The organism is Streptomyces sp. NBC_01669 (assembly GCF_026339735.1).
Lineage (GTDB): Bacteria > Actinomycetota > Actinomycetes > Streptomycetales > Streptomycetaceae > Streptomyces > Streptomyces yanii.
The window spans coordinates 5,857,818-5,915,488 of sequence record NZ_JAPEQG010000001.1; the positions used below are offsets into that span (position 1 = coordinate 5,857,818).

Here is a 57,671-nt window from a genome sequence, read left to right on the forward strand (position 1 = left end):
GATCTGCTCCAGGTCGAGCAGATCGAGCAGGGATTCAAGTGCTGCGCTCATGGAGAAGAACGTAACCGTTCTACAGGCCCATGGACTTGGCGATGATCGACTTCATGACCTCGCTGGTGCCGCCGTAGATGCGGTTGACCCGGTTGTCCGCGTACAGGCGGGCGATCGGGTACTCGTTCATGAAGCCGTAGCCACCGTGCAGCTGGAGGCAGCGGTCGATCACGCGGTGCGCGACCTCGGTGCAGAACAGCTTCGCGGAGGCGGCCTCGGCGGCGGTCAGCTCACCGGCGTCGAGGGCCTCCAGCGCGCGGTCGGCGACGGCCTGGGCCGCGTCCACCTCGGCCTGGCAGGCGGCCAGTTCGAACTTGGTGTTCTGGAACGAGGCGACGGTCTTGCCGAAGACCGTGCGGTCCTGCACGTAGCTCTTGGCGAACCGGACGGCGGCAGCGGCCTGCGCGTACGCGCCGAAGGCTATGCCCCAGCGCTCGGACGCCAGGTTGGTGCCGAGGTAGCCGAAGCCCTTGTTCTCCTCGCCGAGCAGGTCCTCGACGGGGACCTTGACGTCGACGAAGGCCAGCTCGGCGGTGTCGGAGACCTTCAGGCCGAGCTTGTCCAGCTTGCGGCCGACGGAGTAGCCCGCCGACTTGGTGTCCACGGCGAACAGGGAGATGCCGAAGCGGCGGTCGTCCTCGCGGGGCGCGGACGTACGGGCGCACACGATCACGCGGTCGGCATGCACACCACCGGTGATGAACGTCTTGGCGCCGTTGAGGACGTAGTGCGTGCCGTCCTCGGAGAGCTTGGCGGTGGTCTTCATGCCCGCGACGTCGGAGCCGGTGCCCGGCTCGGTCATCGCGAGGGCCCACATCTCCTCGCCGGTGGTGAACTTCGGCAGCCAGCGCTTCTTCTGCTCGTCGGTGGCGAGCATCTTGATGTACGGCAGGCCGAGCAGGGTGTGCACACCCGAGCCGCCGAAGGACACGCCGGCGCGTGCGGTCTCCTCGTAGATGACGGCCTCGTACTTGTGCGAGTCGATGCCGGCGCCGCCGTACTCCTCGTCCACCTCGATGCCGAAGACGCCCAGCTCGCCGAGCTTGTGGTAGAACTCGCGCGGCGCCTGGCCGGCGGCGAACCACTCGTCGTAGACGGGGACTACCTCGGCCGCAATGAAGGCGCGGATGGTCTCCCGGAACGCCTCGTGGTCCTCGTTGAATACCGTACGGCGCACGGAGTGCCTCCTCTGTCGGCTTCGATCAGCTTCGGGCGAGCATCGGCCAGCGGGATGGCTAAGCGCTTGCTCAGTTCTGGTCAAAAGTTACCCGGCGGTCACTGAAGCTGTCCAGAGTTCTCCGGCGGTGGTCGCCCACATCACAGCCCGACGTCGCCGGGCGCCTCCGCATGAACCGCGGCACGCAGTCACTGGCGCCGCAGCGCGAACCACAGCTCCGTCCGTACGTCCATGTCGTCGAGGTCCGCGTCCAGCAGCGTCGCGCAGCGGGCGATGCGCTGGCGGACCGTGTTGCGGTGGACCTGCAGCGCCACCGCCGTCCGGTCCCAACTGCCGTGCAGACCCAGCCAGCAGCGGAGCGTCTCCGCGAGCGTGGGGGTGAGCGGGGCGAGCAGGGTGCGGGCGTGCGCCTCCGCCTCGGCGGGCGGGACGAGCGCGGCCAGGCCCTGCCCGGTGTCGGTGTGGTGGTGGGCCAGCGGGGTGCGGGTGGCTACGGCCCGGCCCAGGGCGCGGGCCGCCTGGCCGTCGGCGAGGTCCAGCGCGGTGATGGAGACGGGGGCGGAGGTGCCGAGTGTCCAGCCGGGCTGCGGGGTGACCCGCTCGCCACCCGGGACCAGGACCTTGACCGCGTCGCCGCCCCGGCCCGCGTCGACCAGCGCCGATCCCAGCGCGGCCCCCAGCGCCCCGGCGGTCAGCGGGTCGACGGGGCCGCCACCGCTGCGCCGGGCATGCACCACCGTCCAGAGTTCGGCGCCGCCGAGCAGCGGGGCGACGTCCGCCGGGTCCGCGCCCAGCAGCATCCGCACCAGTGCCGCCGACCGGCCCGCGGCGTCGGCGCCCTGGTGCGGGGCGGCCAGCAGGGAGAGAAGGACGACCGCGATCCCGGTGACCGTGTGGTCGCCCGCCTCGCGCCGCCCCGTCGACAGCGCCAGGACGAGCCCCTGGCCGCCGCCGAGCGCGTACGCGAAGAGATGCGTGTCGCCGACGGCGTCGGTCGCGGACGTGGGGGCCGGGGAGGCGGCAGGCGCGGCGGGGGAGACCACGCGGGTCAGCCGGGTCAGCGCCGCCCGCACCTCGGGGGGTGGGCGGCGGCCCGCCGCATGCAGCTCCTCGCCGGCCGCGGAGAGCAGGACCGCCCGCCCCGACAGCTGGGCGGCGAGCTGGTGCAGCACCGCGGGGACCGGATCCGGCCGGGCCGCCGCCGTGGCCAGGGCCTGCTGGGCGCGCGTCACCCGGCGCAGCTCCCGGTGCCGGGCCTCGGCCATCAGGCGCCACACCGCTCGGGCGATCGCGGTGAACGGGGTCTCGGGCGGCACCTCCACCAGGGGCAGCCCGTGCCGGTCGCACGCCTCGATCAGCGCCTGCGGCACGGCGTCGTGCACCGGCGTGACCCCGAAACCGAGCGCCGCCGCCCCCGCCTCCATCAGACGGGCGACATAGGTGTCCGGGTCCTTGAGCAGCACCCCGGCGCTCAGCAGCAGCTCACCGCCGAGCAGATACGGGTACGGGTCGGCCATCTCCGAGGTGTGCACCCACAACAGGTCCGCGTGGTCCGGCCCCGCGATCCGGCGCAGCCCGAGCTCCTCGCGGGCGAGCAGCTCGGCGAGCGGGATGGGCGGGGTGGGGGGAGCGGATCCGGTGGGGGAATGGCGCTCGGTGGGATTGTCCGGCATGGATGGTCCATCCATTGGCTACGACGAGAATGGATGAAACGTACACTTCAGCGCCGCCTATGGGCCACCTACCGTCTTCACGAAACACATACCCGCAACATTTCGCGAAGTGACTGAGACGGAGGTAAGCCCATGGCTGTCGACTACGCAGTGATCATCGTCTATCTGGCCGGCATGCTCGCGATGGGCTGGTGGGGCATGCGCCGCGCCAAGTCCAAGAGCGAATTCCTGGTGGCGGGCCGCCGCCTCGGCCCCTGGATGTACTCCGGGACCATGGCCGCGATCGTCCTCGGCGGTGCCTCCACCATCGGCGGCGTCGGCCTCGGATACCAGTACGGACTCTCCGGCGCCTGGATGGTCTTCACCATCGGCCTCGGGCTGCTCGCCCTGTCCGTCTTCTTCTCGGCGCGCATCGCCCGGCTGAAGGTCTACACGGTCTCCGAGATGCTCGACCTGCGCTACGGCGGCCGGGCCGGACTCATCTCCGGTGTCGTCATGTGGGCGTACACGCTGATGCTCGCGGTCACCTCGACCATCGCGTACGCCACCATCTTCGACGTCCTCTTCGACATGAACCGCACCGTCGCGATCATCCTCGGCGGCGCCATCGTCGTCGCGTACTCGACGCTCGGCGGCATGTGGTCGATCACGCTCACGGACATGGTGCAGTTCGTCGTCAAGACGATCGGCGTCCTGCTGCTGCTCCTGCCGATCGCCGTCATCAAGGCCGGCGGCTTCAGCGAGATGAAGGCGAAGCTGCCCACCGAGTACTTCGACCCGCTGGGCATCGGTGGTGAGACGATCTTCACCTACGTGTTGATCTACACCTTCGGCATGCTGATCGGCCAGGACATCTGGCAGCGCGTGTTCACCGCGCGCACCGACCGCACCGCACGCTGGGGCGGCACCGTCGCCGGTACGTACTGCCTGGTGTACGCGATCGCCGGAGCCGTCATCGGCACCGCCGCCAAGGTCATGTACCCGAAGCTGCCCAGCGCGGACGCGGCCTTCGCGACCATCGTCAAGGACGAACTGCCGGTGGGTGTGCGCGGACTGGTGCTGGCCGCCGCACTCGCCGCGGTGATGTCGACGTCGTCCGGTGCGCTGATCGCCTGCGCCACCGTCGCCAACAACGACATCTGGTCGAGGCTGCGGGGCGCGGTGACCCGGAACAGCGGCGAGGAGCACGACGAGGTGAAGGGCAACCGGGCCTTCATCCTCATCATGGGTGTGGCCGTCATCGCCATCGCCATCGCCCTCAACAACGTCGTCGAGGCCCTGACCGTCGCGTACAACCTGCTCGTCGGCGGGCTGCTCGTGCCGATCCTCGGTGGTCTGCTGTGGCGTCGCGGCACGGCCGCCGGTGCGCTGGCCGCGGTGTCCGTCGGTGGCCTCGCGGTGATCGGTCTGATGGCGTCGTACGGAATCCTCGCCAACGAGCCGGTCTACTACGGGCTGCTGTCCTCGCTCGCGGTGTACGTGATCGTGTCCCTGGCCACGAAGCCGACCGACGCGGCGGTGCTCACAGCCTGGCGCGAGAGGCTGGCGGGGAAGGGCTCCGAGCCCACGGAGTCTGCCCCGGACCCGGTCACCGTCTAATACGTGTCCTCAATCGCCGGACGGGCTTGAATTTCTGGCCCGTCCGGCGGTTGAGGACGGAGCCGTTGCCGTGGGGGCCCGCACTCGCACTCCACCGCACCCCGCACACTGAATACCGAACGAACGCCCACGAAGCGTGCACCACCCGCATCGCCCGAAGAAAGGCACTCCACATGAGCAGCAACGAAACGCCGCGCGGCCCCGTCGACTCCTCCCGCGTCCCGCGGTACGCCGGTCCCGCGACGTTCGCGCGGCTGCCCCGGCTCGACGAGGTCGGCACCGCCGATGTCGCCGTCGTCGGCGTGCCTTTCGACACAGGTGTCTCCTACCGCCCCGGCGCCCGCTTCGGTGGCAACGCGATCCGTGAGGCGTCGCGCCTGCTGCGCCCCTACAACCCGGCGCAGGACGCGTCGCCGTTCGCCCTCGCGCAGGTCGCCGACGCCGGTGACATCGCCGCCAACCCGTTCAACATCAACGAGGCGGTCGAGACGATCGAAGCCGCGGCCGACGACCTCCTCGGCACCGGCGCCCGCATGATGACGCTCGGCGGCGACCACACCATCGCGCTCCCGCTGCTGCGCTCCGTCGCGAAGAAGCACGGCCCGGTCGCCCTGCTCCACTTCGACGCCCACCTCGACACGTGGGACACCTACTTCGGCGCCGAGTACACCCACGGCACCCCGTTCCGCCGGGCCGTCGAGGAGGGCATCCTCGACACGTCCGCGCTCTCCCACGTCGGTACCCGCGGCCCGCTGTACGGCAAGCAGGACCTCGACGACGACGCCAAGATGGGCTTCGGCATCGTCACCTCCGCCGACGTCATGCGCCGCGGCGTCGACGAGATCGCCGACCAGCTGCGCCAGCGCATCGGCGACCGCCCGCTGTACATCTCCATCGACATCGACGTCCTGGACCCGGCGCACGCGCCCGGCACCGGCACCCCCGAGGCGGGCGGCCTCACCTCCCGCGAGCTCCTCGAGATCGTCCGCGGCCTGTCCTCCTGCAACCTGGTCTCCGCCGACCTGGTCGAGGTGGCCCCCGCGTACGACCATGCGGAGATCACCTCCGTCGCCGCCTCCCACACCGCGTACGAGCTGACGACGATCATGTCCCGTCAGATCGCTGCGGCGAAGGGGACTCAGGGCAAGTGACCCACGACCACCACGACGAGCGCCCGCAGCTCACCCCCGAGCAGATCGCGGCCGCACTGAACCCGGCCGCCGGGCGCAACGGCGGTGACCTCGTCGTCGAGACCCTCCAGGGCCTCGGCGCGACCACCGTCTTCGGGCTGCCCGGTCAGCACGCGCTGGGCATGTTCGACGCGCTGCGCCGCTCCTCCCTCTCGTACGTCGGGCTGCGCGTCGAGAACAACGCGGGCTTCGCCGCCGACGCGTACGGCCGGATCACCGGCGAAGTGGCGCCGCTGCTGCTCTCCACCGGGCCGGGCGCGCTCACCTCCCTCGCCGCGCTCCAGGAGGCGGCGGCCGCGTCCGCCCCCGTACTGGCCATCTCCAGCCAGATCCCGACCGCGGGTCTGGGCGGCGGCCGCCACGGCTATCTGCACGAACTCCGAGACCAGAAGGCGTCGTTCCGCGACATCGTGAAGTCGGTCCACACGGTCCGTACGGCGTCGCAGATCCCGTCCGCGATCGCCGCCGCGTGGGAGTCCGCGCTGACGGCCCCGCACGGGCCGGTCTGGATCGAGATCCCGCAGGACGTACTCCTGGCCGAGACCACCCTGCCCGCCGTCACGGCGATGGACGCCACCCCGCGCCCCCTGCACCCGCGTCCCGAACTGACCGCCGTGGCAGCGCACCTGCTGTCGAACGCCGAACGTCCGGCGATCATCGCGGGCGGCGGAGTCGTACGCTCCGACGCGTCCGGCAAGCTGCTCGCCCTCGCGGAGAAGATCGACGCCCCGGTCGTCACCACCTTCGGCGGCAAGGGAGCGTTCCCCTGGGAGCACCCCCTCTCGCTCCAGTCCTGGCTGGAGGACCGCCACACGACGGACTTCCTCGAAGCGGCGGACGTCCTGCTGGTCATCGGCTCCGGGCTCGGCGAACTCTCCTCGAACTACCACACGTTCAACCCGCGCGGCCGGGTCATCCAGATCGAGGCGGACGCCGGGAAGCTGGAGTCCAACCATCCCGCGCTCGGCATCCACGCCGACGCCCGCGAGGCCCTCGCCGACCTCGTCGAAGCGGTCGACCGCCGTGAGGACGAGGCGGCTGCGGACCGCGTGCGAACGGTCCTCGACGCAGTACGGACACGGATCGCAGGCCAGGACCTCACGCTGGAGCAGCAGCTCATCGCCTCGGTCCGCGAGGCACTGCCCGACACGTCCCCCAGCTTCTGGGACATGACGATCCTCGCCTACTGGGCCTGGTCCGCCTTCGACGCCCGCCACCCGAACACGATGCACTCGGCGCAGGGCGCGGGCGGTCTCGGCTACGGCTTCCCGGCAGCGCTCGGCGCGGCCGCGGCCGACCGTACGAAGCCGGTCCTGGCGGTCTCCGGCGACGGCGGCGCGATGTACTCCATCGCGGAACTGGCCACGGCCCGTCAGTACGACCTGCCGGTCACCTGGCTGATCGTCGACGACGGCGGCTACGGCATCCTGCGCGAGTACATGACGGGTGCGTTCGGCGAGGCCACGGCGACGGAACTGTCCCGCCCGGACTTCGTCGCCCTCGCCGAGTCGTTCGGCGTACCGGCGGTCCGTACGACCCCGGAGACGCTCTCCGACGACCTGGCGAAGTCCTTTGCGGAGCCCGGCCCTTCGGTGGTCGTGCTTCCGGCACTGCTGAAGATGTTCGAGCCGACGCATCTGTAGGCCGCGGCCCCGCTAGGGTCCCGGGGCATGGACTCGGAACCTCCCCTCGTCCGCGAGGTCTTCCCCGACCTCGCGGACGAGTCGGTCGCCCTTCTCGAAGACGAGGAGGAGCGACATCTGGCGATCTGCGCGTGCGATCTTCGCCTTTTTGCGGAATGTGCCTGCACGGACGATTTCTGCCAGAACTTCAGCACAGGGCCCCGTCGGAAGAGGGAGCCGTACGGAGAGGGGCACCGCGCCGTCATGCTCTCCCCGCCGGAGGGCATGCTGCTGCTCGACGCGGTGCACGCCCGGGCCAGGTACGTCGAGGTGCTCCGGCGGTCTCCGATGCGCGATCGGCGGCGAACCCCTTGAATACGCATCCCGCAGCCGGTGTCCCCGCGTCGGAATCCGGCCGTTCCGGCTGCGGCGCGTACAACTTTTCGGCCGGTCGTGAGTCATCCCTGACGGGTGTGCAGGGGGCGCACCGTACAGATCACTCAGGGGGGACACGTCTCATGACGGACCAGCCTCGTATATCCCGCCGCGCGCGCACCACGCTCGCCGTCACGCTCGCCGCGGGCATGCTCGCGCCCGTGACTCTCGCGGCCACGCCCGCCGCGGCCGCGACGCCGACCGTGAGGTGTACGTCCGGCAAGGCGGGACTCGCCGCCAAGCTGTCGACCGACATCACCGCCGCCCTCAAGGGGCGCAGGTCGACCACGGCGATCGCGCTCTACGACCGGACCACCAAGACGTCCTGCACGATGCGGTCCACGAGCACGTACGACTCCGCGAGCGTCGTGAAGGCGACCGTCCTCGCGACGCTGCTCTGGGACAACAAGAAGCACAATCGCTATCTGACGCAGCGCGAGATCAACCTCGCCACCGCCATGATCACCAAGTCCGACAACAACGCGACCACCAGCCTGTGGAAGCAGCTCGGCGTGACCAAGGTGAAGGCGTTCCTGAAGGCCGCGGGCATGACGCACACCGTGCCCGGCTCCGGTGGCTACTGGGGGCTGACCCAGATCACTGCGCAGGACGAGCTGCGGCTGCTGACGCTGCTGACCGCCAGGAACTCCGTACTCAGCGACAACGCGCGCGCGTACGAGCTCGGCCTGATGCGCAAGGTCATCTCCTCGCAGCGCTGGGGAACGCCCGCCGGAGCCCCGTCCGGGGTGACCGTCCAGGTCAAGAACGGCTGGCTGCCGCGTGCCACGCACGGCTGGCGGGTGCACAGCATCGGTGCGTTCACCGGGAAGGGGCACGACTACGGCATCACCGTGCTCACCCAGGACAACAAGACGATGAACGACGGCATCAACACCATCCAGGCCGTCGCCCGCGCCATCCACAAGGACCTGAATCCGGCCGCCGTGGCCAGGGCGACCGTCGCCCCGCCGGCCACGCCGCAGGAGGCGGTCCCGGCGGTGCCGGAGGCCCCTGCCGTGCCGATGCTGACGGCCACGGCCAGGTCGTAGGGCGCGCCCGAGCCGCGCTCCCACCCCCAGTGCGCTCCGTCGGACGACGTACGACGGTCCTACTCCGATGGGACCGTCTTTGTAACGGCGGGATGAAATCCGCAGCTGATCGCGTTGGTGCCTTCCGGTAGAGCAGGTCGAACGGGAGGCACCGGTGACGGACGGCGACACGGACGCAGCACAGCAGGGCTGGGCGCGGCGACTGGGCGGTTACGCATGGCGTTATCGGCGCAATGTGCTGCTGGCGCTCGGTTCGTCGCTCGCCGGGATGGCCGTGCTGGCAGTCGTCCCGCTGATCACCAAGGTGATCATCGACGATGTCGTCGGCAACCACACGCGTTCCCTCGGCGTCTGGACCGGCCTCCTGATCGCCACCGCCGTGCTGGTGTACATCTCGACGTACATCCGCCGCTACTACGGCGGCCGGCTCGCGCTCGACGTACAGCACGATCTGCGCACCGACATGTACCGGACGCTCACCCGGCTCGACGGGAAGCGGCAGGACGAGCTGTCCACCGGGCAGGTCGTCGGGCGCGCCACCAGTGACCTGCAGCTGATCCAGGGGCTGCTGTTCATGCTCCCGATGACGATCGGGAACGTGCTGCTGTTCCTCATCTCCCTGGTGATCATGGCGTGGCTCTCGCCGCTGCTGACCCTCGTCGCGATCGCCGTCGCCCCCGCGCTCTGGTTCATCGCCCGCCGCTCCCGCTCCCGGCTCTTCCCCGCCACCTGGTACGCCCAGGGGCAGGCCGCCGCCGTCGCCGGAGTCGTCGACGGGGCCGTCTCCGGGGTCCGGGTCGTCAAGGGGTTCGGGCAGGAGGAGCAGGAGACCGGGAAGCTGCGCGAGGTCGGGCGGAAGCTGTTCGCCGGGCGGCTGCGCACGATCCGGCTGAACTCCAGGTACACCCCCGCCCTCCAGGCCGTCCCCGCGCTCGGCCAGGTCGCGATGCTGGCGCTCGGCGGCTGGCTCGCCACTCGCGGCGAGATCACTCTCGGTACGTTCGTCGCGTTCTCGACCTACCTCGCCCAGCTCGTCGGGCCGGTCCGGATGCTCGCCATGGTCCTCACCGTCGGGCAGCAGGCCCGCGCCGGTGTGGAGCGTGTCATCGAGCTGATCGACACCGAGCCGACCATGAAGGACGGCACGGTGGAGCTCCCCGCCGACGCCCCGGCGAGCGTCGAGTTCGACGACGTGCGGTTCGGGTATGACCCCGAGCGGCCGGTCCTCGACGGGTTCTCGCTCACCATCGAACCCGGCGAGACCGTCGCCGTCGTCGGCGCCTCCGGCAGCGGGAAGTCCACCGTCTCCCTGCTGCTGCCCCGCTTCTACGACGTGGCGCACGGCGCCGTCCTGGTCGGCGGCCACGACGTCCGGGAGCTCACCCAGGACTCGCTGCGGGCCGCCATCGGCCTCGTACCGGAGGACAGCTTCCTCTTCTCCGACACGGTCCGCGCCAACATCGCGTACGGGCACCCGGACGCCACCCAGGAGCAGATCGAGCAGGCCGCCCGCGCCGCCCAGGCGGACGGGTTCATCGCCGATATGCCGAACGGCTACGACACCAAGGTCGGCGAGCACGGGCTCACCCTCTCCGGCGGCCAGCGCCAGCGCGTCGCGCTCGCCCGCGCCATCCTCACCGACCCCCGGCTGCTCCTCCTCGACGACGCCACATCCGCCGTCGACGCCCGCGTCGAGCACGAGATCCACGAGGCCCTCGCCCAGGTCATGGAGGGGCGGACGACCCTCCTCATCGCCCACCGCCGCTCCACCCTCGGACTCGCCGACCGCATCGCCGTACTCGAAAAGGGCCGACTCGCCGACATCGGCACGCATGAGGAGCTGGAGCGCCGCTCCGCCCTCTACCGGCGTCTGCTCACCGACCCGGACGAGCTGGGCGGCACCTCCCCGGGCCACCAGCCGGTGACGGCCGACACGGCCGTCGAGGACGACCGGGCGCTCCAGGAGGAGCTGGAAGCCGATTTCGACGCCGAGCGCGGCATCAGCCCCGGACTCTGGGTCCGCAAGGAGGAGCCCCGCGACGCCGGCGCGGCCGGCATGCCCGCCACGCCCGAGCTGCTCGCCCAGGTCGAGGCGCTTCCTCCGGCCACCGACACCCCCGGGATCGACGAGGCACGCGCCGTCCGGCGCGAGGAGTCGTACGGACTTCGCCGGCTGCTGCGCGGCTTCGGGCTTCCGCTGGCGGTCAGCCTGGCGCTCGTCGCCGTCGACGCGGGCATGAGCCTGCTGCTGCCCGTACTGATCCGGCACGGCATCGACCAGGGCGTCACGCAGATGGCGACCGGTGCGGTCTGGGCGGCGTCCGTGCTCGCCCTGCTCGTCGTGCTGGTGCAGTGGGCGGCGCAGATCGGCGAGACCCGGATGACGGGCCGCACCGGAGAGCGGGTGCTCTACTCGCTCCGGCTGAAGATCTTCGCGCAGCTCCAGCGGCTCGGTCTCGACTACTACGAGCGCGAGCTCACCGGCCGCATCATGACCCGGATGACGACGGACGTGGACGCGCTGTCCACGTTCCTCCAGACCGGTCTGGTCACGGCCTTCGTCTCCGTCGTCACGTTCTTCGGCATCATGGGCGTGCTGCTCGTCCTCGACGTCCAGCTGGCGCTCGTCGTCTTCGCGACCCTGCCGGCGCTGGTCATCGGTACGTTCTTCTTCCGCCGCAAGAGCGTCAAGGCGTACGAGCTGGCCCGTGAGCGGATCAGCGTCGTCAACGCCGACCTCCAGGAGTCCGTCTCCGGGCTCCGGATCGTGCAGGCGTTCCGCCGCGAGAAGGACGGCGCGGAGCGGTTCGCCGACCGCAGCGACCACTACCGCGAGGCCCGGGTGCGCGGCCAGTGGCTGATCTCGGTCTACTTCCCGTTCGTGCAGCTGCTGTCGTCGGTGGCCGCGGCCGCCGTACTGATCGTCGGCGCGGGCCGCGTCGACAACGGCACGCTCACCACCGGCGCCCTCGTGGCGTATCTCCTCTACATCGACCTCTTCTTCGCGCCCGTGCAGCAGCTCTCGCAGGTCTTCGACGGCTACCAGCAGGCCACGGTCTCCCTCGGCCGTATCCAGGAACTCCTGCGGGAGCCGACCTCCACCGCCGACTCCGAGGAGCCGCTGGACGTGCTGTCGCTGCGCGGCGAGATCGCGTTCGAGGACGTGACCTTCGCGTACGGCTCCGGCGACGACGAGGAAGAGGCACTCACCGGCATCAACCTGCGGATCCCGGCCGGGCAGACCGTCGCGTTCGTCGGGGAGACCGGTGCCGGGAAGTCCACCCTGGTCAAGCTCGTCGCCCGGTTCTACGACCCGACGGGCGGCCGGGTCACGGCGGACGGCGCCGATCTGCGTCGCCTCGACCTCACCGCGTACCGGCACCGGCTCGGAGTCGTACCGCAGGAGGCGTACCTCTTCGCGGGTACGGTCCGGGACGCCATCGCGTACGGGCGGCCGGACGCCACCGACGCACAGGTGGAGGCGGCGGCCCGGGCGGTCGGTGCGCACGACATGATCGCCACGCTGGACGGCGGCTATCTGCACGAGGTCGCCGAGCGGGGCCGCAACCTCTCGGCCGGCCAGCGCCAGCTGATCGCACTCGCCCGCGCCGAACTCGTCGACCCCGACATCCTGTTGCTCGACGAGGCGACCGCCTCCCTGGACCTCGCCAGCGAGGCCCTGGTCAACCAGGCGACCGACCGGTTGACCGGCCGGCGCACCACCCTCGTCGTCGCCCACCGGCTGACCACGGCCGCCCGCGCCGACCGGGTCGTGGTGATGGATCACGGCCGGGTCGTCGAGGACGGCACGCATGACGAACTCCTCGCCAAGGAAGGGCATTACGCCGTGCTGTGGCGCACCTTCATCGGGGAGGACGAGCGGGCGGGAGTCTGAACCGCGGATCTCAGCGGATGCCGGAGATCTTGCCGGTCTGCAGGTCCGACTGAACGGTCAGATACGTGTACACGGGGTGCTTGCCGCCGCTCCAGGTCAGCCGCACCTTCGACCAGGTGTGACCGGCGCCGCTGTCGCCCGCGGTGACCTGGAAGGCGAGCGGTGTGTTCTGGGCGCGGAGCACTCCGTCCGCGTGGTTGCGCGCCTCCCAGGTCGGGATGTGGAGCGGGCCGCATGCAACCTTCGGATGGCCCTTCGCGTCGTACGCATGTATGCGTATGAGCCGGGCGGGCGCGAGAGTGTTCGATGGGGTTCACAACTGCTGAGCAAGCACATCGTTTTGGCGAACATGGACACGATGGGGTGAACGGTGTCACAAGCTGCGGGTATGTCCGGCGGGGTGTGCGTAACGTATTCGGTGCGATCTGGGACGCCGGGTGTGGTGTCAGCAGTCGGGGCCCCCGTGTCACCAGCGAGATGGTTCGGGGCCTCCCCGTCGCCTCCGGCCACACCCATATGGCCAGGTCGTAGGGATTCCGCCCGCCTGGGACGGACCTCATACGGGATATGCGTCGCCGACCGGGACGCGAAAGCGGAGGACCAGTGCGCCCAAGACCGTTCGGGGCGTACCGGTGAGCCGGGACTCACTCCTGCTCACTGCTCAGGAACGGTGAGGGAACTGCTGGGAAACAGGAATGGGAAAACCGCCGGAGACGGCGGCACCGGACGACGGGTGCTGGTCCAGGTGTTCGTACTGGCACTGGTGACCGCCGTCGGGCTGGTGCTCGGCGGTCCCGGGGCCGGCAGCGCCGACGCCGCATCGTCCTGCGGCGGACGGCTCGCGAAGACCGTGACGTTCTCCACGGGGGAGGTGCGCGTCTTCAGGAGCCGCTCCTACGCCTGCGCGATCACGGTCGCGAAGAAGTCGGGCCCGCGCCGCGAGATGTCCGTCATGATCCAGGCGCGCGGCGGCCGGCCCGTCGCCGACAGCGGCAGGTTCACCAAGCAGACCGGCCGGGTGACCGTCTACGCACTGCACCGATGTGTCCGGGCCACGGGTTCCGTCGCCGGAAAATCCGGCGCCACGGGCTGGATACTCTGCTGATATTTCTGATGAAGTGACAGGAGGGGCTGGTCAGCCGGGTGTTGCACCGCTAGATTCGCGATGAATCTTGTGAATCCAGGTGAAATTCCCGGGGAGGGTGCATGCGCAAGGCGCTCAGAGGTTTCCTTTCGCTCGCGGTGCTCATAGGCACGGTGAGCGCGACGGGTGCCTCCGTCGGTGCGGCCAGTGCCGCGGACGCGACCGCGATCCGGTCCGCCGGGTCCGACCGGTCCGCCGGTGCGACCGCGGACATCAAGGACCGCATCCTGGCCATACCCGGGATGAGTCTGATCGAGGAGAAGCCGTACGCCGGCTACCGCTACTTCGTTCTCAACTACACCCAGCCGATCGACCACCGGCACCCGTCCAAGGGCACGTTCCAGCAGCGCATCACCCTGCTGCACAAGGACACCTCGCGCCCGACGGTCTTCTACACCAGCGGGTACAACGTCTCCACGAACCCCAGCCGCTCCGAGCCGACCCGGATCATCGACGGCAACCAGGTCTCGCTGGAGTACCGCTTCTTCACCCCGTCCCGTCCCGCTCCGGCCGACTGGTCGAAGCTCGACATCTGGCAGGCAGCCAGCGACCAGCACCGTGTCTTCACCGCGCTGAAGCAGATCTACTCCGCGAACTGGCTGAGCACCGGCGGTTCCAAGGGCGGCATGACCGCCACGTACTTCGAGCGCTTCTACCCGAAGGACATGGACGGCGTCGTCGCGTACGTCGCGCCGAACGACGTGGTCAACAAGGAGGACTCGGCATACGACCGGTTCTTCGAGAACGTCGGCACGAAGGAGTGCCGCGACCGGCTCGAGGGCGTGCAGCGCGAGGCACTGATCCGCCGCGAGCCGCTGGAGAAGAAGTACAAGGAGTACGCCGACACGAACGGCTACACCTTCAACACCGTCGGATCCCTCGACAAGGCGTACGAAGCCGTCGTCATGGACTACGTCTGGGCGTACTGGCAGTACAGCAAGCTCGCCGACTGCGACACCATCCCCGCCGATGCCACGACCGCGCCCGACCAGGCGATCTGGGACTCGATCGACACCATCTCGGGCTTCTCCGCCTACGTGGACCAGGGCCTGGAGAGGTACACGCCGTACTACTACCAGGCGGGCACCCAGCTCGGTTCGCCGGACATCAAGCAGCCGTGGCTCGGCAATCTCAGCCGCTACGGATACCAGCCGCCGCGCAACTTCGTGCCGAGCTCCATCCCGATGACGTTCGAGCCGTCGGCGATGCGGGACGTCGACACCTGGGTGAAGCACAACGCCACCCGGATGATGTGGGTGTACGGGGAGAACGACCCGTGGGGTGCGGAGCGCTTCCGCCTCGGCACGGGCGCCCATGACAGCCACGTCTACACGGTGGCCGGCGGCAACCACGGTTCCAATGTGGCCGGTCTCGCCGCCGACGAGAAGGCGAAGGCGACCGCCGACATCCTTCGCTGGGCGGGCGTCGCCCCGGCCGCCGTGCAGTCGGACCCGGCCGAGGCGAAGCCGCTCGCGCCGTACGACGCGCGGCTCGACAAGCGGGACGTGACGAGCGAGCGCAGGCAGGGCCCCGCGTTGCGGCCGTAGAAGGCCGGCACGGTGTGATGCGTGCCGGGTCCGAACCGTGCGGTTCGGACCCGGCACGCGCGCGTGGCCCGTCCGGTCAGTACGTCAGGCCGTAGCCGACCGGGTACAGCACCTGCGTCGGATCGTCCGCCCGTTGCACCGGCACCGGCAGTCGGCCCTCCGGTTCGGCGCGGCCCGCGATCACCCGGGCCGCGGCGCGCAGTTCGACGTCCGTCCAGGAGTACGCGGCCAGGCTCGCCGCGTGGGCGGGCAGCTGGGCGATGTCGTACGGGTTCCGGATCGCGATCGTGATCACAGGGACGCCGGTCGCCACGAGGGCGCTGACCAGGGTGCGCTGGGAGCTGGTCGCCGAGACGTTGTACGTCCCCACGATCACCGCGTCCTTGCCCTGCGCGGCCGCAACCGCCTCGGCGATCTTCGCCTGGCTGGGCGCGGTGCCGGTGGACAGTGCGGTCGCCGCGTACCCCAGTTCGGTGAAGGCGCCGGCGAGGGTGGTGGTCGGCGGTCCGGTGGTGCCGGACGGGGAGGCGGGATCGGCGCCGACCACGAGGAGGTTCTTGTGGGAGCGGCGGGACAGCGGCAGCACCGCACCGGTGTTGGCCAGCAGTGTGGTGGTGTGCTCCGCGATCCGGTCGGCGGCGGCGAGGTGCGACCGGGTGCCGACGGCACGGTCCACGCCCTCGTGGCTGACGAACGGGTCGTCGAACAGCCCCAGCTTCGCCTTCAGCCGCAGGATGCGCAGGATCGATTCCTCGATCCTGGCCTCGCTGATCTCGCCGCTCTTCACGGCCGCCAGAACGGCGTTCCAGGAGACGTCGAGGCTCGGCGGGTTCAACAGCTGGTCCACACCCGCCTGCAGGGCGAGGACGGGCACGCGGTCGTCGCCGTACTTCGTGCGCACCCCCTCCATGCCGAGCGAGTCGGTGACCACGACACCGTCGTAACCGAGCTCCTCGCGCAGGATGCCGGTGAGGATCGGCCGGGACAGGGTCGCCGGGTCCTCGGCGGCGTCGAGCGCGGGAACGACGATGTGCGCGGTCATGATCGCGTCGATGCCCGCGGCGATCGCGGCGCGGAACGGCGGCGCGTCCAGCTCGGCCCACTGGTCGCGGGAGTGGTGGATGTAGGGCAGACCGGAGTGGCTGTCGGTGTTGGTGTCGCCGTGGCCCGGGAAGTGCTTGGCCGTCGAAGCGATCCCGGCGCTCTGATACCCCTTCACCTGCGCGGCGACCATCCCGGCCACGGCCTGCGGATCGGCGCCGAAGGACCGTACGCCGATCACCGGGTTGGCCGGGTTGACGTTGACGTCGGAGTCCGGGGCGTAGTTCTGGTTGATGCCGATCGCGGCGAGCTCGGCGCCCGCGATCTGCCCGGCCCGGCGCGCGTCGGAACGCGAACCGCCCGCACCGAGCGCCATCGCACCCGGCATCAGCGTGGCGGGCTCGCCGACGCGGCAGACGATGCCGTGCTCCTGGTCGGTGGAGATCAGGAGCGGCAGGGGCGTGGGACCGGCGAGACCGGCGTGCTGGATGCCGTTGGAGAGGTCGGCGATCTGGTGCGGATCGCGGGTGTTGTGCGCCCAGGCGAAGTAGATGATTCCGCCGACGTGATACCTGGCGATCATCTCGGCGGCGGTACGGACCCCGATCTCGGCCATGTTCGCGTCGATGTCGGCCTGGTCGGGCTCGGTGGCGGAGTGCCCGTACACCCGCATCACGAAGAGCTGGCCGACCTTCTCCTCCAGGCTCATCCGGGAGATGAGCTGCTTGAGGCGCTCGGTGCTGGAGGCGGAGGAGGCTGCGGAGGCGGCGAATGCCCCGGGGGCGGAGACCGCACCGGTCGCAACCGCTGCGGCGGTCACGGCGGTGGCGGTGAGGAGGGTGCGTCTGGAGGTGCGGTGGTGCACGTGAGCTCCTTCGGCCGTACTCAGGGGAGAGGGGGCGGTGAAAGTAACTTCCAAAGGGCACGAATATCTAGAAAGTAACTTCCAGTCAAGGGGGCGGCCCGATAATCGGCTCGGCGACATGCGATCCGGCTCGGCCCGTTCGGTGCTCGAAGCAGGTCCATGGCCACAGGCCCGCACCCCCGAAGTCCCCCGCGGCCCCTACCCCAAGCCCGCCCCCGCACCCCGCGCCTGAAGCGATTCCACCGCCACCGTGATCGCGGGCCGCCGGGCCGCCTCCGTGCGCCACAACGCGTACAGCCGCCGCACCGGTACGGGGTCCAGCGGCACCGCCACCACTCCCGCCGACAGCGGTCCCCGCCCCAGCCGCGGGATCATCGCGACCCCGAGACCGGCGGCGAGCAGCGCCAGTTGGGTGTGGTTCTCCTCCGCCTGGTGCCGGATGTCCGGCTCGTAACCCGCCGCCCGCAGCGTCCGTACGAGCCAGTCGTGACAGACCGTCCCCGGCGGCTGGCAGATCCACCGCTCCTTCGCCAGCTCCTCGCGCCGTACCGCGTCCCGCCCGGCGAGGCGATGCCCCTCCGGCACCAGCAGATCGCACCGGTCGTCACCGATCACCGCCTGCGCGATGCCCTCGGGGGCGGGCAATGGTGCGATGTCCCAGTCGTGCGCGACAGCGAGATCGATCACGCCCTTGGCCACCAGATCGACCGACAGATGAGGGTCGACCTCGGTCAGCCGCACGTCCAGGGCGGGGTGGTCCCGGTCCAGCTCGGCCAGCACGTCGGGCAGCAGACCGCGCGCCGCCGACGCGAAGGCGCCGATCGACAGCCGCCCCGTCGGCAGCCCCCGGCGCTCCTCCAGTGTCGTCTCGGCGCGCTCCACGATCGCCAGCAACTGCTGGGCGGTGGCGGCGAGATGGAGCGCCTCCTCGGTGAGCGCGACACCGCGCCCGCGCCGCTCCAGCAGCGTCGTACGGGTCTCCCGCTCCAGCTTCGTGATCTGCTGGGAGACCGCCGACGGGGTGTAGCCGAGCGCGGCCGCGGCGCCCGCTACGGACCCGTGGACGGAGATGGCGTGCAGTGCGCGCAGTCGGGACAGATCGAGCACCGGAACCTCCCGGACCTTCCTGATTCATTAGCAACGCTCAATTTCACCATGAAGAAATCCGCGCTGGTGCTACATGGTCCCGGCGGGTGATCCTCGCTCCATGCGTCCCCTTCACATCGCCCTGGCCGCCGTGGTGGCTGCCGTCTGGGGCGTCAATTTCGTCGTCATCGAGGTCGGCCTCGGGCACTTCCCGCCGCTGCTCTTCTCCGCCCTCCGCTTCCTGGTCGCGGCGCTGCCCGCGGTCTTCTTCGTCGGGCGGCCCAAGGTCGCGTGGAAGTGGATCGTGGGCGTCGGGCTGGTCCTGGGCGTGGCGAAGTTCGGTCTGCTGTTCATCGGCATGGACCGCGGAATGCCCGCCGGTCTGTCCTCCCTGGTGCTTCAGGTCCAGGCGGTCTTCACGGCCCTCTTTGCGGCCGTGACGCTCGGCGAACGGCCGGGCGGAGCAAGGATGTTGGGGATGGGGATCGCGCTGGCCGGTATCGGGGTCGCGGCGGTGGACGAGGGTGCGAGCGGCCCCGTGCTCGCCTTCGTGCTGGTGATCGTGGCGGCGGCCTGCTGGGGCGTGTCGAACGTCCTGACCCGCAAGGCTGCCCCGCCCGACTCCCTCAACTTCATGGTGTGGGTCTCGACCGTGCCCGTCCTGCCGCTGCTCGGTCTCTCCCTCCTCTTCGAGGGCTGGGACCGCGACGCCGACGCGCTGGCCGCACTGGACTGGAGCGGCGTCGGCATCATCGTCTACGTCGCCTGGATCACCACGGTCTTCGGCTTCGGGGCGTGGGGTTTCCTGCTGCGCCACCACCCGGCGTCGTCCGTGGCCCCGTTCACCCTGCTCGTCCCGGTCTTCGGGATGTCCTCGGCCGCGCTGTTCCTCGGCGAGTCGGTGAGCCCGCTGCGGTGGTGTGCTGCGGCGCTGCTGGTGGGCGGGGTGGCGCTCACGTCACTGGCGGGGGCGCGGCGGACGCGTACGGCAAGTGGGCCTGACGACGCTCCGGCACCGGAGAGGGAGCCGGGGCCGAATCCGGCTCCCTCTCCGGCCTGATCCGAACGAAAGACCCTGAGAGCCTGTCGGGTGACCTCTGATCGGGCGGCGCGGCCTGGTGCGTGTGCTATCCGATCGAAGGTCACCCGACAGGCTCTCAGGGCTGTCCCGCCATGGATTACGGGACAGCCCTGAGCGAAACGCGGGGCCCGGCTCGCACGTGCCGGGCCCCGCGCGCCGCCTCACCTCACGTGCTCCTGCATGCCCTTGGGCTCTTCGGCCTGCTCCGGTACGAAGGCGATCTCACCGTCCAGCACCTTCTTCGCCGTCACCCGGTCCAGCGCGCCTTCCCAGCGGGACACCACGAAGACGGCGACACAGTTGCCGAGCAGGTTCGTCAGGACACGCATCGCGTCCATGATCCGGTCGACGCCGAGCAGCAGCGCCACGGCTCCCGCCGGGATGACGCCCAGCGCGGACGCGGTCGCGGACAGGGCGAGGAAGGCCGAGCCGGCGACGCCCGCCATCCCCTTGCTGGTGAGCATCAGGACGAGCACGACGGTGATCTGCTGTCCGATGGTCAGGTCCACGCCGACCGCCTGGGCGATGAAGAGCGTGCCGACGGAGAGATAGATCGAGGCGCCGTCGAGGTTGAAGGAGTAGCCGGTCGGGAGCACCAGGCCGACCGCGTCGTCCCGGCAGCCGGCCGCTCGCAACTTCTGCATCATGCGCGGCATCACGGTCTCGCTGGAGGCGGTACCGAGCGCGAGCAGTATCTCCTCACGCGTGTAGCGCATGAACTTCCACAGGCTGATCCCGGTGACGGTCTTGAGCGCGAGCGCGAGCAGGCACAGGAAGAGCAGGGCGACGCCGTAGCAGACGGCGATCAGTTTGCCGTACGTGGAGAGCGCCCCGAGGCCGTACTCGCCCACCAGGTGCGCCGTTGCGCCGAAGACCGCGAGCGGGGCGAGCTTCATGACGAATCCGACGACGGCGAAGACGACTTCCTGGGCCTGCTCGATGGCGGGCAGGATCGCCGGCACCTTCGTGCTGCCGAGGTGGAGCAGCGCGGCGCCGACCAGGCAGGACAGGACGAGGACCTGGAGGAGGGAGTTCTCGGCGAAGGCGCCGACCGCGCTGTCGGGCAGCGAGTGGAGGATGAACTCCGAGGTCGAGGGCAGCTCCCCGCCGCCGGTCCTGGCGCTCACGGCCGAGGTGTCGAGCGTGGCCGGGTCGACGTTCATGCCTCTGCCGGGTCCGACGAGGTTTCCGGCGAGCAGACCGAATACGAGGGCGAAAGTGGTGGCGACCTCGAACCAGATGAGGGCCTTGACCCCGATGCGGCCGAAGGCCTTGAGGTCGCCCGCCTTGGTGATCCCGGCGACGACCACGCAGAAGACGAGCGGGGCGATCATGGCCTTGATCAGGCGGACGAATCCGTCGCCGAGCGGCTGGGCGGCCGAGGCGGCCTCGGGCCAGAGCCGTCCGACGAGGACGCCGAGCAACAGCGCGCAGGCGACCTGCGCGAAAAGCGAGGTGCGCAGCAGACGGGCGGTGCGTCGCGCGAGGGTCGGCGCGACAGGTGGGGCTGGTGGGGCGGCGTGCGGCACGGGCACTCCTCCGTAGCGGACTTCTGTCATGCGGAAAGTAACTTCCGCAGTGCGGGCCACTATGTCGAAGCTGCGTCTTTCGCAAAAGACCCCGAGCTCCGTCCGGAAAAATCTTGGACCTTGCTCCAAACAGCCCCCGAGCCCCACCCCCGACCGGCGGCTCAGTAGCGCAGACGGTCGTCCGCGACCATGCCGTGGGCAGGTCGGCGGCAGAACCCGGACATGACGGAGGACTCCCGGGAAGCCCTGCTCCCCAGGAGTCCTCCACCGCCGACTCCTGCTACTCCTTCGGTGAACCCAGCCGCAGCAGATGCTCCCGTCCCGCGCTCAGCAGCCCGGGCAGTTCGGCCGCGTCCGGGTGCCAGCGCTTCTCGTACTCCCAGCAGACCCAGCTGTCCGCGTCCAGCGTGTCCAGGCAGGCACCCAGCGGCAGCACCCCGGCCCCGAGCGCCAACGGTTCGGTGTCCTCCGCCGACGCGATGTCCTTGACCTGCACGTATCCCAGGTGCGGGGCGAGCACCGCATGGCTCGCGACCGGCTCCTCGCCCGCCAGCCAGGTGTGCATGGTGTCCCACAGCGCACCGACCTGCCGGTGTCCGACCGTCCCGACGATCCGGGCCACGTCGGCACCGGCCCGGTGCGAGTCATGGGTCTCCAGCAGGATCCGTACACCCAGGTCGGCGGCGTAGGGGGCGGCGGCGCCCAGTCGGCGGGCGGCGTTCGCATCGGCCACCTCCGGGTCCAGCCCGCCGCCACCGGGGAAGACCCGGACGTGGGAGGCGCCCAGATCCCGCGCCAGCTCCACCAGCCCGGCGAGCTCGTCCAGCACCGGCTGGTCGTGCCCCTCGGCGGCGACCCGGACGTACCCGGCGACGGTCAGGATCTCGACGCCGCCCTTCTTGAACTCCTCGGCCACGTCGGCGCGTTCGGCCGAGGAGAGCCCCGGGTGCACCGGCTCCTCGGGGTGGGCGCGCAGCTCCACCCCCTGGTAGCCGTGGTCGACGGCGAGCCGGATGACGTCGGTGATCGGCATCCCCGGTACTCCGAGGGTCGAGAAAGCGAGCTTCACTGGACTCCTCGCGAGGAAGTCCGGTCCTTGAGGGCCGGGAGGAATCGGATCTCGGTCTTGCTCTGACGTGCGCGGATGCACGGATCTGGGCTCATTTGTCAGTGGCTCCCGATACGGTGAATGGGGTGAAGGTCGTGGTGCAGGTGAAGCTCATGCCCTCGCCCGAGGTGGCGACTGTGCTTGAGGCGACCCTGCGCGCCTGCAACCGGGCGGCCGTCCGGGCATCTTCCCTGGCGTACGAGACGGGTACGACGTCCCGCAACGAGTTGCAGAAGCTTGTCTACGCAGGGCTGAAGGCGGACTTCGGGCTCGGCGCGCAAGCGGCCGTGCGGACGGTCAAGAAGGTCGTGGACGCGTACACGACGCTGCGCGCCAACATCCGGGCGGGGAACCTCGGTCCCGAGGGAAGTAAGCGCCGCAGGCAGGCAGAGTCCAAGCCCATCGTGTTCCGCCCCGATGCGGCGCAGCCGTACGACGACCGCATCCTGTCCTGGCAGCACGACGCGGGGACGGTATCCATCTGGACGACGGTGGGCCGCATCAAGAGCATCCCTTTCGTGGGGCATCCGGACCAGCTCAAGACACTGCGGGAGTATCGCAAGGGTGAGTCGGACCTCGTCCACCGGGACGGGAAGTGGTTCCTCATCGCGGTGTGCGAGGTCCCCGAGGCCGACCGGTTCGAGCCGGTGGACTGGATCGGGGTGGACCGGGGCATCGTGAACCTCGCGACCACCTCGGACGGTGACAACTACCAGGGGCGGCGCCTCGGCCGGTACCGGCGCCGGCATGCGGCCAAGCGCGCCGAACTGCAGGCGAAGCAGAGCCGTTCGGCAACCCGCCGGGCCAAGCGCCGGGCAAAGAAGGAAGCCCGGCACGCCGGGCACATCAATCACAAGATCAGCAAGGAGATCGTGGCCGTCGCACAACGCACCGGACGCGGGATCGCCCTCGAAGAACTCGATGGCATCCGTGACCGGGTACGGCCCTCCCGCGACCAGCGGGCCACGCTCTCCTCGTGGCCGTTCTGCCAGCTCGAAGAGCACATCCGGGACAAAGCCCGCCGGGCCGGAGTGCCGGTGATCGCGGTGGATGCCCACTACACCTCGCAGATGTGCCCCAGGTGCGGGCACACCGCGCGAAACAACCGTCCCTCCCGGGACTGCTTCTCCTGTCGTCGGTGCGGGCTCGCTGGTCCGGCCGACGTCGTCGCCGGGGTCAACGTGCGTAACCGCGCACGCTCGGCGTGGGTTCTCGTCAACGGACCCGTACCACAACGGACTTAACACCTCCCCCGCTGGTAGATGCGACCCGTGACCGCCCTGTCGTAGGGGGCAGTCGGGAGCGCGACACGGCTTGCAGGCCGGGCTTACAAGCTCGGTCCTTCAGAGCCGAGAAGTTGACGTGCGTGTTCCTTCCACGGCACACGGCATGCGTTACGGGTACCCGGGAGCCGACAGCGGAATCAGCGGAAGGCGTCGGCGACGGGGAAGCTGCGGGGCAGGGCGACGCCGTCCAGCGCGTCCCAGGCGCTGGCCCTGTCCATGGGCGTGGTCGTCATGAGGGCCTCCCGAATGCCGGTCGTTCCACGATATCGCGGCGTCACTTCCGCGGCGGCGCCGTCGACCCCCGCACCATCAGCTCCGCCGCGATCGTCGCGATGCCTCCGGGCGGCGGGGTCTCCTTGCCCATCGCCAGCCGGCCGGCCCGCGCGCCCGCCTCGAACAGCGGCAGCCGTACGGTCGTCAGGGCCGGGACCGCGTCCACCGAGAACGGCAGGTCGTCGAAACCGGCCACGGAGATGTCCTCGGGGATACGCAGACCGCGGTCCCGGATCGCCGCGCTCGCGCCCAGGGCCACGGTGTCGTTGGCGGCGACGATCGCCGTCACCTCCGGTTCGCGGCGCAGGAGTTCGAGCGTCGCGTCGTAACCTGACCGGCGGTCGTACGGACCGTGGACGGTGAGACGATCCTCGTCCCGGGCGTTCGCGAGACGCCCTTCCGTGGTCGTGTCGTCCCCGTACAGGCCCGCCGCCGCCATCGCGTCGCGGTGCCCTTCCAGCCGGTGGCGCGTCGTCGTCCGCTCCACCGGGCCCGCGACATAACCGATCCGCCGGTGGCCGAGCGTCAGCAGGTGCTCGGTGAGGCGTCGGCCGCCGCCCCGGTTGTCGAAGGCGAGCGCCGCCACGACCGCTTCGCCCTCGGGCAGCGGGGGCCGCCCGCACAGCACCACCCTGGTCCCGGCGTCCGCGAGTTTCGCCAGCTTCGCTGCCATCGCCGCCTGGTGCGCCGGGTCCTCCACCGCGCCGCCGGTGAGAATGACGGCCGCGGCGCGCTGACGCTGGAGCAGGGTGAGGTAGGTGAGTTCGCGTGCGGGGGAGCCACCGGTGTTGCAGACGACGGCGAGCTTCTCGCCCCCGGCCCGCCCTGAGCCGTCGCCCGGCCCGCCGATCTCGGTCTGCGCCGCCCCGGCCATGATCCCGAAGAACGGGTCGGCGATGTCGTTGACCAGGATGCCGACCAGGTCGGACGTGGCGGCGGCGAGCGAGCTGGCCGGTCCGTTGAGTACGTAGTCCAGGTCGTCCACCGCGCGCAGCACCCGCTCCCGGGTGGACGCCGCCACCGGGTAGTTGCCGTTGAGCACACGCGACACGGTGGCGGGCGACACCCGGGCGCGAGCCGCCACGTCCGCGAGGGTGACTGTCATCGCTTCCTCCGAGGGTTTTGGACGGAGCCCTCTTGTCCGGGCCGCTGTCGGCAGGCTAGCGTCATACCGCATAGAAAGCGCTTGCTACGGCTGTATGGAGGGAACTTCGTGACACGCAGGACAGTGCGCATCGCCATGAACGGCGTCACGGGTCGCATGGGATACCGGCAGCACCTGGTGCGCTCGATCCTCGCGATCCGCGAGCAGGGCGGCCTCGACCTCGGCGACGGCGAGGTGCTGTGGCCCGAGCCCGTCCTCGTCGGCCGCCGCGCCCATGCGCTGGAGGAACTCGCCGCCCAGCACGGTCTGACCGAGTGGTCGACCGACCTCGACGCGGTCCTCGCGGACGACACCATCGACATCTACTTCGACGCCCAGGTCACCTCGGCCCGCGTCGAAGCGATCAAGAAGGCGATCGCCGCGGGCAAGCACATCTACACCGAGAAGCCCACCGCGACGGACGTCGAGGGCGCACTGGAGCTGGCCCGCCTCGCCAAGGACGCCGGGATCAAGCACGGCGTCGTCCAGGACAAGATCTTCCTGCCGGGCCTGCTGAAGCTGAAGCGCCTCATCGACGGCGGCTTCTTCGGCGAGATCCTCTCCGTGCGCGGCGAGTTCGGCTACTGGGTCTTCGAGGGCGACTGGCAGGAGGCCCAGCGCCCCTCCTGGAACTACCGTGCCGAGGACGGCGGCGGCATCGTCGTCGACATGTTCCCGCACTGGGAGTACGTGCTCCACGAGCTGTTCGGCCAGGTCAAGACCGTTCAGGCGCACGTCCAGACGCACATCCCGCAGCGCTGGGACGAGCAGGGCAAGCCGTACGCCGCCACCGCCGACGACGCCGCCTACGGCATCTTCCAGCTAGCCGGCGGCGCCGTCGCCCAGATCAACTCCTCCTGGACCGTCCGCGTCAACCGCGACGAACTCGTCGAGTTCCAGGTCGACGGAACGCACGGCTCCGCCGTTGCCGGGCTGCGCAACTGCCGCGTCCAGCACCGCTCGGCCACCCCCAAGCCGGTCTGGAACCCCGACCTCCCGGTCACCGAGTCGTTCCGCGACCAGTGGCAGGAAGTCCCCGACAACGCCGTCTTCGACAACGGCTTCAAGGCCCAGTGGGAGCTCTTCCTGCGCCACATCGTGCTCGACGAGCCGTACACCTGGGACCTGATGGCCGGCGCCCGCGGTGTCCAGCTCGCCGAGCTCGGGCTCAAGTCCTCCGCCGAGGGCCGACGCCTGGACGTACCGGAGCTGACGCTGTGACGATCCATCTCCCGCAGGGCCCGTACGAACCCCGAACCACCCCGCTCGACCTCGCACCGGCCGGGGCTCCGCTCGCCTCCCGTACGGTCTTCTCCGCCGCCCATGTCGTCGCCGACCCGTACGCCGACATCAGCCCCGACGACCCCGCGGCCGTCGACTGGGACGCCACTCTCGCCTTCCGCCGCCATCTGTGGTCGCACGGCCTCGGCGTCGCCGAAGCCATGGACACCGCCCAGCGCGGCATGGGTCTGGACTGGGCCGGCGCCGCCGAGCTCATCCGCCGCTCCGCCGCCGAGGCAAAGGCCGTCGGCGGCCGGATCGCATGCGGCGTCGGCACCGACCAGCTCCCCGCAGGGCCCGCCACGCTCGCCGAGGTGAAGGCCGCGTACGAGGAGCAGCTCACCCTCGTCGAGGAGAGCGGCGCCCAGGCCATCCTGATGGCGTCCCGCGCCCTCGCCGCCGCGGCGAACGGCCCCGAGGACTACCTGGAGACGTACGCACACCTGCTGCGCCAGGCCTCGGAGCCGGTCGTCCTGCACTGGCTCGGCCCGATGTTCGACCCCGCGCTGGAGGGGTACTGGGGCTCATCGGACCTCGACGCCGCCACCGGCACCTTCCTGAAGGTCATCGCCGAACACCCCGACAAGGTCGACGGCATCAAGATCTCGCTCCTCGACGCCGAGCGCGAGATCGACGTACGCCGCCGTCTTCCCGGTGGGGTCCGCTGCTACACCGGCGACGACTTCAACTACCCCGAGCTGATCGCGGGCGACGACCGGGGCTTCAGCCACGCCCTGCTCGGCATCTTCGACCCGCTCGGCCCGTTGGCCGCCCACGCGGTACGCGTCCTGGACACCGGGGACGTGAAGGGCTTCCGCGAACTCCTCGACCCCACGGTCGAGCTGTCCCGGCACCTCTTCCAGGCGCCCACTCGCTTCTACAAGACGGGCGTGGTCTTCCTCGCCTGGCTGGCCGGCCACCAGGACCACTTCACGATGGTCGGCGGCCTCCAGTCCGCCCGTTCACTGCCCCACCTGGCGAAGGCGTACGAACTCGCCGACCGACTGGGCCTGTTCCCCGACCCGGAGCTGGCCGAATCCCGGATGCGCGCCCTGCTCACGGTCAACGGAGGTGTCCGGTGACGGACGTGTCGCGTCTGAGCATCAACCAGGAGACCATCAAGCAATGGTCGCTGCCCGAGCTCACCGAGGGTTGCGTCAAGGCGGGCATCGACAAGGTCGGCCTGTGGCGGGGCCCTGTCCAGGAGTACGGAGTCGAGCGCACCGCGCAGCTTCTGAAGGACGCGGGCCTGACCGTCACCAGCCTCTGCCGGGGCGGCTTCTTCACCGCGCTCGACCCGGCCGAACGGGCCCGGGCCCTGGACGACAACCGTGCGGCGATCGACGAGGCGGCGGCCCTGTCCACCGACACCCTGGTCCTGGTCTCCGGCGGTCTCCCGCCCGGCAGCCGCGATCTCCACGGCGCCCGCGAACGCATTGCGGAAGCGCTTGCCGAGCTGGGCCCGTATGCGCAGGAACGCGGTGTACGCCTGGCGATCGAACCGCTGCACCCGATGTTCGCCTCGGACCGCTGTGTCGTCTCCACCCTGTCCCAGGCCCTGGACATCGCGGAGCACTTCCCGGCGGAGCAGGTCGGTGTGGTCGTCGACACGTACCACATCTGGTGGGACGACCAGGCGGCCGCACAGATCGCGAGGGCGGGGGAGGGCGGCCGTATCCACTCGTTCCAGCTGGCGGACTGGATCACCCCGCTCCCGGCGGGCGTACTCGTCGGACGGGGGCAACTCGGCGACGGGAGCATCGACTTCCGCGCATTCCGCGAGATGGTCGAGGCCACCGGCTTCGACGGACCGATCGAGGTGGAGATCTTCAACGAGGACCTGTGGGCGCGCGACGGCGCCGAGGTCCTCGCGGAGGTCGCGGCGCGGTACGTCGAGCACGCCTGCTGAGAGCGGATTCGAAGCGGCGGGTAAAGACATCGCAAAGGGGTGCAACCCTTCCGTACCCTGCCGGGTCGTATCTTGCGTCGGGCGCTTCCGGGAGGGATCCGGGGGGATCGGGAAGCCCTGACGGGGGGAAAGCGAGAGGGGTCCGGTCTTCTGACCGGACCCCATTTCGTCTTACCGGGAACGTCTCGTACGGCTCCTGTGGCCGGTCGGACCGGACCGGGCCGGCTCGGTAGCCGCCGAGATCGGTTTCATCGCAAGCTGATCAGTAGGCCGAGTTGACGTTGTCGATCGAGCCGTAGCGGTGGGCCGCGTAGTTGCAGGCGGCGGTGATGTTGGCGACCGGGTCGTAGATGTTCCACGAGGTGCCGGGGACGTGGTACGCCTTGAAGGTCGGGTCTATGACCTGGAGCAGACCCTTGGACGGGATGCCCTTGGCGGCATTCGAGTCCCAGTTGTTGATGGCGTTGGGGTTGCCGGAGGACTCGCGCATCAGGTTCTTGTAGATGCCGTTGTAGGAGCCCGGGATGCCTTGCGCCCGCATGATCTCCAGTGACTGGTTGATCCAGGTGTTGACGCTGCCGCCGGCCTGGGCGGGGGTGGCGGCCGAGGCGGCCGGGGCACTGACGAGGGAACCGGCGACGACTGCGGCGCCGGCGGCGGCCATGCCCAGCGAGATCTTCTTCGTCTGGGCCATGCGAGCGAACTTCTTGGACATCGCGGAGATCTGCATCGGAAATTACCTCTTCCGTGGGGATGCCAAGAATTCTTAAACGGGGTTCAAGTTCCGGTCAATGACCCTCATTACTATCGGGATACGTACAGGGAACGGGCAACAGTGTCCGAAATGGCCGTAAACGGGCCATGAGAGGGGCTCTTTGCCCTACTAAGTCGTATCATGGTGACGCATGCCATATCGCCCACATCACACGACAGAAGTATTAAATCCCCCCAAAACGGACATAGATATATTGCCCTGCACCACCCGAAGAGCCCTCTATTCGCTTCGCCACGCGTAATGAATAAAAAGCGCAATGCAATGAAGGCGCGGTCGGCCCATTCAATGCGGCCAGGGAGCCCGAGGGGGTGGGCGCCGAGCCTCTCCGGACCATCCGGCTCGTCTGGAGCAGCCGGCTGCGGATCTGCCTGGCCCCGCATGCGAGCGGGGGTGACTCACCGGCTGCTGGACGGCGTCAGGGGCTTTCTGGGCCAGGAGCGTCGAGCCGGACAGAGCCGGCGCCGCGGCATGGGCCCCGGCGGGTCACCACCGGTCGCCGACACGCACCTTGTCCCACCGGCTCTTGGATATGCACAGCTCGTGCGCGTCGTCGTCCAGCTCGATCTGCCAGCACGCCGGATGCCGGTGCGAGACACGGTGGGTGCCGGTCCGCACCGTGCGGCACGACCTCTTGGTCTTGCCGTTGCTCCGGGACGTGGTGCACTGCCTCTTCGTGACTGGCTCGGTCGTCCACGTGGTGCGGGCCGGCTTGTACTCCTTCTCGGTTACGGTGCCGTGCACCTTGCTGCTGCCACAGGAGGCCAGCAGCAGTACGGTCACGGACACCGCCGCCAGGGCGGCGATCCGGCGGAAAGGCATGGGCAGGTCCTCTGTAGCAAAGGGGGCGATGCCGGGCCGGGTCGGGAGTGTGGCGACGGCGCTGGTCAGCGCAGCATCATAGGGACGGTTGCCTGCGCGCCGCCAGACGATCCGGCGGAACGACGGTCGCTCCCCGGCGAGCCGGGCGTCCTCGGGCATGGGTGCCGGCAGTTCCAGCCCGACCTGCGCCTACGCGGAGCGTGGCGCGGTGGGATTCGCTGTCACCAGGATGAGCGGAACGCCGTCACAGGGCCGTAGTTGGAGTCCGTCATGTTCGATGCCGGCGGTCCGGCCGGTCAGTACCGTCGCGAAAATCGGGTCCTTGGCGAGTGAGCCGACCATGTATTGGGGGTCGGTGGAGGCGGCGACCCGGCCGCGTGCGTTCACCAGGCGGGCGGGTTCCGGCAGGCGTTGGAGCAGGGGCATGACGACCGCTTCGAAGCGCCGCAGGTAGACGTCGGCAGCCGTCACTCCCATGAAGCGTCCTCCTACCGTCACCGGTGCGGAGAGAGTGAGGCTGTATTCGTCGGAGCAGAGGTAGTCGACGTACGGCCCGGCGACGGCCCGCTGCCCGGTGTCGCGGGGCAGGGTGTACCAGTCCCAGTGGGTGTAGTCGGAGTAGGGCGAGCGCTCCGGGTCCAGGTCGAGCAACAGCGGATGCACGGACCCGTCCGCGGCGGTCTGCCACCACTCGAGCCACGCCGGTACGTCGTCGAGCAGTCCTGGTGCCGCGACGAAGCCGAGCCCCGAGACCAGTTCGTACTGGGCGAGGCGGGCATGCAGGCCGGGGCGGAGCGCGGCCAGATCGGCCGAGACCGGACGGCGGCCGCCCGCGACGGCCGGGGCGAGCACCGCCTCGGTGTCCGCAGCAGTCCTGGCCACGGCGTCGAAGACTCCTTCGAGCGCATCACGGACACGGGCGGCCGCGTCGGCGACGGTCATCTCGTCACGTAGGACCGGTCCGGCCTCGCTTCCGAGACGGGGACTGCTGCCCATCGGGGGCCTCCTTCGGACGTGGACCGCGCGCACCGTCGGCAGAGCCGAGGCGGAGTTCGATCAGGCGCGCCATGGAGGCCTGCACGCATTGTTCGGCCAGGGCCCTGGCACGGTCATCCGCCCCATCATGCACGGCCGAGATTACGGCGCGGTGACGATCCACGGAGTCCTTGAGATGCTCGTCCTCGCCGAGCGGGAGGCGCAGCAGTGCCCCCAGTTCGGTCTGGAGGGTGACCTCTTCCCTGGTCAGCCGGGCGGACTGGGCGGCCGCGGCCAGTTCGACATGGAAGCGCCCGACGATGCGACTGCGCGCCCCGGAGTCCTTGGCGTCCACCAACTCTTCCAGAGACCTGCGCAGTTGCCGCAGATCATCGGGCTCGGTGCGCTGGGCCGCGAGCCGGGCGGCGGTCCCGGACACGGCCGCCCAGTGGTCGGCGAGATCGCGGAGTTCCTCGGTGCTCCACTCGGCGAGACGGGCCAGGAGCCGGTCCTCCGCGGGGCCGTCGGGCACGGTGACGAAGCTGCCTCCGCCACGCCCTCTGCGGGTGGTGACCAGCCCCTGCTGCCGCAACGCCATCAGGGCTTCCCGCAGGGTCACGGTGGAGACGCCGAGCTGGGCCGCAAGGTCGGTCTCGCCGGGGAGTTGCTCGCCGTCGGCGAGCAGCCCGAGGTCGATGGCGTCACCGAGCCGCCGCACGACGGCGTCCACGCGGGCCAGGGTGTCGACGGGTGTGAAGACGACTCTGCGGGCGCCGGGTTTGTCTCGGTTCACGATCACCACCTTGCCAGTTGGCACAGCCTTTACCTTAGCGGGGCCTTGAAATTTGAACTATGACTTCATATGTTTACGGCCAACTCCCGACAGCACCAGAAAGGTTCCCGCCCATGGAGGGAATGGCCATTCGGCTGCAGAACCTGCGCAAGACGTTCGGCAGGACAGAGGCCGTGGCCGGAGTCGAACTGGAGATCGCGGACGGCGAGTTCTTCTCGATGCTGGGACCGTCCGGCTCCGGCAAGACCACGGTGCTCCGGATGATCGCCGGGTTCGAGGCCCCCACCAGCGGAACCGTCGAGCTCGCGGGCTCCGATGTCACCCGTCTGGCGCCCTTCGAGCGCGACGTGCACACCGTCTTCCAGGACTACGCGCTCTTCCCGCACATGACCGTGGAGCAGAACGTCGCCTACGGCCTCAAGGTCCGCAAAGTGCCCAAGCCCGAGCGTCTGAAGCAGGCCAGGGAGGCTCTGGCGAGCGTACGTCTCGCGGACTTCGGCACCCGTCGCCCGTCCCAGCTCTCCGGAGGCCAGCGCCAGCGCGTGGCGCTGGCCCGCGCCCTGGTCGGACGGCCGAAGGTGCTCCTGCTCGACGAGCCGCTGGGCGCCCTCGACCTCAAGCTGCGCGAGCAGATGCAGGTCGAGCTCAAGGCGATCCAGCGCGAGGTCGGCATCACCTTCGTCTTCGTCACCCACGACCAGGAGGAGGCGCTGACGATGAGCGACCGGATCGCGGTCTTCAACCAGGGGCGCGTCGAGCAGGTCGGCACTCCGGCCCAGATATACGAACGTCCCGCCACGCCGTTCGTCGCCGGCTTCGTCGGTACCTCGAACCTGCTGACCGACGACGCCGCGGAGCAGGTCGTGGGCGACCGGGCGACGTACAGCATCCGGCCGGAGAAGATCCGCGTACTCAAGGAATCAGCACTCGCCGACGAGCCGCGGCACTCCCGTGCCACCGGCACCGTCGCGGAGGTCGTCTACCTGGGGGACGCCACCCGCTTCCTGGTGGACCTCGACGCGGGCGGCCGACTCACCGCCCTCCAGCAGAATCTGGAGACCTCGTCCGAGGACGTCGCCGCCTTCCGCGGCTCCCGGGTCACGCTCCAGTGGCACCAAAGGCACAACTTCAGGGTCCCTGGGACACGGTGACCGCGCGGACACGCGCAACACAACCTCCGGGCTCCTGAAGCCCGGTGACCGTACACACCCGCACGACCCTTCCCCGCCGTTTCCCCCTTCCGTGGAGATCCCTGTGCGTCTGAACCGAACGTCCCGAGCAGCGGCCACGCTCGGCGCCCTGCTCCTTGCCGCCGCCTGCGGTTCTTCGGACACCGCCGGGACGTCGCCCGGCGGCGGCGCCTTCACCCCGCCGAAGCTCGCCGCGCAGAAGTCCCTCGGCAGGACGGAGGGGCAGGTGAACCTGATCGCCTGGGCGGGCTACGCCGAGGACGGCTCGAACGACCCGAAGGTCGACTGGGTCACCGACTTCGAGAAGCAGACCGGCTGTCAGGTCAACACCAAGACCGCGGGCACCTCCGACGAGATGGTCAGCCTGATGAAGACCGGCCAGTACGACGCGGTCTCGGCCTCCGGCGATGCGTCGCTGCGCCTGATCGCGTCCGGCGACGCCGCACCCGTCAACACCAAGCTGGTACCCAACTACAAGGACGTCTTCTCCGGGCTCAAGGACCAGCAGTGGAACTCGGTCAAGGGTGTCTCCTACGGCATCCCGCACGGCCGTGGCGCCAATCTCCTGATGTACAACACGAAGAACGTTTCCCCGGCACCCGACTCCTGGTCCGTGGTCTTCGACAAGTCCTCGGCGTACAAGGGGAAGGTCACGGCGTACGACTCGCCCATCTACATCGCGGACGCCGCCCTGTACCTGATGAAGAGCAAGCCGTCCCTCGGCATCAAGGACCCGTACGCCCTGGACCAGAAGCAGTTCGACGCCGCGGTCGCCCTGCTCAAGGAGCAGAACGCGAACGTCGGCGAGTACTGGAGCGACTACCTCAAGGAGGTCTCCGCCTTCAAGAGCGGTGACTCCGTGGTCGGCACCAGCTGGCAGGTCATCCTGAACACCGCCCAGGCCGAGAAGGTCCCGGTCAAGGCCGTCCTTCCCGAGGAGGGCGCCACCGGCTGGTCCGACACCTGGATGATCTCCGCGAAGGCGAAGCACCCGAACTGCGCCTACAAGTGGATGGACTGGATCGTCTCCCCGAAGGTGAACGCTCAGGTCGCCGAGTACTTCGGCGAGGCCCCCTCCAACGCCAAGGCCTGTGCGGAGACCGCCGACAAGAACCACTGCACCACGTATCACGCGGCCGACGAGTCGTACTGGAATCAGGTCCACTTCTGGACCACGCCCATCCCGCAGTGCGTGGACGGACGCACGGACACCACGTGCGTGCCGTACGCCAAGTGGGTCCAGGCCTGGACCGGGATCAAGGGCTGAGGGTTACCCACCGATGACCGACACCGCGCACGCCGCCGGACCCGTCCGGCGGCTCGCCGGGATCCTGCACCGACGCCCCCGGCTGCAGCTGTCCCTGCTGCTCTCCGCGCCGCTGGCCTGGCTCGTCCTGGCCTACCTCGGCTCGCTCACCGTGCTGTTCCTGTCCGCGTTCTGGACCACGGACGCCTTCACCTCGAACGTGGTGAAGGTCTGGAACACGGACAACTTCACCGCGCTGTTCACCACCGACGTCTACCGGCAGGTCGCCCTGCGCAGTGTCGGCGTCGCCCTCGCGGTCACCGTGCTGTGTGTCCTGATCGCCTTCCCCATCGCCTTCTACACGGCCCGCATCGCGCAGCCCAGGTGGCGGCCGCTCCTCGTCGTGGCGATCCTCACTCCGCTGTGGGCCAGCTACCTCGTCAAGGCGTACGCCTGGCGGCTCATCCTCGCCCAAGGCGGCCTGCTCGACTGGCTGTTGGGGCCACTCGGCATCAAAGGGCCCGGTTACGGTCTGACCGCGACCGTCCTCGTGCTGACGTACCTGTGGCTGCCGTACATGGTCCTGCCGATCCACGCCGGACTCGAGCAGCTCCCGGCCAACCTCCTGGACGCCTCCGCAGACCTCGGCGCCCGCACCGGCAGAACCTTCCGTGCCGTGGTGCTGCCGATGGTCCTTCCGTCCGTCGCGGCCGGGTCGGTCTTCACCTTCTCGCTCAGCCTCGGCGATTACATCGCCGTGCAGATCGTCGGCGGCAAGACCCAGCTCATCGGCAACCTCATCTACTCCAACATCACTCTGGACCTGCCGCTGGCCGCCGCGCTCGGCACGGTGCCGGTGGTCATCATCGTGCTCTATCTGCTCGCGGTGCGCCGCACCGGAGCCCTCAGCAGCCTCTGACGGTCCGCATCGCATCACGCACAGCGAAGGTCCCTACGATGAATCTCTCCCGCCCCGCGCGCATCACTGTGCGCATCGCCGCCGCGCTCGGCTTCGCGGTGATCTACGTCCCGCTGCTCCTGGTCCTCATCAACTCCCTCAACCCGGACCGTAGTTCGGGCTGGCCGCCGCCCGGACTCACCTTCGACTGGTGGGTCGATGCCTGGCACAGCTCCGGCGCCCGCGGCGCGCTGTGGACCTCACTCAAGGCCGGGCTCGGCGCGACCGCGATCGCCCTGGTCCTCGGCACGCTCGTCGCCTTCGCCTGCCAGCGCTACAAGTTCTTCGGACGCGAGGCCATCTCCTTCGTGGTCGTCCTGCCGATCGCGCTGCCCGGCATCGTCACCGGCGTCGCGCTCAACACCGCCTTCCGCACGGTCCTCGAACCGCTCGGCGTGGGCCTTGGCCTGTTCACCGTCATCGTCGGACACGCCACCTTCTGCATCGTGGTCGTCTTCAACAACGTGATCGCCCGGCTGCGCCGGATGCCCGGATCCTACGAGGAGGCCGCCATGGACCTCGGGGCGCACACCTTCCGTACGTTCGTCGACGTCACCTTCCCGCTGGTGCGCTCCGCGCTCGTCGCGGGCGGGCTCCTCGCCTTCGCACTCTCCTTCGACGAGATCGTCGTGACGACCTTCACCGCAGGGCCCGGCGTCCAGACCCTCCCCGTCTGGATCTTCTCCAACATGGCCCGGCCCCAACAGGCACCCGTCGTCAACGTCGTCGCCGCCGTCCTGGTCCTGCTCTCCGTCATACCGATCTATCTCGCCCAACGGCTGTCGTCGGACACCGCCTCCGGCAGTCGTATCTGAGAGGAGCAGCTCCCACTCTCAAGAAGCTTCCTGGGCACCGAGGTCGTCTCCCGGGCCGCCTTCATCGGCTTCGCCGCCGAACTCGCAGGCGATCTCGCGGTCGGCGACCGGCTGCTGCACACCGAGCGCCGCCACATCCTCGGCGTCGGCGGCAGTTGTCCCACCGCGTGGGTCCGTGACTCGGCGTGTGGAGTGTCGGTGGCGCCCGATACGGTCGAGGCATGTCCAACATGGCCGTCCTCGAAGGGGTCCTGGAGCGGATCACCTACGCGAACGAGGAGAACGGGTACACGGTCGCCCGCGTCGACACGGGTCGGGGTGCGGGTGATCTGCTGACCGTCGTCGGTTCGCTGCTGGGTGCGCAGGTCGGGGAGTCCCTGCGGATGGAGGGGCGCTGGGGCTCGCACTCCCAGTACGGCAAGCAGTTCACGGTGGAGAACTACACGACCGTGCTGCCCGCCACCATCCAGGGCATCCGCCGTTACCTCGGCTCCGGACTGATCAAGGGCATCGGGCCGGTGATGGCCGACCGGATCACCACCCACTTCGGCGTCGACACGCTCGACATCATCGAGCAGCAGCCGAAGCGGCTGGTCGAGGTCCCGGGGCTCGGCCCGAAGCGGACGAAGATGATCGCCGCCGCCTGGGAGGAGCAGAAGGCGATCAAGGAGGTGATGGTCTTCCTCCAGGGTGTGGGCGTCTCCACCTCCATCGCCGTCCGTATCTACAAGAAGTACGAGGACGCCTCGATCTCCGTCGTGAAGAACCAGCCCTACCGGCTGGCCGCCGACGTCTGGGGCATCGGCTTCCTCACCGCGGACAAGATCGCGCAGGCGGTCGGCATCCCGCACGACAGTCCGGAGCGGGTCAAGGCGGGGCTGCAGTACGCGCTGTCGCAGTCCACCGACCAGGGGCACTGCTTCCTCCCGGAGGAGCGGCTGATCGCCGATGCGGTCAAGCTGCTCCAGGTCGATACGGGTCTGGTCATCGAGTGCCTCGCCGAACTGGCCGAGGATCCGGAAGGCGTCGTACGGGAGAAGGTGCCGTCGCCCGAGGGAGGCGAGCCGATCACCGCGATCTACCTCGTGCCGTTCCACCGCGCCGAGGTCGCTCTCGCCGCGCAGGTGCAGCGGCTGCTGCGGACCCCCGAGGACCGGCTGCCGGCCTTCCAGGACGTGGACTGGGGCAAGGCCTTGACATGGCTCGCCGGTCGTACCGGGGCGACGCTCGCCCCCGAGCAGGAGGCGGCCGTACGGCTCGCGCTCAGCCGGAAGGTCGCCGTGCTGACCGGCGGACCCGGCTGCGGCAAGTCGTTCACCGTCCGCTCCATCGTCGAGCTGGCCCGGGCCAAGCGCGCAAAGGTCGTTCTGGCCGCGCCCACCGGGCGGGCCGCGAAACGGCTGTCCGAGCTGACCGGCGCCGAGGCGTCCACCGTGCACCGGCTGCTGGAACTGAAGCCGGGCGGGGACGCGGCCTACGACCGGGACCGTCCGCTGGACGCCGATCTCGTCGTCGTCGACGAGGCGTCGATGCTCGATCTGCTGCTCGCCAACAAGCTGTTCAAAGCCGTGGCACCCGGTGCCCATCTGCTGCTCGTCGGGGATGTCGACCAGCTGCCCTCGGTCGGCGCGGGGGAGGTGCTACGCGACCTGCTCGCCGAGGGCGGACCCGTTCCCGCGGTCCGGCTGACGACGATCTTCCGCCAGGCCCAGCAGTCCGGAGTCGTCACCAACGCCCACCGGATCAACTCCGGGACGCCGCCGCTCACCCAGGGCCTGAGCGACTTCTTCCTCTTCGTCGAGGACGAGACCGAGGAGGCGGGCGTCCTCGCGGTGGACGTCGCGGCCCGTCGTATTCCGGCCAAATTCGGCCTCGACCCGAGGCGTGACGTCCAGGTCCTCGCCCCCATGCACCGCGGTCCGGCCGGCGCGGGCACGCTCAACGGACTGCTGCAGCAGGCCATCACCCCGGCCCGCCCCGACCTGCCGGAGAAGCGGATGGGGGGCCGGGTCTTCCGGGTCGGCGACAAGGTCACCCAGATCCGAAACAACTACGACAAGGGGGAGAACGGCGTCTTCAACGGCACGGTCGGCGTTGTCACCACCCTTGACCTCGATGAACAGCAGCTGACGGTCCTCACCGACGAGGACGAGGAGATCCCGTACGACTTCGACGAGCTGGACGAGCTGGCTCACGCGTACGCCATGACGATCCACCGATCCCAGGGCAGCGAGTACCCGGCCGTCGTCATCCCCGTCACCAAGAGCGCCTGGATGATGCTCCAGCGGAACCTGCTGTACACGGCCGTGACGAGGGCCAAGAAGCTCGTTGTGCTGGTCGGCTCCCGGCAGGCGATCGGCCAGGCGGTCCGCACGGTTTCCGCAGGCAGACGCTGTACGGCGCTGGATTACCGGTTGCGCGGAGGGTCGGGCGGAGGATCAGCGGAAAAAAATGATCGATCAAATCGGTGGCAAACATCACGAGGCCCTTCCGGAACCGGAGTCAAGGGGGCAGGATGAGTAAGTTGGCGGCACTGAGTGCCGCCAGTAGGTCCAATGGACGACCCCGAGTGCACTCTCCTGAGCCAAATGGGGGAGGGTGGAGACAGTCAGGGAACCTCGAAGAAGAGGCACTACGTCGGTGAGGGATGACGTGAGCGACAACTCTGTAGTACTGCGGTACGGCGATGACGAGTACACCTACCCGGTGATCGACAGCACCGTCGGCGACAAGGGCTTCGACATCGGGAAGCTCCGGGCACATACCGGCCTGGTGACGCTGGACAGCGGATACGGCAACACCGCCGCGTATAAATCCGCCATCACCTACCTCGACGGTGAGCAGGGCATCCTGCGGTACCGCGGCTATCCCATCGAGCAGCTCGCCGAGCGCTCGACGTTCCTCGAGGTCGCGTACACGCTCATCAACGGTGAGCTTCCGAAGGTCGACGAGCTTTCGACCTTCAAGAACGAGATCACCCAGCACACGCTGCTGCACGAGGACGTCAAGCGGTTCTTCGACGGCTTCCCGCGCGACGCCCACCCGATGGCCATGCTGTCCTCGGTCGTCAGCGCGCTGTCCACGTTCTACCAGGACAGCCACAACCCGTTCGACGAGGAGCAGCGCCACCTCTCGACGATCCGCCTGCTGGCCAAGCTGCCGACGATCGCCGCGTACGCGTACAAGAAGTCGATCGGCCACCCCTTCGTCTACCCGCGCAACGACCTCGGGTACGTCGAGAACTTCCTGCGCATGACCTTCTCGGTCCCCGCCCAGGAGTACGAGCTGGACCCGGTCGTCGTCTCCGCGCTCGACAAGCTGCTCATCCTGCACGCGGACCACGAGCAGAACTGTTCGACCTCCACCGTGCGTCTGGTCGGTTCCTCGCAGGCGAACATGTTCGCCTCGATCTCGGCCGGTATCTCGGCGCTGTGGGGCCCGCTGCACGGTGGCGCCAACCAGTCGGTGCTGGAGATGCTCGAAGGCATCCAGGCCAACGGCGGCGATGTCGACTCCTTCATCCGCAAGGTGAAGAACAAGGAGGACGGCGTCCGGCTGATGGGCTTCGGCCACCGCGTCTACAAGTCCTTCGACCCGCGCGCCAAGATCATCAAGGCTGCGGCCCACGACGTGCTGTCCGCGCTCGGCAAGTCCGACGAGCTGCTCGACATCGCGCTGAAGCTGGAGGAGCACGCGCTCTCCGACGAGTACTTCGTCTCGCGCAACCTCTACCCCAACGTGGACTTCTACACGGGTCTGATCTACCGGGCCATGGGCTTCCCGACCGAGATGTTCACCGTCCTCTTCGCGCTCGGCCGGCTCCCCGGCTGGATCGCCCAGTGGCACGAGATGATCAAGGAGCCGGGTTCCCGCATCGGCCGCCCGCGCCAGATCTACACCGGCGAGGTCCTGCGCGACTTCGTCCCGGTCGAGGGCCGCTGAATCCCGTAGCACCCTCTGTATCACCCCGGCCACTGCGGCCGGGCTGCCTTCGCCCCGCGTACCGCGCTTTCGCACAGAGCGCGGTGTCCGGGGCGATTTGCGTACCCGGCCCAGGCCCCAAGGGCTGTCCCGTAGCGAGAAGCGCCCCGCCGCCGATCCCCCCACGGGCCGGCAGCGAGGCGCTTCCCATGTCCCGGAGCGGATTCCCCCCACGGGATCCGGCCGGGCGTCTGCGGGAGCCGAAGCTCCTGGGTGTTCCTCGGTACTGCTGCACTACGTCACTGCGGTTGCACGTCTCGCGGTCTGCCGGGGTACGTACCTTCGGGAGGGCCGCTCAAAGCTCCCCGGTGCACGTGCCCCGGCCAACGCTTGCCTGAAGCATCCCCCAAGACACTTCGTCGGACGTCCCCCAAGACATCCTTGGCATCGCACTCTTAGACTCGCGAACCCATCGGATGGTTACCCTCAAACCGATGTGATCTAGATCTCTTTGTGGAAATCATGTGAAGGCGCGCAACCGCAGGCTGTTCGTCACGACGAAGACCGATGAGAAGGCCATCGCCGCTCCGGCAATCATAGGGTTGAGCAGGCCAAATGCCGCAAGGGGTAGGGCGGCAACGTTGTAGCCAAATGCCCAGAAAAGGTTGCCCTTGATCGTGGTCAGGGTGCGTCGGGAGAGCCGGATGGCATCGGCGGCCACCTTGAGATCTCCACGAACGAGGGTCAGATCGCTCGCCTCGATCGCGGCGTCCGTGCCGGTGCCCATGGCCAGCCCGAGGTCGGCGGTGGCGAGGGCCGCCGCGTCGTTGACACCGTCCCCGACCATCGCGACCGAACGTCCCTCCGCCCGGAGCCGCTCGATGACGTGCACCTTCTCCTCGGGGAGCACCTCGGCATAGACCTCGTCGATGCCGACGGCACGGGCGACGGCGTCCGCCACGGCCCGGTTGTCGCCGGTCAGCAGCACCGGCCTGAGACCGAGGGCGCGCAGCTCGGCAACGGCTGTCGCGCTGGAGTCCTTGATCGCGTCGGCGACCCCGAGAACGCCACGCGCCTCGCCGTCCCAGGCGACCGCGATGGACGTACGTCCCTGGGCCGCCGCGTCCGCGAGGGCGCCGGACAGCGCCTCCGGGACGGTGATCCCGGCGTCGGTGAGCAGCTGGGGGCGTCCGACGAGCACCTGGTGCCCGTCGACGGTGCCGCGTACCCCGAGCCCCGGGACGTTGGTGAAGGTCTGGACGGCGGGGAGCGCGGCCCCGGTGCGTTCGGCGGCGCCGGTGGCGACGGCCTGGGCGATCGGGTGCTCGGAGGCGTGCTCCAGGGCGCCGGCCAGCCGCAGCAGCTGCGCCGCGTCGGTGCCGGGCGCCGCGTGGACGTTCTGGAGGGCCATCCGGCCGGTGGTGACCGTGCCGGTCTTGTCCAGGACGATCGTGTCGATACGCCGGGTGGTCTCCAGGACCTCCGGGCCCTTGATCAGGATGCCGAGCTGCGCGCCGCGCCCCGTACCCACCATGAGCGCGGTGGGAGTGGCGAGGCCGAGCGCGCAGGGGCAGGCGATGATCAGTACGGCGACGGCGGCGGTGAACGAGGCGGTCACGTCGTCCGTGAACAGCAGCCAGACGACCAGGGTGGCCAGCGCGAGCAGCAGGACGACCGGGACGAAGACCGCGGAGATCCGGTCGGCGAGGCGCTGCACCTCGGCCTTTCCGTTCTGGGCGTCCTCGACGAGCCTGGCCATCCGGGACAGCTGGGTATCGGCGCCGACCCGTGTCGCCTCGATGACGAGCCGGCCGCCCGCGTTGAGCGTGGCACCGGTGACGCAGTCCCCGACCCCGACCTCGACCGGCACGGACTCGCCGGTGAGCATCGACGCGTCCACCGCCGAGGTGCCCTCGACGACGGTGCCGTCGGTGGCGATCTTCTCGCCGGGACGGACCACGAAGTGGTCGCCGACGGTGAGCCGGGCGACAGGGATGCGCACTTCGGTGCCGTTCCTGAGGACGGAGACGTCCTTCGCGCCGAGGTGCATCAGCGCACGCAGCGCGGAACCGGCCTTCCGCTTGGACTTCGCCTCCAGATAGCGGCCCAGCAGGATGAAGGTGATGACCCCGGCGGCCACCTCCAGATAGATGGTGGAGGAGCCTTCCCCGAGCTCTCGGCTCCGCTCGAGCAGGGGAGACCCCATTGCGCGTGAGACCGAGAAGTCGAAGCCGTGCCGCATCCCGGTCATGCCCGCGTCCCCGAAGAACAGCGCCCAGAGCGACCAGCCGAACGCGGCGAGCGTGCCGACGGAGACGAGGGTGTCCATGGTGGCCGCGCCGTGCCGAAGGTTGGTCCAGGTGGCGCGGTGGAAGGGCAGTCCGCCCCAGACGACCACGGGGGCGGCGAGGCTGAGGGAGAGCCACTGCCAGTTGTCGAACTGGAGGGACGGGACCATGGCCAGGAGCACGACGGGGGCGGCGAGGACGGCCGAGACGATCAGCCGCTGCCGCAGGGCGGCGAGAGCGTCGGCCGCGCCGCGCTCGGCTTCGGTTTCCTCCGGCGCGGTGTCGGTGTCCGCCGCGGCTTCGGTTTCCCGGGTCTGTCGGGTCCCTCCGGTCCGTTCGGCCTCGGCGCGGCTGGTGGCCTCGGGCGTCGAGGACGTTTCCGGGGGTGGCGTCGGTGCGGGCCGTTGTACCGGCTGTGCGGTGTATCCGGTCTTCTCGACCGTGGCGATCAGGTCGGCCAGCCGGGTCCCGGCACCGAACGCGACGCGCGCCTTCTCTGTCGCGTAGTTCACGGACGCGGTGACGCCGTCCATCCGGTTGAGCTTCTTCTCGACGCGGGCCGCGCACGAGGCGCAGGTCATCCCGCCGATCGTGAGTTCCGCTTCCGAACTCACGACTGCCGGGGCTTCGGCCTCTGTAGCGCTGTGCATGTCCGAACTCCTGAAATGCCGACCGGGCCGTGTCCCACCAGTATCTGCTGGTCGGTCCGGCCCGGCGGTGCAAGGGGTGGTGCAGGTGATGCTGACGGTGCGGGGTCTTGGGGGTGTCCGGGTGGGGACGGCGTTCAGGCCTGACCGGCGAGCTCGTATCCCGCCTCGTCGACCGCGGCGCGGACGGCGTCCTCGGAGAGCGGCGCCTCGGAGACGACGGTCACCTGCCCGGTGGAGGCCACGGCCTTCACCGAGGTGACGCCTTCGATGCCGGAGATCTCCTCGGAGACGGCGCCCTCGCAGTGCCCGCAGGTCATGCCCGTCACCTGGTAGACGGTGGTGACCGCGCCCGCCGGTGCTTCGCTCTCCGCACCGTCGTGGCAGGAGCCACCGGGCGAGCAGCAGGAGCCGGTGGCCTGGGGGAGCTGGGTCTCGGTGGTCATGGTGTTCTCCTCTTCGACGCGTACAGCTGACAGCTGCAGTGTGGCGCCAGGGAGCCCCGGGAAGGCCGGTGCGCCCCAACAGGTAGCAACTCTATACCCCTAGGGGGTATGAACGCGAGAGGGGGTGATGTCGCTTCGCGCGCTATCGGCCATTCGGCGGATCGGTGGCCGGGGCGGCCGAGGGGGCCCGGAGGGCCCGGTCGCCGACCAGCGGCTCCAGATAGCGGAGGAGTACGGTCTTCAACTCCTTGATGTATGCCTCCCGCTCCTTGCCCTCGTGAGCCATGATCACGTCGAGTCCCGCCTTGAAGACGATGAAGATCATGGTGGCGATGCGGGTGATCTCGGCGGGCGGCGTGTCCGGGAGGTACCCACCGAGGATGGCCTCGACCCGGGAGAGCATCGTCGTGTGCAGGGTGTCGTGCTCGCGGATGATCACGCCGGGGATCTCGGAGCCGTGCATCAGGACGGTGAAGGCCGGATTCTCGCAGTTGAACGTGATCAGCGGGTCGAGGGTGGCGTCCAGCATCCGGTCGAGGGGGAGTGCCAGATTGTCCGGCAGGAAGGCCGCTCCGTACGTCTCGCGCCAGCGCCCCAGCAGCTGGTCGCCGAGTTCGACGGCGATGGCCTCCTTGTTCGGGAAGAACTGGTAGAGCGTGCCCGGCGAGACGCCGGCCTCGCGGGCGATGGCGTTGGTGCTCGCGGCGGTGTAGCCGGTCGCGCAGAAGACGCTGGCGGCCGCTTTGAGGAGCTGAGCGATGCGGGCTTCGCCGCGGGCCTGGCGGCGGCGCGGCCGGCCGGCGGCGGTGCCCGCACCCCCGGCGGCGCGTGCGTCCTTGGTGGCGCCCTTCCCCTCGGTGGCGCCCGCGTCCCCGGTGGTGCCCTTCCCTCCGGCGGCTCCGGCGGCTCCGGATCTGGCCTCCGACACGGTAATCCCCAGCTTTCCTCACGCGTTTGACAAACGCGAGTGGGCGCTCGCATTCTTGTGGAACGCGAGCGATGACTCGTGTTTGCCAGTGTATGTGGCAACGAGTGACCCATGCTGCCCTGTGCCGCCCGGGTCTGGGGGAAGGGGACATCGCACCATGCCTCAAGTCAACCGCTCGGAGCGCCTGGGGGGCTGGACCCGGTTCGTCACCGCGCGGCCGCGGCTCGCGCTGCTGGCGGCCCTGGTGATCACGGCGCTCGCGGTGTTCGCGGGCAGCGGCGTCGCCGACCGGATGGGCAGCGGTGGCTGGGAGGCCCCCGATGCCGAGTCCACCTATACGACCAAGGCGCTGGAGCGCGAGTTTCCCGCGTCCCAGCCCAACCTTCTGCTGCTGGTCGACAGCGGCAGCTCTTCTGTCGACGACCCTGCGGTGGCCGCCGAGGCCGCACGGCTCACCGAGAAGCTGGCTGCGGAGAAGGACATCACGGGCGTCGGTTCGTACTGGCAGAGCAAGTCGCCCGGGCTCCGCGCCAAGGACGGGCGGGAGGCATTGATCGCGGCCAGGATCGAGGGCCACGACAAGGCGGTGGGCGAGGTCCTGGACCGGATAGCCCCCACCTACCGAGGGACGCACGGCCCGGTGAAGGTCTCGGTCGGCGGCCCCGTCGCCGTACGGCACGAGATGCAGACGATCATTCAGGAGGACCTGCTGCGGGCCGAGATGATCGCCCTTCCGGTCACTCTGGTGCTGCTGGTCATGGTCTTCGGCAGCGCGATCGCGGCCCTGCTGCCGCTCGGCGTCGGCATCGTCGCGATCCTGGGGACCAACGCCGTACTGCGGGGCATCACCGAATTCACCGACGTCTCGGTCTTCGCCCAGAACCTCACCACGGCCCTCGGTCTCGGGCTCGCCATCGACTACGCCCTGTTCATCGTGCGTCGGTTCCGCGAGGAGCTCGCGGCGGGAGCGGACACCCGGGCGGCGGTGGGCACGACGCTGCGCACCGCGGGGCGCACGGTGCTGTTCTCCGCGCTGACCGTGGCGGTCTCGCTGGCCGCGATGCTGGTCTTCCCGCAGTACTTCCTGCGCTCGTTCGCCTATGCGGGGATCGCCGTGGTTCTGCTGGCGGCCGCTGCCGCGCTGATCCTGCTGCCGGCCGCGCTGATGCTTCTCGGTCCTCGGGTCAACTCCCTGGACCTGCGCCGACTGCTGCGCCGCCGGGGGAGCGAGGCGCACCACGATCCGGACACGTCGGGCAGGGGATGGGGGCGGTTCGCGACCCTGGTGATGCGCCGGGCGCCGGTCTTCGCCGTCCTCACCACGGTGGGCCTGGTCCTGCTCGGACTGCCGTTCCTCGGGGTGAAGTTCGGTACGGCGGACGACCGCCAGCTGCCCGCGGGTGCCGAGTCGCATGTCGTCCAGCAGCACATACGGGACGGTTTCCCCGGCAGCCCCGGCGGCGGCCTCGAAGTCCTCGCGGAAGGCAGCGCGACGCCCGCCCAGTACGCCGACTACCGGAACAGGATCACTGCGCTCCCCGGCGTCCTCCGAGTCGACGGACCGGTGACGGAGGGGCGGTCCGCATACTTCAGCGTGCTGCCCAAGGGGGAGGCCGTGGGGGAGGAGTCCCAGCAGCTCGTACGCGAGCTCCGGGCCCAGCCCGCGCCGTTCGACACCTCGGTGACGGGCACGGCTGCGGTCCTCGTCGACTCCAAGGACGCCATCGCGGACCGGCTGCCGTGGGCGGTGGGCATCATCGTCCTCGTGACGCTGCTGCTGGTCTTCCTGCTCACCGGCAGCGTGCTCATCCCGCTCCAGGCAGTGGTGCTCAACGCTCTGAGCCTTACAGCGATGTTCGGAGCGGTCGTCTGGGTCTTCCAGGACGGGCATCTGTCCGGACTGCTCTCCTTCACCAGTACAGGGGACATCGAGACGACCTTGCCCGTACTGATGTTCTGCGTCGCCTTCGGACTCTCCATGGACTACGGGGTGTTCCTGCTCTCCCGGATCAAGGAGGAGTACGACCGCACCGGAGACCACGAGCATTCGGTGACCTTCGGGCTGAGGCACACCGGCGGACTGATCACTGCGGCGGCCGTGATCCTCGCGGTGGTGATGGTCGCCATCGGTACGTCGCGGGTGACCAACACGAAGATGCTGGGCCTCGGTATCGCGCTCGCCGTGCTGATGGACGCCATGGTGGTGCGGAGCCTGCTGGTGCCGTCGGTGATGAAGCTGATGGGCCGGGTGACCTGGTGGGCACCCGCACCGCTGCGGGCCTTCCACCAGAGGTTCGGGCTGAGCGAAGGGGGGCCCGCATCGGTCCTCGCCGAGGACATGTCCGCGGCCGCTCCCGATCGGGACAAGATCAGCACCGGGGCGTAGATTCGACGGTCCGACGAGTGCTTCGACGGACAGCACGGGTGCGGTCCGGCCGGCGGGCGGAACGAAGGGCGGGCTGATGAGGGCAGTGGTGTTCGAGGAGTTCGGGCAGGACGCCGGGGTGCAGGATGTACCGGATCCGGTCCCCTCCGAGCAGGGCGTCGTGGTTCGAGTCGAGGCGACCGGGCTGTGCCGCAGCGACTGGCACGGCTGGATGGGCCACGACCCGGACATCACCCTGCCGCATGTGCCGGGCCACGAACTCGCCGGTGTGGTCGAGGAGGTGGGACGGGGCGTTGTCAACTGGCGGCCCGGCGACCGGGTCACCGTGCCCTTCGTCTGCGCCTGCGGGCGCTGCCCCGCCTGTGCGGCCGGTGCCCAGCAGGTCTGTGAGCGGCAGACCCAGCCGGGCTTCACCCACTGGGGCTCGTTCGCCCAGTACGTGGCTCTGGAACAGGCCGACGTCAATCTGGTCGCCGTGCCGGAGGGGTTGTCGTTCGCCACGGCAGCCGGTCTGGGGTGCAGGTTCGCCACGGCTTTCCGGGCCGTCGTCGGTCAGGGGCGGGTGGCGCCGGGCGAGTGGGTCGCGGTGCACGGATGCGGCGGGGTCGGACTGTCCGCCGTCATGATCGCGGTGGCGTGCGGGGCACGGGTGGTCGCGGTCGACGTCTCGGCTCGCGCGCTCGAACTCGCCCGGTCGTTCGGGGCGGCGGCGTGCGTGGACGCGTCCGCGCACCCGGGCGGGGCGGACGAAGCAGTGCGCGAACTGACCGGAGGCGGAGCGCATCTGTCACTCGACGCGCTGGGTTCGCCGGTCACCTGTGCCGCCTCGGTCCGCAGCCTGCGGTGGCAGGGGCGCCATGTCCAGGTGGGACTGCTGCCCACGGTGGCCGGTGACCCCGTTGTCCCCATGGCGCGGGTGATCGGTCAAGAACTGGAGATCCTCGGCAGCCACGGAATGGCCGCGCACGACTACCCGCCGATGATGGACATGGTGCGGGCCGGCACCCTGCGCCCCGACCTGCTGGTGACGTCCACCATCCCGCTGGACGCGGCACCGGCGGCACTCGCCGCGATGGGGAAGACGCCAGGGGCAGGAGTGACGATCATCGACCCCATGAAGTAGCCCGGCCGAGGACCGGGCGCCACGGGAACCAGGCACGGACGGAGGCCCCGTGCGGCGCCGGGTGGGACGGTCGCCGTACGGGGCCTGGAATGGACGGAGGAAGGGGAGAGGGCGTCAGTCCTTGCGGCCCCGGTTGCTCGGGCGGGCAGCGATCCAGGCGCGGACGGTGTCCGCGTACCAGTAGGGCTTACCACTCTCCACATGGTCGGGTGCGGGAAGGAGACCGTGCTTGCGGTACGAGCGAACGGTTTCCGGCTGTACCCGGATGTGCGCGGCAATGTCCTTGTAGGACCAGAGCCTTCTGTCCGTCATAAGTGACACCTCTCTGTGCCGCGGCGGCAGCCGGGGGCTGTCGGGGGCACTGCGGCACGGACGCTGACGATCACTCAGCCTGTGTCCGGTGAACGACACGGAGTGACGAGCGGCGAGGGGCTGTCGAGCGCCTGTGACGGAAGATCCGCGTAACGCAGACATGTGTGACGAGGGGGTGATATCTGTGACAGAAGGCGTGCATGTGGGCCGGAGGCGGCTATGCGTGCCAGAGTGCGGACCAGGTCTGCGGACCGACCAGGCCGTCCGGGACGAGTGGCGGGTGGTCCGCCTGGAAACGCAGAACAGCGGCGAGGGTCGTCGTCCCGAAGGTGCCGTCGACGGCGCTCCACGGCAGATAGCGGCGGTTGGCCAGAAGGCACTGCACCTCGGAGACCCGTTCGCCCTGTTCACCGAAGAAGGTCAGCTGGTTGCCGTCGTAGAACACGCAGGCCGCGCCGGGCGAGAGGAGCGACTGCTCCGGGGCGCGCCCGGCGGCCGAGGCGCCGGGCGCGGCGGTGAGGGTGGCGGCCAGGGCGAGTGCGGCCAGGGCTGAGGCCCCAGCCGTCCTGGCGGAGAGAGACATCTTGCGGATCACGGTGAGTTGCTCCTCGTGCGGTCACGGGGTGCGGAAGGGACCGCACCCGCTTCTCTCCGAGCACAACACCGCACGCCGCCCGGACGTCACATCCGTGCCTGGTTCGGTGTGTCCTGCTCGGGCGCGGGTGTCTGCGCCGGGGTGCCGCAGGAGCGAAGGAAGGCGCGGGTGCGGCGGGCGATCGGCAGTGGCTTGTCGGGCGGGCACGGATACATGTCCTGCTCGACGATCGCGAACAGGTCGACGTCCAGCCGGCGGGCCGCGTCCAGCACGGGACCCAGGGCGGGTACACCGTTCGGTGGTTCGCACATGACGCCCCGTGCCACGGCCGGCCCGAACGGCACCTCGTCCGCCACGACTTCGGCCAGGACGTCCGGGTCGACCTGCTTGAGGTGCAGATAGCCGATCCGCTCGCCGTAGGTCTCGATCAGCTTGACGCTGTCCCCGCCGCAGTAGGCGTAGTGGCCGGTGTCGAGACAGAGCGAGACCAGGTCGGGATCAGTGGCGTCGAGGAACCGGTTGACGTTCTCCTCGCTGTCGATGTGGGTGTCGGCATGGGGGTGGACGACGATCCGCAGTCCGTAACGGTCCCGCACCTCGCGGCCCAGCCGCTCCGTCTGCGTGGTGAGGTGGCGCCACTGTTCCGCGGTGAGGGTGCGGTCCTCAAGGATCTCGCCCGTCTTGTCGTCGCGCCAGAACGACGGAATGACCACCAGATGCCCAGCGCCCATCGCCCGGGTGAGTGCCGCGATGTCGGCGACATGCGCCCAGGTCCGTTCCCAGACGTCCGGGCCGTGGTGCAATCCGGTGAAAACGGTGCCCGCGGAGACGGTGAGTCCGCGGCGGCCGATCTCCTCGGCGAGGCGGGCCGGGTCGGTCGGGAGATAGCCGTACGGGCCCAGCTCGATCCACTCGTAACCCGCCTCGGACACCTCGTCGAGGAAGCGCTGCCACGGCACTTGACGGGGATCGTCGGGGAACCAGACCCCCCAGGAGTCGGGTGCCGAGCCGATACGGATGCGGGCCGGAGCGGAAGCGGAGGAGGTCATGCGGCCAAGAATTCGGCGCCGGAAGACGAGTGTCAAGAGTACGTCCGTATGTCCGGACAAAATGTTGACAGGGTTCCGGAGAGAGGGCTAGACCTGGGGGCAGCCGCTCCGGTCGCCGGTCGAAGGGACGCGTATGCCTGAGATGTACGACGTGATCACCATGGGGCGGATCGGGGTGGACCTCTACCCCCTGGAGACCGGACGCCCGCTGGCTCAGGTCGACACGTTCGGGAAGTTCCTCGGCGGCTCACCGACCAATGTGGCTGTTGCGGCCGCCCGGCTCGGACGGCGGACGGCGGTGGTGACACGCACCGGCCGGGACGCGTTCGGGGACTATCTCCACCAGCAGTTGCGGGAGTTCGGGGTGGACGACCGATGGGTGACGCCTGTCGACGCGTATCCGACTCCGGTGACCTTCTGCGAGATCTTTCCGCCCGACGACTTCCCGCTCTACTTCTACCGCCTGCCCAAGGCGCCCGACCTGGAGATCCACGAAGCGGAACTCGACCTGGACGCGATCCGGGCGGCCCGGGTCTTCTGGATGACCGGCACCGGACTGTGCGCGGAACCCAGTCGCACGGCGACGCTGGCGGCGTTGCGCGCCAGGGGCGAGGCGCGGGCGGAGTCCGGCAGCGAGCGAGGCCTCGCGCGAGGTCGCTGCACGGTCTTCGACCTGGACTGGCGCCCGATGTTCTGGGCCGGCGAGCCCGATCACCCCGGCACGGACCACCTCGTCCACCCCACGGCCACCGCGCGCTACCGCGAGGCCCTCGCCCACGCCACCGTCGCCGTCGGCAATCTCGACGAGTGCCGGATCGCCACCGGGGAGCGCGAGCCGTATGCGGCCGCCCGCGCCCTGCTCGCCGCCGGGGTCGAGCTCGCCGTCGTCAAGCAGGGCCCCAAGGGCGTCCTCGCCGTCCACCGGGACGGCACCGTCGCCGACGTCCCGCCCCTGCCGGTGGACGTCGTCAACGGTCTCGGCGCCGGAGACGCCTTCGGCGGGGCGCTCTGCCACGGGCTGCTCGCGGGCTGGGAGACCGAGCGCATCATGCGGTACGCCAACGCAGCCGGTGCCATCGTCGCCTCCCGGCTCGCCTGTTCGCCCGCCATGCCCTTCCCCTACGAGGTGGAAGAGGCACTCGTCCGCGGCGCCGTCACCACCGGCGAACCCGAACCCGAACCCGGAACCGGGCCCGGGGCGGTCTCATGACACCCGCGGCCTCCTCCGTCGCCGACCTCGTACGGCTGCGCGTGCGCCACCCCGAAGCCGTCGCCGAGGCCGCCGCCCACCGCCGCAGACGGCCCCTCGTCGGTGACAGCGGGCGCCTGATGATCATCGCGGCGGACCATCCGGCCCGCGGCTCCTTCGCCGTCGGCGGGCACGAACTGGCCATGGCCAACCGGTTCGAGCTCCTGGAGCGGCTCTGCCTCGCCCTCTCCCGCCCCGGCGTCGACGGTGTCCTCGGTACCGCCGACATCCTCGACGACCTGCTGCTCCTCGGCGCGTTGGAGGACAAGGTCGTCATCGGCTCGATGAACCGCGGTGGTCTTGCGGGCGCCTCCTTCGAACTCGACGACCGCTTCACCGGCCACCGGCCCGACGACCTCGCCCGGCTCGGCTTCGACGCGGGCAAGCTGCTGCTCCGCATCGACTACGACGACCCCGGCTCCCTCGACACCATGCACGCCACTGCCCGCGCCATCGACGCCATGGCCGCGCACCGGCTGCCGGTCTTCGTCGAGCCGTTTCTCTGCCGCCGGATCGACGGCAAGGTCCGCAACGACCTCGGCGCGGCCGCGGTGACCACGTCGATCGCCATCGCCTCGGGACTCGCGGGGACCTCCGCGTACACCTGGCTCAAGGTGCCCGTCACCGAGAACCCCGACGACATGGCGCGCGTGATGGAGACATCGACGCTGCCTGCCGTGCTGCTGGGCGGCGAGGTGGGCGGCGACCAGGAGGGCGTGTACGAGAAATGGCGTGGCGCGCTGCGACTTCCCACCGTTCAGGGGCTGGTGGTGGGGAGGTCGCTGCTCTATCCGGTCGACGGGGATGTGGCCGGTGCCGTCGACACGGCCGTGGCACTGCTGTAGCGAGTGGACAGGGAGGGGTAGGGAGAAGGCATGACGACGGACCATGAGGAACGCGTAGGGGAACGGCCGCGGCACCGGTGGCATCTGCCCGCGGGCAGCGCGGCGGAGGGACCGTACGCCCTGGACATCGATCCGAAGCGGGCCGGCTGGGACCGGTCGAGCCTGCGTGTGGTGGAGCTGCGGCCCGGTGGTGTTCACCCATTTGTCACCGGGGAGAGTGAGTGGATCGTCCTGCCGTTGACCGGTGGCTGTACGGTGCACACCTCAGGTGAGATCTTTGAACTGCTGGGCCGGGAAAGCGTGTTCAGCGGGGTGTCCGACTTCGCCTACGTACCACGCGACGCCCATGCGCAGATCGCCTCCGGCGCAGGAGGCCGCTTCGCCCTGGCAGGAGCGAAGTGCGAGCGACGACTCCCCGCTCGCTACGGCCCCGCGCCGGAGGTACCCGTCGAGCTGCGCGGCTCCGGGACCTGCTCGCGCCAGGTCCACAACTTCGCCGCCGCCGACACGTTCGAGTGCGACCGGCTGATTGCCGTCGAGGTCCTCACCCCCGGTGGCAACTGGTCCTCGTATCCGCCGCACAAACATGACGAACACCGCCCCGGAGCCGAGTCGGTTCTCGAAGAGATCTACTACTTCGAGATCGAGGAGCGGGGTGGCACGGCCGGGTTCGGCTATCACCGGGTCTCCCCGTCCCGGCCCGGCGGCACGGATGTCCTCGCCGAGGTCCGCAGTGGCGACGCGGTCCTGATCCCCGACGGCTGGCACGGCCCGTCCATCGCCGCCCCCGGCCACACCATGTACTACCTCAACGTGATGGCCGGCCCGGGGGAGCAGCGGGAGTGGCTGATCAGCGACCACCCCGATCACGGCTGGATCCGCGACACCTGGCCGGCGCAGCCGGTCGACCCCCGGCTCCCGCTCCACGGAATCTCCGGCCCCTCCGGACTCTCCGGTCAGGAGGCATCCCGATGAGCACCCGCAGGCTCACCACCGCCCAGGCCCTGGTCTCCTTCCTCGCCCGCCAGTACACCGAGCGCGACGGCCGGCGGCAGCGTCTGGTCAGCGCCACCTGGGGCATCTTCGGCCATGGCAACGTCGCCGGAATCGGCCAGGCGCTGCTGGAGACCGGGCCCTCCATGCCCTTCCTCCAGGGCCGCAACGAGCAGTCCATGGTGCACGCCGCCGTCGGGTACGCCCGCCAGTCCGGCCGGCTCTCCGCACACGCCGTCACCACATCCATCGGCCCCGGCGCCACCAACCTCGTCACCGGTGCCGCCCTTGCCACGATCAATCACCTCCCCGTCCTGCTGCTCCCCGGCGACACCTTCGCGACCCGCCCCGCCGACCCCGTCCTGCAACAGCTCGAAGTCCCGTCCGCCGGCGATGTCTCCGTCAACGACTGTCTGCGCCCCGTCTCCCGCTACTTCGACCGGATCACCCGCCCCGAGGCGCTCGTCCCGGCCGCCCTCCAGGCGATGCGGATCCTCGCCGACCCGGCGGAGACCGGTGCCGTCACACTCGCGCTGCCGCAGGACGTACAGGCGGAGGCGTACGACTGGCCGGAGGAGTTCTTCGCCGAGCGCATCTGGTACGTACGCCGGCCCGCGCCCGACGCCCATGAACTGGAGCAGGCGGTACGGGCCGTGCGCACTGCCCGCCGGCCACTGATCGTCGCAGGCGGCGGCGTCCATCACAGCGCCGCCGAGGAGACCCTCGCCGCGTTCGCCGCCGCCACCCGGATCCCGGTCGCCTCCACCCAGGCGGGCAAGGGCTCGCTGCGCCACGACCACCCCGCCGATGTCGGCGGCATCGGCCCGACCGGCACCGCGGCCGCCGACGAGCTGGCCCGCAGCGCCGACCTGGTCATCGGCATCGGCACCCGCTACTCCGACTTCACCACCGCCTCCGCCACGCTCTTCGCCAACCCGGCGGTGCGCTTCCTCAACCTCAACATCACCGGCTTCGACGCCCACAAGCTCGCCGCACTCCCGCTCGTCGCCGACGCCCGCACCGCCCTCGAAGCGCTGAGCGGGGCCCTGAACGGGCGCAACTACCGCGTCGACCCGGCGTACGAGACCGAGTGCACCGAGGCGAAGGAGCACTGGGAGCAACGCGTCGACGCCGCGTTCGCCGCCGACGACCCCCACGCCCGGCCCACCCAGGCCCAGGTCATCGGCCTGCTCGACACCCTGGTCACCGACGACGACATCCTGGTCAACGCCGCGGGTTCGCTCCCCGGCGACCTGCACAAGCTGTGGCGGACCCGTTCCCGACGCCAGTACCACGTGGAGTACGGCTACTCCTGCATGGGATACGAGATCCCGGCCGCGATCGGCGTACAGCTGGCCGCCCCCGGCCGTCCCGTCTGGGCGCTCGTCGGCGACGGCACGTACCTGATGAACCCCACCGAGATCGTCACCGCCGTGCAGGAGAACCTCCCGATCAAGGTCGTCGTCCTGCAGAACCACGGCTACGCCTCGATCGGCGGGCTCTCCGAGACGGTCGGCGGCGAACGTTTCGGCACGGCCTACCGGCGCCGGGGCGCCGACGGGAGTTTCACCGGCCCCCCGCTGCCCGTCGATCTCGCCGCCAACGCGGCCTCCCTCGGAATGCGGGTGCTGCGCGCGAAGACCGTCCATGACCTGCGCGAAGCCCTCACCGAGGCGCGGAGCGCGGACCGCCCCACTTGTGTCTACGTCGAGACCGAAACGGCAGACACAGTGTCGGGCCCGCCTCCGGCGCAGGCGTGGTGGGATGTTCCTGTAGCCGAAACGGCCACCCGCCCGTCGGCGGTAAAAGCCCGGGAAGACTACGACCGGCAAGTCGCAGCCCGACGCCGCCACCTCTGAAGGCCTGAAGGAGTTTCGTAATGAAGACTGTCAACCACTGGATCGGTGGCAAGACCGTCGAGGGCACGTCGGGCAACTACGGCCCGGTCACCGACCCGGCCACCGGCGCCGTCACCACCCAGGTCGCGCTCGCCTCCCTCGAAGAGGTCGACGCCGCGGTCGCCGCAGCGAAGGACGCGTACGCCACGTGGGGCACGTCGTCGCTGGCCGCCCGCACCGCCGTCCTCTTCCGCTACCGCGCGCTGCTCGACGCCCACCGCGACGACATCGCCGCGCTGATCACCGCCGAGCACGGCAAGGTGCACTCCGATGCGCTCGGCGAGGTCGCCCGCGGTCTGGAGATCGTCGAGCTGGCCTGCGGCATCACGACCCAGCTCAAGGGCGAGCTGTCCACCCAGGTCTCCAGCCGGGTCGACGTCTCCTCGATCCGTCAGTCGCTCGGTGTCGTCGCGGGCATCACGCCGTTCAACTTCCCGGCCATGGTGCCGATGTGGATGTTCCCGCTGGCCATCGCGTGCGGCAACACGTTCGTCCTCAAGCCCAGCGAGAAGGACCCGTCGGCCGCCAACCTGCTGGCCGAGCTGGCCGCCGAGGCCGGTCTGCCGGACGGCGTACTGAACGTCCTGCACGGCGACAAGGTCGCGGTCGACGGGCTGCTGAACCACCCGGACGTCGCCGCGGTCTCCTTCGTCGGCTCGACCCCGATCGCCCGCTACATCCACACCACCGCCTCCGCCAACGGCAAGCGCGTCCAGGCGCTCGGCGGTGCGAAGAACCACATGCTGGTCCTGCCCGACGCGGACCTCGACGCCGCCGCCGACGCCGCGGTCTCCGCCGCCTACGGCTCCGCCGGTGAGCGCTGCATGGCGATCTCCGCGGTTGTCGCGGTGGGCGCCATCGGTGACGAGCTCGTCGCCAAGATCAAGGAGCGGGCCGAGAAGATCAAGATCGGTCCCGGCAACGACCCGACGTCCGAGATGGGTCCGCTGATCACCGCGGCCCACCGCGACAAGGTCGCCTCGTACGTCACCGGCGCGGCGGCCCAGGGCGCCCAGGTCGTCCTCGACGGCACCGGCCACACCGTCGACGGCTTCGAGGGCGGCCACTGGATCGGCCTCTCCCTCCTCGACCACGTGTCCACCGACTCGGACGCCTACAAGGACGAGATCTTCGGCCCGGTGCTCTGCGTTCTGCGCACCGAGACGTACGAGGAGGGCGTCGCCCTCATGAACGCCTCGCCGTTCGGCAACGGCACCGCGATCTTCACGCGCGACGGCGGCGCCGCCCGCCGCTTCCAGTTGGAGATCGAGGCCGGCATGGTCGGCGTCAACGTGCCGATCCCGGTGCCGGTGGGCTACCACTCCTTCGGCGGCTGGAAGGACTCGCTCTTCGGCGACCACCACATCTACGGCAACGATGGCGTGCACTTCTACACCCGTGGCAAGGTCGTCACCACCCGCTGGCCGGACCCGGCGGACGCCCCGGCGGGCGTGGACCTGGGCTTCCCGCGCAACCACTGATCGCCACCGGTTCCGCCGCTCTTCCGCGCCGACGGCCCGTACGGAAGCTGTATCCGTACGGGCCGTCGGCATGCACGGAAGCCGTATCCGGCTGCCCGGCCCGCTCTCACATGCGCCGCAGGCCCACGTACTGGAGCGCACCCATGGCCGCCACCGTCAGGCCCTGGAACACGATCCACCCGTTGCCGGCGCCCGTCGCCGTCAGCGCGTCCACGAGCACGGTCACGACACTTGCCACGGCCCAGGCCACGTTCAGGCCGATGACGACGGCGACCGCGCCGCGGCTGATGCGCTCCTGACGGGAGACGGTCAGCACCCACAGGGCGTACACGGTGAGGAACACGCCCACCGCGTACTGCACGGACGGAGGCACGCCGAGGAACGAGTCCAGGACCGTGGCCAGCGCGAGGTAGCCGATGCCGTTCGCACCGGTGAGGACCACGTCCGCCACGAGGGCCAGGCGGAGAAGGCCATCGGAACGGGCGGCACCCGTCGACGGGACCGTACCCACGTTCTGGGACGACATCATGAGGTCTTCCTTTCGTTGTCATGCGGTCACGCGGGCAACAAGCCGCCGCCGGTCCGCGCGGCCGAGGCAGGAGGGCCCCGGACGGCGTCGTTCCCGGTGGAACGCACGCCCGTACAGGGACGGTATGGACGGAGGGCGGAGGCGCTCAATTACCTCCCGGGTAATGGCCGGTCGTCCCGTCGGCCGCTCAGCGACCCACCACCTGTGCCGGATCGGTGCCGAGCCCGGAAAGCCGAAGGGGGAGCCGCGACGGCTCCCCCCTTCGGCTCACGGCGTCACCGTGCGGCGTCCGCGGCCCTCTCGGCAGGGACCGCCTCGGCGATCATCCGCGCCATCGGAACGGCGCCCACCCGGCCCGAGACCAGGAACGCGAGCACCATCGTCGCCACCATGATCACCGTGCCGAGCCACACCATCGTCTCGACCGGCACGGTGTACGCCCCCACCGTCCGCACCACACACTCACCCAGCAGCGCCGCACCCCACACCGCCGAGAACCGCGCTTCCGCCCGCCGGAACGCCGCCGACTCCGCGGACAGCCGCTGCCATGCGGTGTCCTTGGCCGCCTCACCCTTGACCAGCCACGGCCGCACCGCCGCGCTCATCATCGGCTGCCCCCTCCACGCGGTGACCAGGACGACGAGCCCGATGATGCTGCTCACCCCGCTGTCCTTGGCGAGCATCAGCCGCGGGTCACCGACCATCAGGCTCGTCAGCAGTCCGACCACGTTGACCGTCACCATCAGCGCCGCCAGCCCATTGAACCGGCGCCTGCGCGCCACCCCCCACACGGTCCGGACGACCGGCACCACGCTGCTCCAGGCCAGCGCCGCGAACGTCCCCGTGCCCGCCGCCTTCAGCGCGTAGTACGAGACGAGCGGCACGCCCACATCCACGAGCAGCGGCAGCACATTGTTGAGCAGCGCGCTGCGGGGAGCGGACGGGGCGGCGACCGGAGCATCTGCGACAGGGGCGGTGGCTGTGGCGGCCGGGCTGCTCATGACGGGTTCCTCTCCCGTATCGGCGGACGCCTTCGCGGCCCCGCTCTCGGTACGTACAGACTGGCCGCCGGGGCCCGGTGCCCGGCAGAGCCGCGTGTACCGAGGTACGTATGACGAATGTCAGCCCCTGCCGATGACGGCCCGGGGCCTTTCGCGGCGCCCGTAACTCGCTCGCCTCGTCGGCCGGCCCGGTGTTGTGATGGGGGAATGACCGCCCCGACCAGGCCACAGCACGAGATCCGCGCCCAGTACACGGACACGACCGTCACCATCTACCAGGCGTACTCACCGCTCATCGGCCGGCCCGCCGTGCGCGACGGGCGCTTCCCGGACGTCTGGAAGCGCGACCGCATGACGTGGATCAAGCCCAGCTTCCTGTGGATGATGTACCGCTGCGGCTGGGGCACGAAGGAGGGCCAGGAGA

Annotated in this window: 47 protein-coding genes and 1 pseudogene (2 of these 48 cut by a window edge); 27 read left to right on the forward strand and 21 right to left on the reverse strand. The window is 69.9% G+C overall.

The features are described from left to right. From tesB to OG972_RS26330, 3 genes are all read right to left on the reverse strand, one after another. Positions 1-51, reverse strand: the 5' portion of a protein-coding gene (gene tesB, locus OG972_RS26320) for an acyl-CoA thioesterase II (protein WP_266985416.1). Its footprint begins 825 nt before the window's first position; 51 of the gene's 876 nt are visible here — the first part of the coding sequence; its start codon is at positions 49-51; its stop codon lies off the left edge, out of view. A 19-nt stretch (positions 52-70) separates the two neighbouring features. Further along, entirely contained in the window at positions 71-1,228 is a 1,158-nt protein-coding gene (locus OG972_RS26325) for an acyl-CoA dehydrogenase family protein (RefSeq protein WP_266985418.1), read from the reverse strand. A 188-nt stretch (positions 1,229-1,416) separates the two neighbouring features. Beyond that, the gene (locus OG972_RS26330; protein WP_266985420.1) at positions 1,417-2,916 is read right to left on the reverse strand and encodes a PucR family transcriptional regulator; all 1,500 of its coding nucleotides are present in this window, start codon (positions 2,914-2,916) and stop codon (positions 1,417-1,419) included. A 117-nt stretch (positions 2,917-3,033) separates the two neighbouring features. On the opposite strand from OG972_RS26330, the gene OG972_RS26335 reads away from it, so the two are divergent. From OG972_RS26335 to OG972_RS26360, 6 genes are all read left to right on the forward strand, one after another. After that, positions 3,034-4,500: a sodium:solute symporter gene (locus tag OG972_RS26335; protein WP_266985422.1), complete on the forward strand. Its 1,467-nt coding sequence runs from the start codon at positions 3,034-3,036 to the stop codon at positions 4,498-4,500. A gap of 173 nt (positions 4,501-4,673) precedes the next feature. Next, positions 4,674-5,651 carry an agmatinase gene (gene speB, locus OG972_RS26340; protein ID WP_266985424.1) on the forward strand — a complete coding sequence of 326 codons (978 nt, stop codon included), beginning with the start codon at positions 4,674-4,676 and terminating at the stop codon, positions 5,649-5,651. After that, the gene (locus tag OG972_RS26345) at positions 5,648-7,333 is read left to right on the forward strand and encodes a thiamine pyrophosphate-binding protein (RefSeq protein ID WP_266985426.1); all 1,686 of its coding nucleotides are present in this window, start codon (positions 5,648-5,650) and stop codon (positions 7,331-7,333) included. The genes speB and OG972_RS26345 overlap by 4 nt, the downstream gene beginning before the upstream one ends. 27 nt (positions 7,334-7,360) lie before the next feature. Continuing rightward, the gene (locus tag OG972_RS26350; protein WP_266985428.1) at positions 7,361-7,687 is read left to right on the forward strand and encodes a hypothetical protein; all 327 of its coding nucleotides are present in this window, start codon (positions 7,361-7,363) and stop codon (positions 7,685-7,687) included. A gap of 143 nt (positions 7,688-7,830) precedes the next feature. Then, the gene (locus OG972_RS26355; protein ID WP_266985430.1) at positions 7,831-8,796 is read left to right on the forward strand and encodes a serine hydrolase; all 966 of its coding nucleotides are present in this window, start codon (positions 7,831-7,833) and stop codon (positions 8,794-8,796) included. Between the two features lie 154 nt (positions 8,797-8,950). After that, a complete protein-coding gene (locus OG972_RS26360; protein ID WP_266985432.1) occupies positions 8,951-12,691 on the forward strand; it encodes an ABC transporter ATP-binding protein in 3,741 nt (1,246 codons plus the stop codon). 10 nt (positions 12,692-12,701) lie between these two features. Here OG972_RS26360 and OG972_RS26365 read toward each other — a convergent pair whose 3' ends face one another. After that, on the reverse strand, positions 12,702-12,875 hold the full coding sequence (locus OG972_RS26365; protein ID WP_266985434.1) for a hypothetical protein: 174 nt from the start codon (positions 12,873-12,875) through the stop codon (positions 12,702-12,704). A gap of 549 nt (positions 12,876-13,424) precedes the next feature. Between OG972_RS26365 and OG972_RS26370 the strand changes: the two genes are divergently transcribed. Next, positions 13,425-13,796 carry a hypothetical protein gene (locus tag OG972_RS26370; RefSeq protein WP_266990719.1) on the forward strand — a complete coding sequence of 124 codons (372 nt, stop codon included), beginning with the start codon at positions 13,425-13,427 and terminating at the stop codon, positions 13,794-13,796. Positions 13,797-13,897: 101 nt separating this feature from the next. Then, complete coding sequence (locus OG972_RS26375) at positions 13,898-15,382, forward strand: S28 family serine protease (protein ID WP_266985436.1); 1,485 nt, start codon at positions 13,898-13,900, stop codon at positions 15,380-15,382. 76 nt (positions 15,383-15,458) lie between these two features. On the opposite strand, the gene OG972_RS26380 is transcribed toward OG972_RS26375, so the two are convergent. Continuing rightward, positions 15,459-17,288, reverse strand: a complete 1,830-nt coding sequence (locus OG972_RS26380) for a glycoside hydrolase family 3 protein (RefSeq protein ID WP_266985438.1) — start codon at positions 17,286-17,288, stop codon at positions 15,459-15,461. Between the two features lie 198 nt (positions 17,289-17,486). After that, complete coding sequence (locus OG972_RS26385) at positions 17,487-18,395, reverse strand: LysR family transcriptional regulator (RefSeq protein WP_266985440.1); 909 nt, start codon at positions 18,393-18,395, stop codon at positions 17,487-17,489. Between the two features lie 100 nt (positions 18,396-18,495). Between OG972_RS26385 and OG972_RS26390 the strand changes: the two genes are divergently transcribed. Continuing rightward, entirely contained in the window at positions 18,496-19,434 is a 939-nt protein-coding gene (locus OG972_RS26390) for an EamA family transporter (protein WP_266985442.1), read from the forward strand. Positions 19,435-19,616: 182 nt separating this feature from the next. On the opposite strand, the gene OG972_RS26395 is transcribed toward OG972_RS26390, so the two are convergent. Both OG972_RS26395 and OG972_RS26400 read right to left on the reverse strand, forming a co-directional pair. Continuing rightward, on the reverse strand, positions 19,617-20,921 hold the full coding sequence (locus OG972_RS26395) for a cation:dicarboxylase symporter family transporter (protein WP_266990721.1): 1,305 nt from the start codon (positions 20,919-20,921) through the stop codon (positions 19,617-19,619). A gap of 343 nt (positions 20,922-21,264) precedes the next feature. Then, on the reverse strand, positions 21,265-22,053 hold the full coding sequence (locus tag OG972_RS26400; protein WP_266985444.1) for a sugar phosphate isomerase/epimerase: 789 nt from the start codon (positions 22,051-22,053) through the stop codon (positions 21,265-21,267). A gap of 125 nt (positions 22,054-22,178) precedes the next feature. Here OG972_RS26400 and OG972_RS26405 point away from each other — a divergent pair, with 125 nt between their 5' ends. Then, positions 22,179-23,336 (forward strand): transposase, encoded by a 1,158-nt coding sequence (locus tag OG972_RS26405; RefSeq protein WP_266985446.1) that lies wholly within the window; start codon positions 22,179-22,181, stop codon positions 23,334-23,336. Between the two features lie 316 nt (positions 23,337-23,652). Here the strand turns inward: OG972_RS26405 and OG972_RS26410 are convergent, their stop codons facing one another. After that, positions 23,653-24,756 (reverse strand): LacI family DNA-binding transcriptional regulator, encoded by a 1,104-nt coding sequence (locus OG972_RS26410; protein WP_266985448.1) that lies wholly within the window; start codon positions 24,754-24,756, stop codon positions 23,653-23,655. 108 nt (positions 24,757-24,864) lie between these two features. Here OG972_RS26410 and OG972_RS26415 point away from each other — a divergent pair, with 108 nt between their 5' ends. Genes OG972_RS26415 through OG972_RS26425 form a run of 3 tightly spaced genes read left to right on the forward strand, consistent with a single transcriptional unit; the run spans position 24,865 to position 27,985 of the window. Next, the gene (locus tag OG972_RS26415) at positions 24,865-26,016 is read left to right on the forward strand and encodes a Gfo/Idh/MocA family protein (protein WP_266985450.1); all 1,152 of its coding nucleotides are present in this window, start codon (positions 24,865-24,867) and stop codon (positions 26,014-26,016) included. Beyond that, the gene (locus OG972_RS26420; protein ID WP_266985452.1) at positions 26,013-27,158 is read left to right on the forward strand and encodes a dihydrodipicolinate synthase family protein; all 1,146 of its coding nucleotides are present in this window, start codon (positions 26,013-26,015) and stop codon (positions 27,156-27,158) included. The genes OG972_RS26415 and OG972_RS26420 overlap by 4 nt, the downstream gene beginning before the upstream one ends. Then, positions 27,155-27,985, forward strand: a complete 831-nt coding sequence (locus OG972_RS26425) for a sugar phosphate isomerase/epimerase (RefSeq protein ID WP_266985454.1) — start codon at positions 27,155-27,157, stop codon at positions 27,983-27,985. The genes OG972_RS26420 and OG972_RS26425 overlap by 4 nt, the downstream gene beginning before the upstream one ends. A 262-nt stretch (positions 27,986-28,247) precedes the next feature. Here the strand turns inward: OG972_RS26425 and OG972_RS26430 are convergent, their stop codons facing one another. The 4 genes from OG972_RS26430 to OG972_RS26445 form a co-directional block, all read right to left on the reverse strand. Further along, a complete protein-coding gene (locus OG972_RS26430) occupies positions 28,248-28,715 on the reverse strand; it encodes a transglycosylase SLT domain-containing protein (protein ID WP_266985456.1) in 468 nt (155 codons plus the stop codon). A gap of 528 nt (positions 28,716-29,243) precedes the next feature. Then, positions 29,244-29,738 (reverse strand): hypothetical protein, encoded by a 495-nt coding sequence (locus OG972_RS26435; protein WP_266985458.1) that lies wholly within the window; start codon positions 29,736-29,738, stop codon positions 29,244-29,246. Positions 29,739-29,768: 30 nt separating this feature from the next. Continuing rightward, a complete protein-coding gene (locus OG972_RS26440) occupies positions 29,769-30,521 on the reverse strand; it encodes a cache domain-containing protein (RefSeq protein ID WP_266990723.1) in 753 nt (250 codons plus the stop codon). Between the two features lie 4 nt (positions 30,522-30,525). Then, on the reverse strand, positions 30,526-31,347 hold the full coding sequence (locus tag OG972_RS26445) for a FadR/GntR family transcriptional regulator (RefSeq protein WP_266985460.1): 822 nt from the start codon (positions 31,345-31,347) through the stop codon (positions 30,526-30,528). Positions 31,348-31,460: 113 nt separating this feature from the next. Between OG972_RS26445 and OG972_RS26450 the strand changes: the two genes are divergently transcribed. The 6 genes and pseudogenes from OG972_RS26450 to OG972_RS26475 all read left to right on the forward strand — a co-directional run bounded on the left by OG972_RS26450 (position 31,461) and on the right by OG972_RS26475 (position 39,498). Then, positions 31,461-32,498, forward strand: coding sequence for an ABC transporter ATP-binding protein (locus OG972_RS26450; protein ID WP_266985462.1), 1,038 nt, complete (start codon positions 31,461-31,463; stop codon positions 32,496-32,498). A gap of 103 nt (positions 32,499-32,601) precedes the next feature. Further along, complete coding sequence (locus tag OG972_RS26455; protein WP_266985464.1) at positions 32,602-33,804, forward strand: ABC transporter substrate-binding protein; 1,203 nt, start codon at positions 32,602-32,604, stop codon at positions 33,802-33,804. A gap of 13 nt (positions 33,805-33,817) precedes the next feature. Then, a complete protein-coding gene (locus OG972_RS26460; RefSeq protein WP_266985466.1) occupies positions 33,818-34,702 on the forward strand; it encodes an ABC transporter permease in 885 nt (294 codons plus the stop codon). Between the two features lie 38 nt (positions 34,703-34,740). Beyond that, positions 34,741-35,556 carry an ABC transporter permease gene (locus OG972_RS26465; protein ID WP_266985468.1) on the forward strand — a complete coding sequence of 272 codons (816 nt, stop codon included), beginning with the start codon at positions 34,741-34,743 and terminating at the stop codon, positions 35,554-35,556. 221 nt (positions 35,557-35,777) lie between these two features. Continuing rightward, positions 35,778-38,000: pseudogene (locus OG972_RS26470) on the forward strand (ATP-dependent RecD-like DNA helicase); the annotation flags it as partial. A gap of 208 nt (positions 38,001-38,208) precedes the next feature. Beyond that, positions 38,209-39,498 carry a citrate synthase gene (locus OG972_RS26475; RefSeq protein ID WP_266985472.1) on the forward strand — a complete coding sequence of 430 codons (1,290 nt, stop codon included), beginning with the start codon at positions 38,209-38,211 and terminating at the stop codon, positions 39,496-39,498. 499 nt (positions 39,499-39,997) lie between these two features. Here the strand turns inward: OG972_RS26475 and OG972_RS26480 are convergent, their stop codons facing one another. The 3 genes from OG972_RS26480 to OG972_RS26490 form a co-directional block, all read right to left on the reverse strand. Next, on the reverse strand, positions 39,998-42,415 hold the full coding sequence (locus OG972_RS26480; RefSeq protein ID WP_266985474.1) for a cation-translocating P-type ATPase: 2,418 nt from the start codon (positions 42,413-42,415) through the stop codon (positions 39,998-40,000). Between the two features lie 134 nt (positions 42,416-42,549). Then, positions 42,550-42,858 carry a heavy-metal-associated domain-containing protein gene (locus tag OG972_RS26485; protein WP_266985476.1) on the reverse strand — a complete coding sequence of 103 codons (309 nt, stop codon included), beginning with the start codon at positions 42,856-42,858 and terminating at the stop codon, positions 42,550-42,552. A 142-nt stretch (positions 42,859-43,000) separates the two neighbouring features. After that, positions 43,001-43,786: a TetR/AcrR family transcriptional regulator gene (locus OG972_RS26490; RefSeq protein ID WP_266985478.1), complete on the reverse strand. Its 786-nt coding sequence runs from the start codon at positions 43,784-43,786 to the stop codon at positions 43,001-43,003. Positions 43,787-43,943: 157 nt separating this feature from the next. Here OG972_RS26490 and OG972_RS26495 point away from each other — a divergent pair, with 157 nt between their 5' ends. After that, a complete protein-coding gene (locus OG972_RS26495; RefSeq protein ID WP_266985480.1) occupies positions 43,944-46,172 on the forward strand; it encodes an MMPL family transporter in 2,229 nt (742 codons plus the stop codon). Between the two features lie 76 nt (positions 46,173-46,248). Continuing rightward, positions 46,249-47,295 (forward strand): zinc-dependent alcohol dehydrogenase family protein, encoded by a 1,047-nt coding sequence (locus OG972_RS26500; RefSeq protein WP_266985482.1) that lies wholly within the window; start codon positions 46,249-46,251, stop codon positions 47,293-47,295. Between the two features lie 114 nt (positions 47,296-47,409). Here the strand turns inward: OG972_RS26500 and OG972_RS26505 are convergent, their stop codons facing one another. From OG972_RS26505 to OG972_RS26515, 3 genes are all read right to left on the reverse strand, one after another. After that, on the reverse strand, positions 47,410-47,607 hold the full coding sequence (locus OG972_RS26505) for an AlpA family transcriptional regulator (protein ID WP_266985484.1): 198 nt from the start codon (positions 47,605-47,607) through the stop codon (positions 47,410-47,412). A gap of 217 nt (positions 47,608-47,824) precedes the next feature. Next, positions 47,825-48,202 (reverse strand): peptidoglycan-binding protein, encoded by a 378-nt coding sequence (locus OG972_RS26510; RefSeq protein ID WP_266985486.1) that lies wholly within the window; start codon positions 48,200-48,202, stop codon positions 47,825-47,827. Between the two features lie 86 nt (positions 48,203-48,288). Next, positions 48,289-49,251, reverse strand: coding sequence for a sugar phosphate isomerase/epimerase (locus OG972_RS26515; protein WP_266985488.1), 963 nt, complete (start codon positions 49,249-49,251; stop codon positions 48,289-48,291). Positions 49,252-49,384: 133 nt separating this feature from the next. Between OG972_RS26515 and iolC the strand changes: the two genes are divergently transcribed. The 5 genes from iolC to mmsA are packed head-to-tail and all read left to right on the forward strand — an operon-like array spanning position 49,385 to position 55,717. After that, positions 49,385-50,461 (forward strand): 5-dehydro-2-deoxygluconokinase, encoded by a 1,077-nt coding sequence (gene iolC / locus OG972_RS26520; RefSeq protein ID WP_266985490.1) that lies wholly within the window; start codon positions 49,385-49,387, stop codon positions 50,459-50,461. Beyond that, the gene (locus tag OG972_RS26525) at positions 50,458-51,345 is read left to right on the forward strand and encodes a deoxyribose-phosphate aldolase (protein ID WP_266985492.1); all 888 of its coding nucleotides are present in this window, start codon (positions 50,458-50,460) and stop codon (positions 51,343-51,345) included. The genes iolC and OG972_RS26525 overlap by 4 nt, the downstream gene beginning before the upstream one ends. 30 nt (positions 51,346-51,375) lie before the next feature. Further along, on the forward strand, positions 51,376-52,320 hold the full coding sequence (iolB, locus tag OG972_RS26530; RefSeq protein ID WP_266985494.1) for a 5-deoxy-glucuronate isomerase: 945 nt from the start codon (positions 51,376-51,378) through the stop codon (positions 52,318-52,320). Next, entirely contained in the window at positions 52,317-54,197 is a 1,881-nt protein-coding gene (gene iolD / locus OG972_RS26535) for a 3D-(3,5/4)-trihydroxycyclohexane-1,2-dione acylhydrolase (decyclizing) (RefSeq protein ID WP_266985496.1), read from the forward strand. Before iolB ends, iolD begins: the two co-directional genes overlap by 4 nt. A 20-nt stretch (positions 54,198-54,217) precedes the next feature. Next, on the forward strand, positions 54,218-55,717 hold the full coding sequence (gene mmsA / locus OG972_RS26540; RefSeq protein WP_266985498.1) for a CoA-acylating methylmalonate-semialdehyde dehydrogenase: 1,500 nt from the start codon (positions 54,218-54,220) through the stop codon (positions 55,715-55,717). Positions 55,718-55,823: 106 nt separating this feature from the next. On the opposite strand, the gene OG972_RS26545 is transcribed toward mmsA, so the two are convergent. Both OG972_RS26545 and OG972_RS26550 read right to left on the reverse strand, forming a co-directional pair. Next, positions 55,824-56,246 (reverse strand): hypothetical protein, encoded by a 423-nt coding sequence (locus OG972_RS26545; RefSeq protein WP_266985500.1) that lies wholly within the window; start codon positions 56,244-56,246, stop codon positions 55,824-55,826. Between the two features lie 275 nt (positions 56,247-56,521). Further along, positions 56,522-57,247: a VC0807 family protein gene (locus tag OG972_RS26550; RefSeq protein ID WP_266985502.1), complete on the reverse strand. Its 726-nt coding sequence runs from the start codon at positions 57,245-57,247 to the stop codon at positions 56,522-56,524. A 207-nt stretch (positions 57,248-57,454) separates the two neighbouring features. On the opposite strand from OG972_RS26550, the gene OG972_RS26555 reads away from it, so the two are divergent. Beyond that, on the forward strand, positions 57,455-57,671 hold the 5' end (the start) of the coding sequence (locus tag OG972_RS26555; RefSeq protein ID WP_266985504.1) for a DUF4291 domain-containing protein. It continues 377 nt past the right edge of the window; only the first 217 of its 594 coding nucleotides appear in the window; its start codon is at positions 57,455-57,457; its stop codon lies beyond the right edge, outside the window.

What these genes read in the sequence shown, in the direction of transcription:
- OG972_RS26350 (WP_266985428.1), top strand. Translation starts at nt 7,361, where the DNA reads ATGGACTCGGAACCTCCCCTCGTCCGCGAGGTCTTCCCCGACCTCGCG.
- iolD (WP_266985496.1), top strand. Translation starts at nt 52,317, where the DNA reads ATGAGCACCCGCAGGCTCACCACCGCCCAGGCCCTGGTCTCCTTCCTC.
- OG972_RS26505 (WP_266985484.1), bottom strand. Translation starts at nt 47,607, where the DNA reads ATGACGGACAGAAGGCTCTGGTCCTACAAGGACATTGCCGCGCACATC.
- OG972_RS26480 (WP_266985474.1), bottom strand. Translation starts at nt 42,415, where the DNA reads ATGCACAGCGCTACAGAGGCCGAAGCCCCGGCAGTCGTGAGTTCGGAA.
- speB (WP_266985424.1), top strand. Translation starts at nt 4,674, where the DNA reads ATGAGCAGCAACGAAACGCCGCGCGGCCCCGTCGACTCCTCCCGCGTC.
- OG972_RS26495 (WP_266985480.1), top strand. Translation starts at nt 43,944, where the DNA reads ATGCCTCAAGTCAACCGCTCGGAGCGCCTGGGGGGCTGGACCCGGTTC.
- OG972_RS26450 (WP_266985462.1), top strand. Translation starts at nt 31,461, where the DNA reads ATGGAGGGAATGGCCATTCGGCTGCAGAACCTGCGCAAGACGTTCGGC.
- iolB (WP_266985494.1), top strand. Translation starts at nt 51,376, where the DNA reads ATGACGACGGACCATGAGGAACGCGTAGGGGAACGGCCGCGGCACCGG.
- OG972_RS26525 (WP_266985492.1), top strand. Translation starts at nt 50,458, where the DNA reads ATGACACCCGCGGCCTCCTCCGTCGCCGACCTCGTACGGCTGCGCGTG.
- OG972_RS26330 (WP_266985420.1), bottom strand. Translation starts at nt 2,916, where the DNA reads ATGGATGGACCATCCATGCCGGACAATCCCACCGAGCGCCATTCCCCC.
- OG972_RS26430 (WP_266985456.1), bottom strand. Translation starts at nt 28,715, where the DNA reads ATGCAGATCTCCGCGATGTCCAAGAAGTTCGCTCGCATGGCCCAGACG.
- OG972_RS26465 (WP_266985468.1), top strand. Translation starts at nt 34,741, where the DNA reads ATGAATCTCTCCCGCCCCGCGCGCATCACTGTGCGCATCGCCGCCGCG.
- OG972_RS26410 (WP_266985448.1), bottom strand. Translation starts at nt 24,756, where the DNA reads ATGACAGTCACCCTCGCGGACGTGGCGGCTCGCGCCCGGGTGTCGCCC.
- OG972_RS26435 (WP_266985458.1), bottom strand. Translation starts at nt 29,738, where the DNA reads ATGCCCGAGGACGCCCGGCTCGCCGGGGAGCGACCGTCGTTCCGCCGG.
- OG972_RS26390 (WP_266985442.1), top strand. Translation starts at nt 18,496, where the DNA reads ATGCGTCCCCTTCACATCGCCCTGGCCGCCGTGGTGGCTGCCGTCTGG.
- OG972_RS26515 (WP_266985488.1), bottom strand. Translation starts at nt 49,251, where the DNA reads ATGACCTCCTCCGCTTCCGCTCCGGCCCGCATCCGTATCGGCTCGGCA.
- OG972_RS26460 (WP_266985466.1), top strand. Translation starts at nt 33,818, where the DNA reads ATGACCGACACCGCGCACGCCGCCGGACCCGTCCGGCGGCTCGCCGGG.
- OG972_RS26485 (WP_266985476.1), bottom strand. Translation starts at nt 42,858, where the DNA reads ATGACCACCGAGACCCAGCTCCCCCAGGCCACCGGCTCCTGCTGCTCG.
- OG972_RS26550 (WP_266985502.1), bottom strand. Translation starts at nt 57,247, where the DNA reads ATGAGCAGCCCGGCCGCCACAGCCACCGCCCCTGTCGCAGATGCTCCG.
- OG972_RS26440 (WP_266990723.1), bottom strand. Translation starts at nt 30,521, where the DNA reads ATGACCGTCGCCGACGCGGCCGCCCGTGTCCGTGATGCGCTCGAAGGA.
- OG972_RS26500 (WP_266985482.1), top strand. Translation starts at nt 46,249, where the DNA reads ATGAGGGCAGTGGTGTTCGAGGAGTTCGGGCAGGACGCCGGGGTGCAG.
- OG972_RS26335 (WP_266985422.1), top strand. Translation starts at nt 3,034, where the DNA reads ATGGCTGTCGACTACGCAGTGATCATCGTCTATCTGGCCGGCATGCTC.
- OG972_RS26375 (WP_266985436.1), top strand. Translation starts at nt 13,898, where the DNA reads ATGCGCAAGGCGCTCAGAGGTTTCCTTTCGCTCGCGGTGCTCATAGGC.
- mmsA (WP_266985498.1), top strand. Translation starts at nt 54,218, where the DNA reads ATGAAGACTGTCAACCACTGGATCGGTGGCAAGACCGTCGAGGGCACG.
- iolC (WP_266985490.1), top strand. Translation starts at nt 49,385, where the DNA reads ATGCCTGAGATGTACGACGTGATCACCATGGGGCGGATCGGGGTGGAC.
- OG972_RS26545 (WP_266985500.1), bottom strand. Translation starts at nt 56,246, where the DNA reads ATGATGTCGTCCCAGAACGTGGGTACGGTCCCGTCGACGGGTGCCGCC.
- OG972_RS26355 (WP_266985430.1), top strand. Translation starts at nt 7,831, where the DNA reads ATGACGGACCAGCCTCGTATATCCCGCCGCGCGCGCACCACGCTCGCC.